The organism is Serratia symbiotica (Periphyllus acericola) (assembly GCF_964019515.1).
GTDB lineage: Bacteria > Pseudomonadota > Gammaproteobacteria > Enterobacterales > Enterobacteriaceae > Serratia > Serratia symbiotica_D.
In genome coordinates, this window is the sequence record NZ_OZ026452.1 from 346,029 (window position 1) to 403,699 (window position 57,671).

Consider the following 57,671-nt stretch of genomic DNA (forward strand, 5'->3'; position numbering starts at 1 on the left):
CACGTTGAGCCCGCTAGAGTCGATAACGAGGTGCGCAATTTCACCCGGCGTTGCGGTTTTAAACGGGACATGGCCGGATTTTGCCCGCTTACTGATGCAGGTATCGTCCGGGCAGTTCAACGGCACTTTGATCAGTGTGACAATGGAGTCGACGAAGCCCTGGAAGGCGCGCAGTGTCAGGCCGAAAATCCGTTTCAGCATCAATACGCTGGTGATTGCCATAGAGAAGGTTTTGCCTCGCATTACCACCGTTTCATCCACCGAGAAAGTGAGTGAACCCAGAGTGATAATGGCGTTGTTATAAGCCTTCCAGTTGGTGATGTTGAACTTTTGCTGGGCACGGCATGTCGCTATTTTGACAGAAGGAGAGTGATCTGATCCTCGTCCCGGCCAAAAGTTCTATTTATTCAACAACGCCTCTGACGTCGTTCATGTCGGGGGATGGGTGCTATGATCGGCATTACTCAGTCCGGTTGTGAGGGTTTGTGATGTTTGGCGATTGATCAGATTGCTCAAACAGGATTGAGTTCCTTCAGTGATCTACTACCTTCAGTGATCTACTATTTGGCACAGGTATTTAGTCTGTATTCTACAGTTTTGGTTGTTGTTGGCTCAGAAAATCACGAATTTCAGTCAGCAGTTTTTCTTCTGCGGTTGGTGCTGGCGGGATAACAGGCTTTTCTTCCTGCTTACGACGCGCTTTGTTCATTAATTTAATCGCTAGGAAAATAGGGAAAGCAATAATAACGAAATCGAAAATAGTCTGAATAAATGAACCGTAGTTTATCACTACAGTAGGAACAGTGCCTTGAGCTTCGCGTAATACCAAATGGAATTGTTTGAAATCAACACCACCGATCAGTAAGCCCAGTGGTGGCATGATGATATCCGCAACCAAAGATGAAACGATCTTGCCAAACGCAGCACCAATAATAATACCTACTGCTAGATCAACCACATTGCCACGCATGGCAAATTCACGGAACTCTTTCAACAAACTCATAGATCGCACCCCTTGCAGAAATTAATAACTCAAGTTAAACAAAGTACTTCCCTTTCGCCATAAATGGAGGAAAGATTTTTATCTTTTTCCTCGGCAGAGAAGAATATCTGTTAATAGATGTGTTCTACAGGAAGAATGGACTTGGCTGAAATAGCCGCTCTACATCAGGGACGAATTTCTTGTCGGTAATAAACATAATAACGTGATCGCCCTGCTCAATTTTGCTGTTGCGGTTAGCGATAATAACGTCATCGCCGCGCACGATGGCACCGATGGTAGTGCCTGGTGGCAGTTTGATCTCTGCCACGATCCGGCCAACCACTTTCGAGGTAGATTCATCACCGTGGGCGATGGCTTCAATCGCTTCGGCTACACCGCGGCGTAATGAAGAAACACTAACAATATCTGCTTTGCGTACGTGACCCAACAATGCTGAAATCGTCGCTTGCTGTGGCGAAATAGCGATATCAATCACGCTTCCCTGTACTAGATCGACATAGGCACGGCGCTGGATCAACACAATTACTTTCTTTGCACCCATCCGCTTTGCCAGCATGGCAGACATAATGTTGGCTTCATCGTTGTTGGTGATAGCGATAAATACGTCCACCTGATCGACATGTTCTTCTGCTAGTAGTTCCTTATCAGAGGCATCACCATAAAACACGGTAGTATCGTGAAGCTGCTTGGCCAGTTCGGTGGCACGTTGCTGATCACGCTCAATCAGCTTCACGTTGTAAGACTTCTCCAGCCGCTGAGCCAGCCCAGCGCCAACATTGCCACCACCGACGATCATGATGCGTTTATAGGGTTTCTCCAACCGTTGCAGTTCGCTCATTACGGCACGGATATGCTGCGAAGCGGCAACAAAGAACACCTCATCCCCAGCTTCAATAATGGTTGAACCTTGTGGACGAATGGGTCTATCCTGCCGGAAAATGGCGGCGATACGGGTATCTATGTGCGGCATATGCTCGCGCATAGAGGATAACGCATTACCTACCAGAGGCCCACCATAGTAGGCTTTTACCGCCACGATGCTGATCTTGCCTTCGGCAAAGTTCACCACTTGCAATGCGCCAGGGTATTCGATCAGCTTGTAAATGTAATCGATAACTAGCTGTTCCGGTAAAATCAGGTGGTCAATCGGCACTGCTGCCGGTTGGAATAGCTTTTCTGACTCGCAGATGTAGTCTGGCGCACGTATACGAGCAATACGATTGGGGGTATTAAACAGCGAATAGGCGATCTGGCAGGCGACCATATTAGTTTCGTCAGAGTTGGTGACGGCGATCAGCATATCTGCGTCTTCGGCACCTGCTTCGCGTAGTACACGCGGATGAGAACCGTGCCCCTGCACCACTCGCAGGTCAAATTTATCCTGTAATTGCCGTAGGCGACCAGAATTAGTATCGACGACGGTGATATCGTTATTTTCGCCTACCAAGTTTTCCGCCAGCGTATCGCCAACCTGGCCTGCACCAAGAATAATTATTTTCATTTGGTTCCCTGCTTCACACTGAAAGATTTAGGGGGGCTTGGGCATGCCCTGAAGAATTATATTTTAATCAGCTTAGCGTAAAAGAAGCCATCACCATCCTTGGGATGTGGAAGGTTCTGTCGGCCCGGCTGATCTGGGCTACCGGTTTCGACCAACCTGACGTCGTAATGGTGTTGCAGGAAGGCGGCGATTTGTTCGCTGTTTTCTTCCGGCAGGATCGAGCAAGTGGCGTAGACCCATCACACCGCGGGATTTCAAATGTGGCCATATCGCCGCCAGCATTTTCGCCTGTAGACCAGCTAACTCGGCGATATCACGGTCACGACGTAGCCATTTGATGTCAGGATGCCGACGAAAAACGCCGCTGGTCGAGCAAGGAGCATCCAGTAAAATGCGATCAAACTGTTTGTTGCCGCACAACTGTTGCGGTGTGCGGCCATCGCCCAGTTTTACCTCGGCATGCAAGTGCAGGCGCTGGAGGTTCTCTTTGACACGAGTGAGCCGGTGCTCATGGATGTCAATGGCCATCAGCTGTGCCTTGGGCGCAGATTCCAGAATATGGGTGGTTTTTCCACCAGGAGCCGCGCACAGGTCGAGGATTTGTTCACCGTTTTGTAGATCGAGCAGAGCAATACAGCCCTGCGCCGAATCGCCGAAGCATCCTGTACAGTAACCCAGCCATCGGCAAAGCCAGGCAGAGCGCTCACAGCGTACGGTGTTAGAAGACGTAGTGCGTCAGTATATTCAGCGTGAGGTTCGGCGACTATGCCGACCTGGGTCATTAATTGCAGGTATGCTTCGGGGGTGTGATGCAGACGGTTGACGCGCAGCCACATTGGAGGTTTCTGGTTATTGGCATCGACAACCTGCTCCCACTGCGCCGGGTAGGCCTGCTGGATGCGTTTCAACAGCCAGCTTGGGTGTAAGTAGCGGCAGTTGTTATCGGCAGCGTGCTGCATCAGTGCGTATTGCTGACGCTGGAACTGGCGTAATATGCCGTTAATCAGCCCTTTAAGTTGCGGAAGTTTCAGCGCTACTGCACCGTTCACCGTTTCAGCCAGCACCGCGTGCGGTGGGATGCGAGTATACAGCAGTTGGTAGAGGCCAACCATCAGTAAATAGTACAGTATGCGCTGTTTGCCGATCATTGGCTTGGACATCAACTGCTGAATGCACCATTCAAGTTGGGGCAGCGTGCGTAAGGTACCAAAGCACAGTTCCTGTAAAAATGCACGATCCTTGTCATTGATGGTACTTTGCATTGCTGGCAGGACAGTGCTGAGCGACTGACCTTGATCCAGTACCTGGCCGATGGCTTTGGCAGCGTGACTGCGGAGGTTGTAATTGTTTTTCATGATAACGGTCAGCATTAAAAAAAACATCCCGGCGATTAATGGCCGGGCTATGGAGGAGGCTACAACTGGTTGCCAGGGGTAAACCATGCGCGGCGTGAATTCAGTAAATCCTTCGCTGACATCGGTTTTTTCCCTGCTGGCTGCAACTGAGTTAGGTTAAGAATGCAGTTGGCAGTCGCCACCTGAATGCCGTGCTTGTCGGCATGGACAATGGTGCCTGGTTCTGCGTCTGCGGTTTCCACCAGCACACTGGCTTGCCAAACTTTCACCGGCTGCCCATCCACGGTTAAATAACTGACCGGCCATGGGTTAAGGGCGCGAATGCAACGCTCTAACTGCGCAGCGGACAGGCTCCAGTCCAGGCGCGCTTCTTCTTTGCTCAGTTTCTCAGCGTAGGTCACCTGCGCCTCATTCTGAACTTCACGTTTAACCGCGCCATCTGCCAACAGTTGTAACGTTGTCAGCAGCCCCTGCGGGCCAAATTCGGCCAGTTTGTCATATAGGCTGGCGCTGGTATCCGTTGCCTCGATAGGACACACGATCTTGTGTATCATGTCGCCGGTATCCAACCCCACATCCATCTGCATGATGGTCACCCCGGTTTCGTTGTCGCCTGCCCACAAAGAACGCTGGATTGGTGCCGCACCACGCCAGCGTGGCAGCAGTGAACCGTGCACGTTAATGCAGCCCAAATGGGGCATATCCAATACTATTTTCGGCAAAAGCAGTCCATAAGCAACCACAACCATCACATCTGCGTTAAGATTGGCAACCAATTGCTGATTCTCTTCAGGCCGTAATGATTTCGGCTGAAATACTGGCAGTTGATGTCGTTCCGCCAGCACCTTGACTGAACTTGGTGTTAGCTTATTGCCACGTCCAGCCGGACGATCGGGCTGGGTGAATACGCCGACGATCTGGTGCTCAGATGATAACAACGCGTCAAGGTGACGTGTTGCGAAGTCAGGTGTTCCGGCGAAAATAATCCGTAAAGAGTCAGACACGCTGATTTCTTGATCGGTTAGGCGCGGGCATTAAGCTTGGCTATTTTTTCCAGTTTCTGGCGGATGCGCTGGCGCTTGAATGGCGACAGGTAATCTATGAACAGCTTGCCTACCAGGTGTTCCATCTCGTGTTGGATGCAGATCGCCAACAGGTCGTCCGCTTCCAGCTCGAAAGGCTTGCCGTCGAAGTCGAGCGCGCGGATCTTCACGTTGGCTGCGCGCGGTACCAGAGCGCGTTGTTCAGGTAACGAAAGGCAGCCTTCTTCGATGCCGGTTTCGCCGCTTTTTTCCAGCAGTTCCGGGTTGATCAGCACCAGGCGCTGATCGCAGTTATTGGAAATATCAATAACGATAATGCGCTGGTGGATATCCACCTGAGTTGCAGCCAAGCCAATGCCTTCCTCTGCGTACATGGTTTCAAACATGTCATCTACAATGCGCTGTATATCTGCATTGACTTCTTTTACCGGCGCTGCGATTTTGCGCAGCCGATCGTCTGGGAAATGTAATACCTGCAAGACTGACATATATCTTTAGATCTGTATCCGAGTGATAAACGAGGTTTAGCTTTCATTCTAGACATTTCCCTGCCTGATTGACAGCATTGTGCATCAATTGCTCGAATGGTTAATCCCAGCGCTTTCTGCGAGGGAAAGGGTGATGCAGCCAGAAGAAATTAGCTTAGGGATGCGTAGGGTGAAGGGGCTGGATACGTCATTAGCTAGCCAAATTATACGGCAGTTGATAGCGGCCGGTACTGAACCTTGCAAGTTGTTGTGGTAGGTAGGGCTGAATGACCGGCAGCAAGCTCAATTTCAGTAGGCGGATGCCCACTATTTGGCCTCCACACTGCGCTGGTTGGAGCAGGTGGGCTGCCAGATGCTGCTCTATGGTGAGGTCGGATACCCATAGCGCTTGAAGCATATTAATGATGCGCCGTTGTTGTTGTTAGTGCAGGGCAACCCGCAAGTACTGCAATAGCCACAAATTGCTATTGTCAGCAGTCGGCAATGTAGCCACTACGGTGAGCATTGGGGGCGCTACTTCGCTAGTGAATTAACGTATTTTGGCCTTACCATTACCAGCGGCTTGGCTATTGGCATTGATGGTATCTGCCATCGCGCTGCACTGGCGGCCAGTGGTTGCACCGTGGCGGTCTTGGGCAGCGGGTTGACCAACGTCTATCCGCGCCAGCATCGGCGGCTTGCTGAGCAGATTGTTGAACAGGACGGTGCCGTAGTTTCTGACCATATGGTCACCCATTTGCCGTTGGCCGCACACTTTCCACGGCGTAACCGTATTATCAGCAGCCTAAGCTTGGGCGTGCTGGTGATTGAAGCCTCGTTGCGCAGTGGCACCCTGATCACCGCCCACTATGCGTTGGAGCCGGGGCGCGAGGTGTTCCCTCTTCCTGTCACGCTAGGGAACCCGATGAGCGAAGGCACGCATTTGCTGATCCAGCAAGGCGCTTATCTGGTCACTAGCCCGAAAGACATCGCCGAACAGTTGGGAAGTAGTCTGCATTGGCTGTCAATAAACGAAAATACACCTCTTTGTGTATCTGAGACCGAAGTTGAATTGCCATTTGCCTATGTGTTGGCTAACGTAGGAGATGAGGTGACGCCTGTTGATGTCGTCGCTGAACGTGCTGGCCAACCCGTGACAGAAGTAGTGATCAAGTTATTGGATTTGGAGCTAGCAGGCTGGATCGCAGCGGTACCTGGTGGTTATGTCCGAATAAAGGAAGGCAAGTCATGTTAGACGTACTTATGTACTTGTTTGAAACTTATCTTCACAATGGACCAAAGTTGCACGTCGATCAGGATCAACTGACCGACGATCCCGCTCATGTGGGCTTTCATCTAGATTATTTCTATAAATAATTGAATTAGTTAGAAAATTTTTTGATTTGCAGGTGGAAAAAATGCATCTTACTTTATCGATATTGACCCACTAACGATGCGGATTTACACCAAAAAGGAGAACGTGCGTTTGGATGCCAGTTGCCGTGTTTTCCTCCTGTTATTGGAACAGATTCAGGTATTAAACCTTGAAATCCGTGAAATGGTTATCGATCGTGTTATGGCCTTGGACAATACGGAGTTTGATCTCGAAATTCTAAAATGGGTGGTGCTGATGGTACTGTTTAATATCCCCGGATATGAAAATTCCTATCAGCAAATGGAAGAACTGTTGTTTGAAGTAGAAGGCTATCTGCACTAAACCGGTTACACGCATAGAAAAAGTTATGACTAAAACAGCGATTTTTGCCACCAGGAAAAATGAATCCTGTCCGGAATGCGGGGCTGAATTGGTGATCTGCTGTGGTCGCAACGGCTCCTTTAGGGTGTTCTCATTATCCCGAATGCCAGCATATCCGGCTGCTTAAAGCACAGGCCGATGGTCATATCGTCAAGGTATTAGAAGGGCAGCCATGCCCGAAGTGCCAGGCGATTCTGGCGCTACGTCAAGGGCGTTATGGTATATTCATCGGTTGCTGTAATTATCCAAAATGTGTCCATACCGAAGTGATTGATAAGCCGGACGAAATCAGCATAGTTTGCCCGCAATGTAGACAGGGAAAACTATTGCGGTGCAAGTCGCGTTACGGTAAGATATTCCATTCCTATAATCGTTATCCGGGGTGTCAGTTTGCTCTCAATTTTAAACCAGTTGCTGGCGAGTGCTCCTACTGCCACTATCCATTACTAATGGATCAGCGTACGGCAAAGGGGTTGATCCTCTGCTGTGCTAATAAACTTTGTGGAAAACCTGTAGCAACCACCGAATCATTACATAATGAACTCAGAACCTACTTCCACCCTCGCATCTATTATCGACGCGCTGCATAATCAGCAGGTTATCGCCTATCCTACCGAAGCTGTATTCGGTCTGGGATGTGACCCCGATAGCGAACAGGCGGTTAATACGTTGCTGTCCCTGAAACAGCGGTCGTGGGAGAAGGGATTGATCCTTATCGCCGCCGACTACCAGCAGTTAATCCCGTATATTAATGACAGCACGTTGAGTGAGCCGCAACGTGCTGCGATATTCGCCAGTTGGCCGGGGCCGGTAACTTGGGCAATCCCTGCCCGGCCTGAAACTCCACGCTTTCTGACTGGCCGCTTCAACTCGCTAGCGGTGCGCGTCAGTGCCCATCCGCTGGTGCAGCAACTGTGTCGGCAGTATGGCAAACCATTGGTATCGACCAGCGCTAACTTCAGCGAGTGTGAACCCTGCCGTAATACAAATGATGTGACACAGCAATTCGGTACTGTGTTCCCGGTGTTGGTGGGTAAAGTTGGTGGTTACCTTAACCCTTCAGAAATCAGAGATGCTTTGAGCGACGAACAGATCCGCCAGGGTTAGACAGAGGTAATGTGCATGGAGAAATTTGCGGTATTCGGCAACCCTATCAGTCACAGCAAATCACCATTGATTCACGCGTTGTTCGCCGAACAGACAGGAATTTATCACCCGTATGGCACCGTGCTGGCACCCCTAGAGAGTTTTGAGGCCAGCCTGCAAGCATTTATCAGTGCGGGTGGTCAGGGGGCAAACGTCACAGTACCTTTTAAGGAGCGTGCCTTTCAATCTGCGTCTGAGCTGAGTGAGCTCGCCTCGCTGGCTGGTGCTGTGAATACGCTTAAGGTATTACCAGAAGGTGGTTTGCTGGGAGATAACACGGATAGCATCGGTCTATTAACCGATCTTGAACGCCAACAACTGATCTGGCCGCAGGATCACATTTTGCTGGTGGGGGCAGGTGGTGCGGCGCGTGGTGTGATCTTGCCGCTGTTGTCCTTGGGCTGTGAACTAACGATCACCAACCGAACTTTTAGACGGGCGCAGGAACTGGCTCAGCTCTTCCAACACCGTGGTGAGATCTCGGCGCAACCGATGGATCAGCTTGATCAGCATCGGCAATTCAATCTGGTGATCAATGCCACGGCTTCCGGCATCAGCGGTAAGATACCGGCGTTGCCAGTCGGTGTGGTCAACAGCAAAACCCGGTGTTATGACATGTTCTATCAGTTGGGAAGGACACCGTTCCTCGCTTGGGCGCAGCAACAGGGGGCAACGGAGTTTGCCGATGGTCTGGGGATGCTGGTTGGGCAGGCTGCTTATGCGTTCTTGCTGTGGCACGGTATAATGCCTGAGATCGAACCGGTATTGCGCTGTGTGCGTAGTAAGTTGGCGGCATAAGCGAAGCACCTGTTCCCGATCAGGTAATAGGTGCTAGTCAGATAGCTTTCGGAAGGTATTCGTCATTCCAGCGCACAATAGTTATTGGCAGAGTAGAGTAATCCTTCCAACTCGGCGGCGTTTAGCGGGCGAACCTGGCGCGCTGGGCTACCCATATAGAGATAACCGCTGACCTGGTATCACCAGGCTGCCAGCACTAATCATCACATCATATTCTATTACTACACCGTCTAGCAGGATCGCACCCATACCTACCAGTACCCGATTGCCGATGGTGCAGCCGTGTAGTATGGCCTTATGGCCAACAGTAACGTCATCGCCAATCAATAATGGGTAACCTTCGGGGTTATGTTTCGATCTATGGGTTACGTGTAGCACACATCCATCCTGAATATTGCTGCGTGTGCCAATCTTATATCGCATTAACGTCACCACGAATGGCGACCATAGGCTAAATACTGACATCGTTGGGCGTTGTTGAATAAATCGAACTTTTGGCCGGGACGAGGATCAGATCACTCTCCTTCTGTCAACATAGCGACATTCCGTGGCCCAGCAAAAGTTCAACATCACCAACTGGAAGGCTTACAAAAACGCCCTTATCACTCGGGATTCACTCACTTGCTGGGGGGATGAAACGGCACTTCACGCCTGGTACTAAGAGGCAAAACCTTCTCTGCGTGGTCGCCCACCACATTATTCTGATATGGCAATCACCAGCGTATTGATGCTGAAACGGATTTTCGGCCTGACACTTCGCGCCCTCCAGGGCTTCGTCGACTCCATTGTCACACTGATTAAAGTACCGTTGAACTGCCCGGACGACACCTGCATCAGTAAGCGGGCAAAGTCCGGCCATGTCCCGTTTAAAACCCCAACGCTGGGTGAAATTGCGCACCTCGTTATCGACTCTAACGGGCTCAACGTGTTGGGTGAAGACGAGTGGAAGGTAAAAAAACACGGTCAGGAAAAACGGCGTATCTGGCGAAAACTGCATTTGGCCGTAGATACAGAAACACATGAGGTCATCTGTGCTGACCTTTCCTTGAGCAATGTCACTGATACCGAAGCCTTCCCAGGTCTTATCCGCCAGAGGTACCGTAACATCAAAGTCGCCTCGGCGGATCGGGCTTAGGATACGCGAGTGTGTGATGATGAGTTAAGGGACAAGAAGCTCAAGGCGTTAATACCGCCCAGCAGCGGAGCCCGTTATTGGTCGGCAGACTATGCAGAGCGAAATCAAGCGGTGGTGCACCAGCGCGTTACCGGAGACAACACACGGTGGAAAAGTATCACAGGCTACCACCGACGTTCGACAGCGGCAACAGCGAGGTACAGAGTAAAACAGCTATTTGGTGGTCACCTGTCGCGGCGAGATTATGATGGGCAAGTTGCAGAGGCGCTGGCCATGATCTGTGCATTAAACAAGATGACGCTCGCCGGTATGCCAGAAAGTGTACGCCTTGCCTGAAAGATGCCCATTCACGTGACTCTTTATTCCAAATCCGATTTATTCAACAAAGCCCATCTGACGCGTACATGGCGTACGTGAGGAGGGTGAGCACTGCCAGAGTCAAAATGGGATAGGGGCTGAGTTCACACTTTTATGGTTAGTAAAAAATCATGCTGAAAATACTTCTAACTTCCACGTCACCCTATCGAAAAATACTGTTGGAAAAGCTGCAACTGTCCTTCTCCTGCGCAGCAGCGGAAGTGGATGAAACGCCAATGGCCGATGAAACCGCCGAGGCGCTAGTGCTTAGGCTGGCGACAGCAAAAGCTCAGGCACTGGCCAGCGCCTATCCCGACCACCTGATTATCGGTTGCGATCAGGTCTGCATGATTGACGGAAAAACCACCGTCAAGCTGCACAGTGCCGAAAACGCATGCACCCAATTGCGCCAGGCCAGCAGCCAAATCGTCACCTTTTATACTGGTCTGGCTCTGTACAATAGCCGCAGCAGGTATTTGCAGGTGCTGTGCGAACCGTTTCAGGTGCATTTACGCACGCTTAGGGAAGGCGGAGATTAGCGCCTACATAAGCCTGGAGCAGCCACTGAATTGCGTCGGTAGCTTTAAAAGTGAATGATTGGGGATTGCCCTGTTCGATAGACTAGAAGGCCGAGATCCTAATGCGCTGGTTGGCCTGCCGCTGATCGCGTTGCTCGCTATATTCGTGCTGAATGCGTCAACCCGCTAGCCTGACCGGTTTATTGGGCTGTCTGACAGCGCAACCTCTGCAAACATTGGCGCAGCACCCCATCCATCGGTGCTTCAATGCACACGGTTTCACCGGTGGCAGGATGCTTGAAGTGCAGCGCCGACGCATGCAGGAATAAACGCTTGAGGCCGGTGCCAAGCAGTTTCCGGTCAAACTCGCGATCACCATAGCGATCATCAAAAGCGATCGGGTGCCCCGCATGCAGCGCATGCACGCGGATTTGATTAGTGCGCCCAGTAATCGGGCTGGCTTTGACCAGCGTGGCAAACTCGTAACGTGCTTCCACTTTAAAGCGCGTTTCCGAGGACTTGCCTTCACTGCTAACGCGCACGATACGTTCACCGCTGTGCAAAATGTTTTTCAGCAAGGGTGCCTGCACCACTTTGCAGTGGGACTGCCACTGGCCGCGCACAAGCGCCAGATAGTCCTTTTGCATTCCTTTCATCCGTAGTTGCTCATGTAGCGACCTCAGCGCCGAACGCTTCTTTGCTACCAGCAGTACGCCGGAGGTATCACGATCCAAACGGTGCACCAGTTCCAGGAAACGGGCTTCTAGCCGCAGCGCGCGCAGCCCTTCAATGACGCCAAAGCTCAGGCCGCTACCGCCATGCACCGCCGTACCCGAGGGTTTGTTCAAGATCAGCAGGTGATCGTCTTCATACAAAATGCAGTTGGCCAGCGCAACCACTTTATTCAGTTTGGCGGATACCAGCACCACTTCCCTCTCAGCTATGCGCACCGGCGGTACGCGCACCAGATCGCCCGCAGCCAACTTGTACTCAGCCTTGATACGCCTTTTATTTACGCGCACCTCGCCTTTGCGCACGATGCGGTAAATAATGCTCTTCGGCACACCTTTCAGGCGAGCGAGCAAAAAGTTGTCGATTCTCTGACCGGCTTCGTCGTCAGAAATCGTGATTACTTGTACTGCCGGATTGTTAATTTTCATGGTGCGGAATTCTAAAGAGAGCGCGTTAATAGCGCCACATCTATTTCTGTGCTTAACTGTCTCTTAGATGGCGTGTGAAACCCCGGCGACAAATAAGCAAGACAGTATGCCGATTTGAACGTTTGCGATTTCCTCCACCGTTGGAAAAGTCACCTTGCTATAACGGCATCAGCAATGGAATAATGTAGTTTCTTTCTGCGTTTATTCTAGTTACAGGAAAAAGGTGGAATTATGGATTTGTCAGATCGCGCAAAAACGCAGCAATGGCGTAAGACGTAATGCGAAATCACACAAATAGCGGGCTGCAGGTTTTAGCTTGGGCGGCAAATGGAATCAGGTCTGTCAACGTTAATCATAAGCTATTCCCAAAATAAAATTGCTGTCTTCACAAAGAAATATCGGCATTACCGAAATAATGCGCCCTTATGCAGGCGACAACCGTGAGGCTGAAGGCTTTGCAAGAAAATTTGGGGTTTTCGGTTCTGATCCGGCCATGTGGTTATTTTGCCCGCAGCTTTGTCGATAATGTAAAAATAACGAGTAAGTTAAGATGAAAAGAATGTTGATTAACGCAACTCAGCGGGAAGAGTTGCGTGTTGCTCTCGTAGATGGACAACGGCTGTATGACTTGGATATCGAGAGCCCAGGCTATGAACAGAAAAAAGCGAATATTTACAAAGGCAAAATCACCCGCATTGAACCAAGTCTTGAAGCAGCATTCGTGGATTACGGTGCAGAACGTCATGGTTTCCTTCCGCTTAAAGAAATTGCCCGCGAATACTTCCCCAGTAACTATTCTTCCCATGGTCGTCCAAACATCAAAGATGCGTTGCGCGAAGGCCAAGACGTCATCGTTCAGATAGACAAAGAAGAGCGCGGCAATAAAGGCGCAGCCTTAACTACCTTCATTAGCTTGGCAGGCAGTTACCTGGTGCTAATGCCGAACAACCCGCGCGCCGGTGGTATTTCCCGCCGTATTGAGGGTGATGACCGCACCGAACTGAAAGTGGCGCTTTCCTCCCTGCAACTGCCGGATGGTATGGGTTTGATCGTTCGCACTGCCGGTATTGGTAAATCCGCTGATGGGCTGCAATGGGATCTCTCCTTCCGTTTGAAGCATTGGGAAGCCATCAAGAAAGCTGCCGAAGGCCGCTCCGCGCCGTTTTTGATCTATCAGGAAAGCAACGTGATCGTGCGCGCATTCCGCGATTACCTGCGCCCGGACATCGGCGAAATATTGATAGACAACCCGAAAATTCTCGATCTGGCCAAAGAGCACATTTCAGCGCTGGGTCGCCCAGATTTCAACAGCAAAATCAAATTGTATAGCGGTGAAATTCCTCTGTTTAGTCACTACCAGATCGAATCACAAATTGAATCAGCTTTCCAACGTGAAGTGCGCTTGCCCTCGGGCGGTTCGATCGTTATCGACAGCACTGAAGCGCTGACTGCTATCGACATCAACTCTGCACGTGCTACCCGTGGCGGCGACATCGAAGAAACTGCGTTTAATACCAATTTGGAAGCGGCAGACGAAATTGCCCGCCAGTTGCGTCTGCGCGACCTCGGTGGACTGATCGTCATCGACTTTATTGATATGACCCCATTGCGCCACCAACGTGAAGTTGAAAACCGCCTGCGTGACGCAGTGCGCCAAGACCGCGCACGCATCCAGATTGGCCGCATTTCCCGCTTCGGGCTGCTTGAGATGTCGCGTCAGCGTCTCAGCCCGTCGCTGGGAGAATCCAGCCATCACGTCTGCCAGCGCTGTAAGGGGACCGGCACTGTCCGTGATAACGAATCACTGGCGTTGTCCATCCTGCGTTTGATTGAAGAAGAGGCACTGAAGGAAAATACCAAAGAAGTTCACGCCATCGTACCCGTTCCGGTTGCCTCTTACCTGCTGAACGAAAAGCGTGATGCGGTCAGCGCGATCGAAAAATGTCAGGCGGGCGTGAAAGCGATCATCGTGCCAAATGATCAAATGCAGACGCCACATTACTCGGTATTGCGCGTACGCAAGGGGGAGGAAACCTCTACTCTCAGCTACCTGCTACCGAAACTGCATGAAGAAGAAATGATGCAACTGCCTGAAGATGCATCCACTGAGCGCAAACGCCCAGAACAGCCAGCGCTGGCGACCTTCTCATTGGCTGCTGACAACCCGTTGCCTACCGAGGAACCCGTGATTACCCAATCGGCAGCCGCCATCGCTGTTGCCAAGCCGGGTCTGTTAAACCGCCTGTTCGGTGGCTTGAAGGCGTTACTCGCCTTTGAAAAGCATCCCGCGGCTATCGAAACCAAACTAGCTGAAGCGCCGCAGGTAGAAAACAACGTTAAAAACCGTTGCCCACAGCGTCGTAGCCGGCAGGGTTCTGGTCGCAAAGTGCGTGCTGAAGGCCGTGACAGGCGTGAAAATCGTGAACCGCGCGAGTCTGGCGAAGAACCACGCCGCAACCGCCCCAATCAGCCGCAAAACGTACCGGTTGTCGAAGAGCATATATCTGATGAAGTTGGCATGCCCTTGCGTGATGAGCAACAACAACGTCGTGAACAACGTGCAGAACGTCAGCGTCGCCGCCAGGAAGTAAAAGCGCAGGAAAGCACTGCTGTCGATAACGGTGAGGCACCGGAAGACAAACAGCAGACGCAAAACATGCAGCGCCGCCAACGCCGTCCCCTGACGCAGAACGTCCGCCTACTGTCCTCTGAGGAAGAATTGGATCGCGCGGCGGAAGAACTGCTGGCACCAAAAGCACCGGCTGCTAAAATTGAAGAGGCTCAGCAGGTAAGCCTAGAAAACAGCGTTAAACTGCTACCGAAAACCATGGCTGCTCAGGTAGAAAATGATGCCCAGGGCGATAACCGTAGCAATAACGAAAACAGCATGCCGCGCCGCTCACGACGCTCACCGCGCCACTTGCGCGTCAGCGGTCAACGTCGTCGACGTTACCGTGATGAACGTTACCCGCTGCAATCGCCCATGCCTCTGGCCGGGGCTTTCGCTTCACCGGAGCTAGCGTCAGGCAAGGTTTGGGTAGGCTACCCGGTTGCTCAGGCAGCGCAGACGAAAACAACTGAAGTTAAGACCAATTCCCACCAGACCACGCAAGACAATGTGCTAACGTCAGCAGAGGTCACAGTGTCAGTTATCGATGACGCCGTTGAACCGCAAATCATTAATATTGAAAAAACCACCTCTGGGGTTGCAGCCGCATCTATAGTGCAATCAACTACCGTTGTTGTAATTGCAACTGAGGCAGCCCCCGCCATGGAAGGGGTTGCAGAAGTGCAGACATTCGAGCCAATGATAGCCAGCGAAAAAGCCCCAGCAGAGATGGAAACGCCAATGTATAAAGCTGCTGTTCCGGTCACTGCCGAACTGGCTTCAGCGCTGCAACAACAGCCTCCGGTGAAAGTCGTGCCAAATACACAGTGCAAGCATATTGCTAGTGCACCGATGACCAAAGCTCCTGCGTTGGCTTATGTGCCAGAAGAACGCAAGCATAGCGACTGGCAGCGCCCTTCCTTCAGTTTCACAGGCACAGGTACCGCAGGTGGGCATGCGGCAGTGAACCAGGCTATGTCACCGGCCGTCAAACCGCCGCCGATTAACGACTAAAGTTAGCCCGTCTGATAAAAAACGGCCATTTGAAGTGATCCGTTCTATTGGACACCTTGTCTGGCAGTCTGATATAGCCTAAGCGCAGTATTGCACCGATCTTAGGCTATCTTTTTTCACTCGCTGGCAATGACCAGCGTATTGATGCTGAAACGGATTTTCGGCCTGACACTTCGCGCCCTCCAGGGCTTCGTCGACTCCATTGTCACACTGATCAAAGTGCCGTTGAACTACCCGGACGACACCTGCATCAGTAAGCGGGCGAAGTCCGGCCATGTCCCGTTTAAAACCCCAACGCCGGGTGAAATTGCGCACCTCGTTATCGACTCTAGCGGGCTCAACGTGTTGGGTGAAGGCGAGTGGATGGCAAAAAAACACGGTCAGGAAAAACGGCGTATCTGGCGAAAACTGCATTTGGCCGTAGATACAGAAACACATGAGGTCATCTGTGCTGACCTTTCCTTGAGCAATGTCACCGATACCGAAGCCTTCCCAGGTCTCATCCGCCAGAGGTACCGTAAAATCAAAGTCACCTCGGCGGATCGGGCTTAGGATACGCGAGTGTGTGATGATGAGTTAAGGGGCAAGAAGCTCAAGGCGTTAATACCGCCCAGCAGCGGAGCCCGTTATTGGTCGGCAGACTATGCAGAGCAAAATCAAGCGGTGGCGAACCAGCGCGTTACCGGAGACAACACACGGTGGAAAAGTATCACAGGCTACTACCGACGTTCGATAGCGGCAACAGCAAGGTACAGAGTAAAACAGCTATTTGGTGGTCACCTGTCGCTGCGATATTATGATGGGCAAGTTGCAGAGGCGCTGGCCATGATCTGTGCATTAAACAAGATGAGGCTCGCCGGTATGCCAGAAAGTATACGCCTCGCCTGAAAGATGCACATTCAGGGAACTCTTTATTCCAAATCCTATTTATTCAACAAAGCCACCTAACATATCCAACTTGCTATCAACCTGGCTGACAAACAATTGGAAATGCCTAGCTACACTAGGTTTATCCAAGGCTTCACTGCTAGCCCAACGCTCGAAGCTGTCGAAGGTATCCGGCTTTTCCAAATCGTGGAGCGGACGTTCTGTAGGTTACCCAACTTTTTGCGGCTTGGTTAAATAAGCTCGTGTCTCGCATCGCTGACGATAGACGCAAACTCAGGTTTCTCTTGTCGCCTGGCAATGACGCTTATTTCCATTTCTTTCCCCCTATCCAGATAATAAAGACCAGGCTCTGGGCGCTTCAATCACCAGGATCATTAAAATCCCTACCACTATGTGGCCAATAGCCAATTGATTTGAACTTGGTTGCAACAAACAGATGCATCAAGGGAATTTTCCACTTATCCTTACAGCCCGGCGTGGATAACCCCATTATTCGCTTATAGATAAACGTTTTCTGACCGCTGGAGCCAGCACCATGACTGCATGACTGCACAACCCCAATCCCTGAAAATTCGCCGCCCTGATGACTGGCATATCCATCTGCGTGACAGCGAGATGCTGAAAACGGTGGTGCCCTATACCAGTCAGGTGTTTGGCCGGGCGGTAGTGATGCGGAACCTGGCTCCGCCAATCACCACTGTGGACGCCGCTCACGCCTACCGTCAGCGCATACTGGCCGCCGTGCTGCAGGGCGACATCTTCACCCCGCTGATGACCTGCTACCTGACCAACTCTCTCTCCGCTAAAGAACTCGTTAACGGATTTGAACAAGGTGTGTTTACCGCCGCCAAACTGTATCCCGCAAATGCTCCAGCAACGGCGTGAGTAATGTAAAAGGCATTTATTCACTGTTTGAGAAAATGCAAAAAATCGGCATGCCGCTACTGATCCACAGAGAAGTCACCGATGTCGCTGTCGATATCTTTGACCGCGAGGCGTGCTTTATTGAACAAGTGATAGCGCCAATCCGCCTACAGTTCTCCGAACTAAAAATCGTCTTCGAGCACATCACCACCAAAGAAGCTGTTCAATATGTGCAGGATGGCGATCGATTCCTTTGTGCCACAATCACACCGCAACATCTGATGTTCAATCGCAACCATATGTTGGTTGTAGGCATTCGTCCGCATCTGTTTTGTCTGCCGATCCTCAAACGCAATATTTATCAGGTAGCGCTGTGTAAAGCGGCCACCAGCGGTTCAGATCGTTTTTTTCTCGGTACTGACTCAGCACCGCACACCAAACACCGCAAAGAATCCGACTGAGGTTGCGCAGGCGTGTTCAATGCCCCGAACGCGATATCGGCCTACGCCACTGTCTTTGAGCAACTAGACGCGTTGCAACACCTTTAAGCGTTCTGCTCACTGAACGGGCCGCGCTTCTATGGCCTACCGGTCAATGAAGATTTTATCAAACTGCAACACGGGCCGACCACTCAACCAGCAGAGATAGCTCTGGGCAACGAATCTGTCATACCTTTCTTTGCTGGCTAACCCCTGAACTGGTCGCTAAATGGCTAATCTTTTTTAGCATTATTATTGCTCCCACAGAGGAGAAACTGTATAAATAATCAGTAAAATACTTTAGGAGCAAATGTGCGTGTTGAAGTCACTATAGATAAAACCAAGCCGCTGCCATCAGGAGCTATTGAGGCTCTGACCGTCGAGCTGATCAAGCAGGTGAACCGCCAATTTCCTGACGCAGTAATTCAGGTACGTTATGCCAGCGCTAACGGGCTATCAGTGCTACGGGGGAGGAAAACCAACCGGGATCTGATCGAGGAAATACTCCAGGAAACGTGGGAAAGCGCGGACGAGTGGTTCAGCACAGAATAAATACTGCAATGCTGCTTTTACCAATGCTTGCTTAGTTTTCCAACTGTTTTGTTTTCGGCATCCCGCCACCCAACTCGGATACAACCATTATTAATCATTCAATTCACCGATAAAATTGGTAAATAAACATTTATTTTGCAAAATAAGTGGTGAAAAGTGCCAACAAATGCAATCAGATGCGTATACTGTAGTTGCTCTCATGATGATGAGCCGCATTGATCCTCGTTAGTCACTCAGGGTAGTTACTACTTAATAAGGGGTCTTTATGGACAGAAACGATGAAGTAATTCAGACACACCCGCTTGTTGGTTGGGATATCAGCACTGTCGATATTTACGATGCTATGATGATACGCCTTCATTATCTGTCTTCACTAGACCAAACGCCCGTAGAAGCTCAAGTAGACAGAACGCTTTGGCTTACTACAGATGTCGCTCGTCAATTAATCAACATATTAGAAGCCGGTATCGCCAAGATTCAGTCTACAGATTATCAAGCTCACAATATAAGCAAACATTAATTCACTGAGCCAAAACCTGAAGCGCCGTGACTATCCTGGCGCTTTTTTGCCTGAGTGCCGCATGACAGATGTATTGTCGTAGCCGACCTTTTATCATAATCCGCCAAGCGACATCTAAACAGAGAGAATAGGTACGTAGAATGGCTTTGTTGATGGTGCTTAAAGCCGCTAGGGCATTTCGCCTGCAAAATAGGGCTTACATGAGAGGGGGAACAATACGGAAATTTAACAGGCAGATATAATAATACTACTGTTGCATTTTTACTTAATATGAAAAGAATTAGCAAGTTAATAAACCTAACCTGATAGCAATTTGCCCGCTGCAGACGGATGGGGCGTTGTTGAATAAATCAAACTTTTGGCCGGCACGCGGATCAGATCACTCTCCTTCTGTCAACATAGCGACATTCCGTGGCCCAGCAAAAGTTCAACATCACCAACTGGAAGGCTTACAACAACGCCCTTATCACTCGGGGATCACTCACTTTATTATTCCGATATGGCAATCACCAGCGTATTGATGCTGAAACGGATTTTCGGCCTGATACTTCGCGCCCTCCAGCGCTTCGTCGACTCCATTGTCACACTGATTAAAGTGCTGTTGAACTGCCCGGACGACACCTGTATCAGTAAGCGGGCGAAGTCCGGCCATGTCCCGTTTAAAACCCCAACGCCGGGTAAAATTGCGCACCTCGTTATCGACTCTACCGGGCTCAACGTGTTGGGTCAAGGGGAGTGGAAGGTAAAAAACACGGTCAGGAAAAACGGCGGATCTGGCGAAAACTGCATTTGGCCGTAGATACACAAACACATGAGGTCATCTGTGCTGACCTTTCCTTGAGCAATGTCACCGATATAGAAGCCCTCCCAGGTCTCATCTGTCAGAGGTACCGTAAAATCAAAGTCGCCTCGGCGGATCGGGCTTAGGATACGCGAGTGTGTGATGATGAGTTAAGGGGCAAGAAGCTCAAGGCGTTAATACCGCCCAGCAGCGGAGCCCGTTATTGGTCGGCAGACTATGCAGAGCGAAATCAAGCGGTGGCGAACCAGCGCGTTACCGGAGACAACACACGGTGGAAAAGTATCACAGGCTACCACCGACGTTCGATAGCGGCAACAGCGAGGTACAGAGTAAAACAGCTATTTGGTGGTCACCTATCGCTGCGAGATTATGATGGACAAGTTGCAGAGGCGCTGGCCATGATCTGTGCATTAAACAAGATGACGTTCGCCCTTGGCCGCGGCGTTTGGCGCACAGATTGCCTAGCCGAACCACCGCGTTGTGCTATTGATTGGCGACGGTGCTGCGCAGATTACCGCGCAAGAACTTGGATCGATGGTGCGAGATGGGCTGAAGCCAGTGATCTTCTTGTTGAACAAAGAGGGGTATAACATTAAGCGTGCAATCCGCAGCCCTGAACAGCGTTACAACGATATTGCCCAGTGTAACTGGACACTATTATTGCAGGCGCTGGCCAACGAACATCCGGTACAGACGCTGCACGTCACTGAACCGGAGCAACTGCAGCAGGCACTGCTTGAAGTGGCAGATTTTCGCCAATTAGCTTTTATTAAAGTGTTACTGCCAAAGATGGATATCCCAGAATTGCTGAGTTTCATCTCTCGAGCTATCCAGAAGAGCAACACTGTTTTGTGAACAGTGTTTATGCCAATCCAGAACTAGCGATTAGTGATGAGCCGTTGCCGAACTGCAACTGAACCCGCACTTCTGATTTTATGTAATATAGGCGTTTTACTATTAAGCTCTGGCAATTCCTGCACCGCGATCATTTTCTACTGTAGTGGGAAATGGGGATCAGAACCGCTGTTTAGGAATGCAACACTAGAGTTAGGAAGATGGCCTAACTAAACTTGCTGTAGAGTGCAAATGTTTCAGCCAGCGCACAGGCACCTAGGCTGATGCTGCAAAGCGCGTTATTTTCGAGTATCATCTGCGCCGTGCAGTAAATCAGTCACCTCCCGAAAGATAGGAAAGTACACAATGCCAGTGTTACATAACCGAATTTCTAATGAGGAACTAAAGGCGCGCATGCTGGCTGAAACCGAGCCGCGTACCACAGTTTCTTTTTATCAATACTTTGTTATCGACGATCCCAAAGCGTTTCGTGACAACCTTTATATCCAGTTCGACAAGATAAAGGTTTTCGGCCGCGTTTACGTGGCAAAAGAGGGCATCAACGCGCAAATTAGCGTGCCACAAAACAATTTTGCTGCTTTCAAAGATGTGCTGTTTGCCTCACACCCGGCGCTGGATAAGGTGCGTCTAAATATCGCGTTGGAAGATGACGGCAAATCCTTTTGGGTGTTGCGCCTGAAAGTGCGTGAGCGCATTGTGGCTGACGGCATTGATGACGATAGTTTTAACCCGGCAAATGTTGGTGAATATCTGCAAGCCGATCGCGTTAACCAAATGATCGATGATCCAGATACGCTGTTTGTCGATATGCGCAATCACTATGAGTATGAAGTGGGTCACTTTAAAAATGCCATTGAGGTGCCTTCAGATACCTTCCGTGAGCAACTGCCGATGGCGGTTGAGATGTTACAGGAAAGCAAAAACAAAAACATTGTCATGTACTGTACTGGCGGTATTCGCTGTGAAAAAGCCAGCGCCTACATGCGGCATAACGGGTTTGAAAACGTTTACCATGTAGAAGGAGGGATTATTGAATATGCGCGCAAGGCGAAAGAGCAAGGGCTATCGCTGAAGTTTGTCGGCAAAAACTTTGTGTTCGATGAGAGAATGGGCGAACGGATAACTGATGATGTGATCGCCCATTGCCACAAATGTGGCATACCATGCGATACCCATACCAACTGTAAAAATGAGGGTTGCCACCTGTTGTTTATTCAGTGTCCGATTTGCGACGCCAAGTTTGAAGGCTGTTGCAGTGAGATCTGCCGCGAAGAGCTGGAGCTACCGCGTGAAGATCAACACGAACGTCGCGCAAAGCGTGGGAGTGGCATAAAGATCTTTAATAAGGCGAAAAGTCTACTGCGTACCACGATGCACCTTCCAGCACAAGAAAAAGCCGGGTCGGCCAAATGATGATGCCGAAGTCTTTCAGCTTGATCTTGCCGCTGGCTTCAAAGCCAGCACAGTAACCGTCCCAAGAATCATTCCCTTGACCAATCAGCTTGGTAGCCAGCCCGTGCAGCAGCTAAAGCACGATCACGGCCCAGGCCAGGTAAAGGGTATCGGTAATGCCAGTTTGCTCGGCCATGCTGCTGATGGTGGTGGGAACCTAAAACTAGCCGAACACGCTGATTGGCTAGCCACCTGCGGGGAGAAAAGATAGCCGTTGATCAGAATGCTAAACAGCGTTACATACAGCGTTGGTTGAATCAGGCTGCTACTGATACGCGTAAAGCGTCTGTAACGAGTCAGCAGTATGCCAATACCTTTATGGTTCTTCTGTACCTTATTATACCAAGCATAGTAATAGCCCTGCGTTACTCTCCACAGACCAAAAGCGAACATAATGTACGCAATCAGTGCCACTAGCGCGTGGATCAACAGGCGTTGTTGAATAAATCGAACATTTTGCCGGGACGAGGATCAGATCACTCTCCTTATGTCAAAATAGCGATATTCCGTGGCCCAGAAAAAGTTCAACATCACTAACTGGAAGGCTTACAACAACGCCCTTATCACTCGGGGTTCACTCACTTTCTCCGTGGATGAAACGGCACTTCACGCCTGGTACTGCGAGGCAAAACCTTCTCTGCGTGGTCGCCCACCACATTATTCCGATATGGCAATCACCAGCGTATTGATGCTGAAACGGATTTTCGGCCTGACACTTCGCGCCCTCCAGGGCTTCGTCGACTCCATTGTCACACTGATCAAAGTGCCGTTGAACTGCCCGGACAACACCTGTATCAGTAAGCGGGCAAAGTCCGGCCATATCCCGTTTAAAACCCCAACGCCGGGTGAAATTGCGCACCTCTTTATCGACTCTACCGGGCTCAACGTCTTGGGTGAAGGGGAGTGGATGGCAAAAAAATACGGTCAGGAAGATACAGAAACACATGAGGTCATCTGTGCTGACCTTTCCTTGAGCAATGTCACCGATACCGAAGCCTTCCCAAGTCTCATCCGCCAGAGGTACCGTAAAATCAAAGTCGCCTCGGCGGATCGGGATTAGGATACGCGAGTGTATGATGATGAGTTAAGGGGCAAGAAGCTCAAGGCGTTAATACCGCCCAGCAGCAGAGCCCGTTATTGGTCGGCAGACTATGCAGAGCGAAATCAAGCGGTGGCGAACCAGCGCCTTACCGGAGACAACACATGGTGGAAAAGTATCAGAGGCTACCACCGACGTTCGATAGCGGCAACAGCGAAGTACAGAGTAAAACAGCTATTTGGTGGTCACCTATCGCTGCGAGATTATGATGGGCAAGTTGCAGAGGCGCTGGCCATGATCTGTGCACTAAATAAGATGCCGCTTGCCGGTATGCCAGAAAGTGTACGCCTTGCCTGAAAGCTGCCCATTCAGGGGACTTTTTATTCCAAATCCGATTTATTCAACAACGCTGTTAAAACACCAACGGCGGCATCGTCACTGGTTATAGCATGGGCATTGTATTCCACCATGGCGTGCCATTGCGCGATATGGAATTCGTACAAGATCACCCAACTGGCCTACCCGGCTCTGGTATCCTGATGACTGAAGGCTGCCGTGGTGAAGGTGGCATTATGGCCAACAAGGATGGCTACTGTTACCTACAGGATTACGGTATGGGGCCGGAAACACCACTAGGCGAACCAAAGAACAAATATATGGAGCTTGGCCCACGCGACAAAGTCTCCCAGGCGTGCTGGCCGAACCATCGCCACCTCACGCGGCGATGTAGTCTATCTTGATCTGCGCCATCTGGGTGAGACAAAGCTACTGGAGCGGCTACCGTTCATCTGCGAGCTGGCCAAAGCCTACGTCGGCGTGGATCCGGTGCAGACGCCGATCCCAGTACGCCCAACTGCGCACTACACCATGGGCGGCATTGAAACCAACAAGACCTGCGAAACCCGTATCAAGGGGTTATTCGCGGTTGGCGAGTGCTTTTCCGTTGGGCTGTATGGTGCCAACCGCCGCGATTCCAATTCGCTGGCCGAGTTGGTGGTATTCGGGAAGGTAGCCGGTGAACACGCCGCACGATGGGCGCTGGAAAGCGGCCCGGCCAACAGTAGTGTACTTGAAGCCAAAGGACGCGATGTCGAGACCTGACTGAGCAACCTGATGAAACAAGAAGGCAACGAAAATTGGTCGAAGATCCGCGACGAGATGGGTCTATCGATGGAAGAAGGTTGCGGTATCTACCGTACGCTAGATCTGATACAAAAAACCATCGATAAGCTGGCGGAACTGAAAGAGCGCTTCAAACGGGTCAAAATCACCGACAAAGCCAGCGTATTCAACACCGATCTGCTATACACCATCGAGCGGGGATACGGCTTAGAAGTTGCCGAATGCATGGCGCCCTCCGCTATCAATCGCAAAGAATCACGCGGTGCGCACCAGCGTCTGGATGAAGGCTGCACCGAACGTGAAGATGTCAACTTTCTCAAGCACACGCTGGCGTTTCATAACCCAAATGGCGTACCACACCTAGAGTACAGCGATGTGAAAATCACCAAACTGCCACCCGCGAAACGCGTTTACGGTACTGAAGCCGATGCGCACGAGAAAAAGATTAAGGAGCAGGCCAATTACTGAGATGACCCCCCTAAAAATCGAAGTCATGCGCTATAATCCAGAATGCGATACCGAACCGTATTTCGAGACCTTCTCGGTGCCTTACGATGAGTAGACTTCGCTGCTCGACGCATTAGGTTACATTAAGGATAACTTGGCACCGGATCTCTCCTACCGCTGGTCTTGCCGCATGGCAATCTGCAGTTCATGCGGCATGATGGTCAACCAAGTGCCGAAGCTGGCCTGCAAAACCTTCTTGCGTGAATACAGCGACGGCATGAAGGTCTAAGCACTGGGCAACTTCCCGATCGAGCGCGATCTGGTGGTCGACATGACCCACTTTATTGAGAGCCTAGAGGCGATGAAGCCCTATATCATCGGCAACAACTGCAAACCGGAGGAAGGCGCGAACGTGCAAACCCCAGCACAAATAGCAAAGTATCACCAGTTTTTCGGCTTCATCAACCGTGGCCTGTGCTATGCCGCTTGCCCGCAGTTCGGCCTCAATCCGCAATTTATCTGCCCGGCAACGATCACCTTGGCGCAGCGCTACAACCTGGATAACTGCGACCATGGCAAAAAACAGCGTATGGTGCCGCTCAACGACCAGAATGGGGTCTGGAGCTGCACCTTCGTCGGCTATTGTTCCGAAGTCTGTCAGAAACACGTTGATCCGACCGCCGCCATTTAGCAAGGCAAAGTAGAAAGCACTAAAGACTTCATGATCACCATGCTGAAGCCGCAATAAGGAAGAAAATTTGCAATGAAAACTCAACGTAAGCCCTATGTGCGCGCCATGACGCAGTCCTGGTGGCAAAAACTTGGATTCTATCGCTTCTATATGCTGCGCGAAGGCACCTCGGTGCTAGCGGTATGGTTTAGCATCGTGCTGCTGTATGGCGTGTTCGCGCTGCAAGGCGGCGCGGACAACTGGGCCAATTTCGTCGGTTTCCTGCAAAACCCGTTGGTGCTACTGATTAATGTGGTCGCCCTGCGGGAGGCGATAATGCACACCAAAACTTGGTTCGATTTGGCACCAAAAGCCGCCAATATCGTGATTAACAGCGAAAGAGTGGGGCCAATGCCGATCGAGGACTATGTGTGGTCACCCTGCTAGTCAGTGTGATCATTCTGGCCGTGGCCCTGATGTAATACGGAGGAAATATGATAAATCAAGCACCTGAACGCTCTGACGAGCCAATTTTCTGGGGATTTTTCGGCGCTGGCGGCATGTGGAGTGCGATAGCCGCGCCAGCCATGGTGTTGCTAGTCGGCATTCTGCTTCCGTTGGGACTGTTCCCCGGCGAAGCGCTGAGCTATGAAAGAGTGCTAGCGCTCTGCCAAATACTGATCGGCCGCCTATTCCTGCTGCTGATGATCATTCTGCCACTATGGTGCGGCCTGCACCGCATCCATAATGCGATGCATGACTTGAATATCCATCTACCAGCCGACAAATGGGTGTTCTACCGCCTGGAGGCGATCCTCAGTATGGTCACTCTGATTGGGGTCATGGCCTTGTAAGCCCTCCTGGCGGCCAATGTCGTTGGCCGCCTCTCCCAACCTCTTAATGACTGCTGAACTTCAGGCCAAGAATACCGATCATAATCAGGCACAGGCTGATAATACGAGCGATGTTGGTCGACTTGCCCAACAGTACCATCCCCATAATCGCCGCCCCTACCTCACCGATGCTAGTCTATACCGCATAGGCGGTGCCAGTAGGCAACGTTTTCATAGCGTGCGCCAACAGCAACATGCTGATTACCATCGCGGTGATGGTGATGATGCTGGGGGTCAAACGGGTGAAACCCTAGGTGTATTTCAGACCAATAGCCCACACCACTTCGAGCAAACCAGCAATAGCACTTTAAGTGGGCAAGCCGCGTCCTAAACTGCGTAAAATTTATTAAGGCTTGCGGTCTAATACCGTCTTTCTTAGCACGAATACATAACTATACCCTAAATAATTCGAGTAGCAGGAAGGTGGCTGTGCAGTGAAAAATCGGTTGGGAAGTGATTTGAACAGCGCTTGCATGGGCACGGGCTGAACCTCAGAAATGAGATTGATTAGTCCCCACCAGTCAGTGACTGGGGTGAGCGAAGAAAGCTCACTCATAGGCAACTCGATGTATGACGGGTATATCTAATGATCTTAGCTGGCTGTAAGCGATATAGCCTAAACACCTTCGCCAGAACCGTGAAACCTATTTACAACCGCTAAGGAACATAAGTAATCACAGGGTGACCATAGCCAGCAGAGTTTTCTCCATCATGTGGAGTATGCCAACGTGCAACAGGCAGGGATATAACCGAGGAGGAACAGTGGTTCCTCTGCCTTGCCAATTATTTAACGCGAGAGACGTACTCGCCACAACGGGTGTCAACACGGACCACTTCGCCAATCTGTACAAACAACGGTACCTTAACCACAGCACCGGTACTCAGGGTTGCTGGCTTACCACCAGAACCTGCAGTATCACCTTTCAGCCCTGGATCGGTATCAGTGATTTCTGCTTCGATAAAGTTTGGTGGCTGAACAGCGATAGGACAGCCGTTCCACAGCGTGATAATACATTCCGCATTATCCTGGAGCCACTTTGCCGCATCAGAGACGGTTTTTGCTTCAACCTGATGCTGCTCAAAAGTCTCAGGGTGCATAAAGTGATAGAAATCACCGTCGCTGTACAGGTAGTTCGTGTTGGTATCAATAACATCTGCGCCTTCACAAGAATCGGTAGATTTAAAGGTTTTTTCCACGCGGGTGCCAGTCAACAAACGGCGCATTTTTACGCGGGCAAACGCCTGGCCTTTACCAGGCTTAACGAACTCGCTTGACTCGACAGCGTAAGGTTCGCCCTCGAACATTATTTTAATACCCGGACGGAAATCTTTGCTAGAATATGTCACCATGATAGCCTTCTCAATATTTGAACTGTTAGGAAAAAATGACCCATATTCTAACCCAAAATACAGCTTATAGAGAAGATTGGTTACATCAACTCGCCGATGCTATTACCAATACTGATGAATTACTGCGGTTTTTGTCATTGAGTACACATCCAGAACTGTCACAGGGGCACGATGCACGTCGGCTGTTCGCGCTGCGGGTGCCGCGCGCTTTTGCCGCGCGCATGCGGCCAGGCGATGCCAATGACCCGCTGCTGCGTCAGGTGCTCACTGCCAAAGAAGAATTCATCAATGCTCCCGGTTTCACCACTGATCCGCTGGATGAACAGCGCAGCGTAGTGCCGGGTGTGCTGCACAAATACCGCAATCGCGCGCTGCTGCTAGTCAAGGGAGGGTGTGCAGTCAACTGTCGCTACTGCTTCCGCCGCCATTTCCCGTATCAGGACAATCAGGGCAACAAGGCTAACTGGCGTCAGGCGCTGGATTATATCCGCCAACATCCAGAACTGGATGAAATTATTTTCTCTGGTGGCGATCCGCTGATGGCGAAAGATCATGAGTTGGGCTGGCTGATCGACGAGTTGGCGGCTATCCCGCACCTAAAGCGCCTGCGTATTCATACCCGCCTGCCGGTAGTGATCCCGGCGCGCATTACGCCTGAACTGTGCCGATGGCTATCAGCATCGCGTTTACAGGTGCTGATGGTCACCCATATCAACCATGCCAACGAGATTGACCGCGAACTGCAAGCTGCCATGGCACAGTTGCGGCTGGCCGGGGTGACACTGCTCAACCAGAGTGTACTAATGCGTTGCATCAATGACGATGCCGACACGCTGGCGGCGCTAAGCAACGCGCTATTTGATGCCGGTATTCTGCCCTACTATATCCACATGCTGGACAAGGTACAGGGGGCAGCGCACTTCATGGTGAGCGACGACGAAGCACGCACTATCATGCAGTCGCTGCTGAGCAAAGTTTCCGGCTATCTAGTGCCGCGCCTGGCGCGCGAAGTGGGCGGCAAACCGAGCAAAACGCCGCTCGACCTGCATCTAATACAAGATTGAAGTACGCCGCAGCGGCAAAAAAGGAGAAATGCCTAGGTATTTTTTTCAGACTGCTGACAAAGTACTTCTAGACCTGATAGCGATAATTTAACCACATCATCCGAGCACGATAAATCCATAGATTAAATATCATTAATTAAAAAAACACCCAGTTAAAGACATCATCTGGGGCTTGTCATCAATTTTAGTCATGTTTAGGCATTCCTCTTTTTTATTTATTAAGGGAATCCATAAACTTGGCCAACCATTTTGCTATCCAGTGGAGGCGTTGTTGAATAAATCGAACTTTTGCTTGGCCACGGAATGTCGCTATTTTGACAGAAGAAGAGTGATCTTATCCTCGTGGCGGCCAAAAGTTCGATTTATTCAACAACGCCCCGTAGATGCAGAAATACATGAGGTCATCTGTGCTGACCTTTCTTTGAGCAATGTCACCGATACCGAAGCCTTCCCAGGTCTCATCCGTCAGAGGTACCGTAAAATCAAAGTCGCCTCGGCGGATCGGGCTTACGATACGCGAGTGTGTGATGATGAGTTAAGGCGCAAGAAGCTCAGGGCGTTAATACCGCCAAGAAGCGGAGCCCGTTATTGGTCGGCAGTATGCAGACCGAAATCCAGCGGTGGCGAACCAGCGCGTTACCGGAGAAAACACACGGTGAAAAAGTATGACAGGCTACCACCGACGTTCGATAGCGGAAACAGCGAGGTACAGAGTAAAACAGCTATTTGGTGGTCACCTTTCGCTGCGAGATTATGATGGGCAAGTTGCAGAGGCGATGGCCATGATCTGTGCATTAAACAAGATGACGCTCGCCGGTATGCCAGAAAGTGTACACCTTGCCTGAAAGATGCACATTCAGGGGAATCTTTATTCCAAATCCGATTTATTCAACAAAGCCAGGCAAAGGTTACAATAAAGAAGAACTGGTGCGGCTTAATTATCATTATCTGTTCCGTGATTATTGTTCCCATAAGATTAAATCGATCGATCCCCGTCTGTTTGATCATCTTTATCGCCTGCAGGGGCTGCTAGGTACCAGCAAGCCGGTACAGTTGATTTCAGGATATCGTTCTGTAGATACCAATAACGAATTGCGTGCGCACAGCCGTGGCGTGGCTAGGCACAGTTACCACACCAAATGGCAGGCGGTGGATTTCTATATTGAAGGCATCCAACTGAGCAATATCCGTAAAGCGGCGTTAAAAATGCACGCTGGTAGTGTAGGATATTACCCACGAAGCAACAGTGTACACATCGATACTGGCCCGGCAAGGAGTTGGTAATCGTGCTGCCCATAGGTGAATAGCGCCAGCCCGCTGAGTATGGCGCTGGTGTTATTATTGGAGCCTTATGAAATATCATATTATTCCTGTTACTGCCTTTAGTCAGAACTGTAGCCTGATTTGGTGTGAACATACCCAGCAGGCGGCGCTGGTCGATCCCGGCGGGGATGCGGAAAAAATCAAAGCCGAAGTGGCTCAGCGTGGGGTGACTCTCTCTCAGATCCTGCTGACGCATGGCCACCTTGACCACGTTGGTGCCGCAGCAGAGCTGGCTGAGCATTATCAGGTGCCTATTTTTGGGCCGGACAAAAAAGATGCTTTTTGGGTGGGCTGCCTGCCAGCGCAAAGCCAAATGTTTGGTTTGGAAGAATGCGCGCCGTTGATGCCTACTCAGTGGTTGGCGGAAGGCGATGAGGTTAAGGTGGGGGAGATGACGCTCAAAGTGTTGCATTGCCCTGGCCATACTCCGGGTCATATTGTCTTTATCAACCAGCAAGCGCGCTTAGCGTTGGTAGGCGACGTGCTGTTTAACGGCGGCATCGGGCGCAGCGATTTTCCGCGTGGCGACCATCAGGCGCTGATCAGCGCCATCCGTACAAGGTTGTTGCCGCAGGGTGACGACATGGGCTTTATTCCCGGCCATGGATCTATGTCCTCCTTCGGCCATGAGCGTCAAACCAACCCGTTCCTGCGTGAGGCTACACCGCCAAGGTAAAGGTTATTATTTCCTTGCAGAAATATAAGGGGCGCGGTGAGTGCCCCCTGTGGCTATATGCCGGTATGCTTACAGCACGGCAACGATGGCTTCACACAACGGTGCCATGTTGTCTGGCGTCATGCCCGCAACGTTAACACGGCCAGAGTTTACCGCGTACACGCCAAATTCATCACGCAGGCGTAGAACTTGTTCTTTGGTCAGACCGCTGAATGAGAACATGCCGTTCTGGCTGATGATAAACTCAAAGTCCTTCTGAGCGACTTTCTCCTGTAAGGTATTCACAAACAACTGACGCATACTGTGGATACGCTGGCGCATATCAGTCAGTTCCTGCACCCACAGTGTACGCAGTGCGTCGTTGGTTAGGATGGTAGCTACTATGGCTGCCCCATGAGACGGCGGGTTTGAATAGTTAGCGCGAATAGCCGCTTTCACTTGGCTGAATGCGCAATCGGCGGTTTCAACGTCTGTGGCCATCAGAGTGCAGGCCCCCACGCGTTCATTGTACAATCCGAAATTTTTCGAGTAAGAACTTGCGACGATCAACTCCTGATGTTGGACAGCAAAAATACGCAGGCCCTCAGCATCTTCTTCCAGACCCTTGGCAAACCCTTGGTATGCAAAATCGAACAGCGGTAACCAGCCGTGGATGGCGGAAAGCTCAGCCAATTGACGCCATTGTTCGGCGGTAGGATCGATGCCAGTCGGGTTATGGCAGCAACCGTGGAACAGCACCACGTCGTCGGCCTGTGCCTGCTTTAGGCTACCCAGCAGACCATCAAAGTCCAACGCATGATTGGCAGCATCATAGTAGGTATATTCCCGCACTTCCAGACCCACGGCGGTGAAGACGTTTTTATGGTTTGGCCAGCTTGGGTTGCTGATCCAGATGCGCTTAGCATTGGTTTGATTGGCGATAAAGTCAGCTGCTACCCGCAGGGCACCTGTACCACCGGGCGTTTGCGCGGTACGTGCGCGCTTGTCGGCGATGATAGTGCTTTGTTTGCCGAACAGCAGCTCTTGCGTGCAGTTGGCGAATGCCGGAATACCTTCAATACCGAGATAATTTTTGGTGGTCTCATTCTCCAGCAGATATTGCTCAGCTTTTTTGACGCTGGTTAGCACCGGAGTTTTACCGGTTTCATCTTGATAGGTACCAATGCCAAGGTTGATTTTATTTTGGCGGGCGTCCGTGTGAAAGATGTCGGCCAGGCCCAGGATTGGGTCGGCTGGTGCAGCAGTGATGTTTTTAAACATGTCGGGTGTTTCCAAATCTCGGAGTTAAGCAGATGGAGGGCATCAGGGTAGCGACAGTGATGGGGTTTGCCAACCGCTTGCGAAAAAAACACTGCAATAATTATGAAGTAGGTGAAGCCAACAGAAAAAACGATTGAGAAGGGGAAAGTAGCAGGATAAAAAGTTAGCGGAACGCACAAAAAAACAGAGCCGATGCCCTAATGCTGATCATTGAAGGATCGGTTGAACGATGCGCATACGGGTGTAGCAAGGGTTCATTTATGGCCCTTTTTTATGCAACTATCTCAAGCACGCGGCATCATCAATCTTAGCGCTCCAGAGCAGCTTAAACCCTTTGCCGACTTGCTGCCTGCCAGCCTGATCTGGCAAGCATTAACTCCTACTGAGATGTCACTTTTCACAAGCGCAAACTTCCACTGGGATCTAGGGTGTAGCTGGGCATCGGTATGGCAGTATTCAGCCAGTATCCTGTTTCCCAGACCGTTAATCTCAAGGATACTGTCGATTGCGTTATCCGGCCACGCGCGTGAATGAACTTTATGCGCAGCGTTGGGAGATAGAATGAGGACACCCTGAGGCCAAACAGGGCCTGTTGGGCGCATATTCAATAAAGTTTGGTGTTTTGCTTATCAGCCATTGTCGGGGACGATACCGGGTCATTTAAAGCACTTTTATGAACAGACCTGTTAATCTGGTATTACCTTTCGGTGGACGCGAAATTATCCCAAGAGGTTAGGGCAGGATTAGTCAAATACCTATCAAAAACAGTGTCGATCACCTTAGGTGATTGGCATTAAGCCGAAGCTTTATTTTTAACTAAGTATACCCGCCATACTTCACGTTGCTTGTGCGCTAGCTTTCCTCGCTTACCCCAGTCACTGACTGTTGTATGCTCCTGGGTATCCATAAACCTCATCCCTGAGGTTCCGCATGCGAGGCAGCACAAGCGCCGTTCGAATCGGTTCACGACCGATTTTTCGCTAGGTTGCTGCCTTCCTGCAACGCGAATTATTTAGGGTTATAAACGCTAAACCTGCGTTAAGTTCAATAACTTATAACTGGTAAACTAGACCAACAGCGACGATATTATCGGTAGTAGTGCCAATAGCTTTAGTGAACTCGTTGTCGTTCAGCAGGTTGATTTTGTAATCAACATAAGTGGACATATTTTTGTTGAATGCGTAAGTACTACCAACAGAGATATATTTAACCAGATCTTCATCATGCTCCATGCCTGCGTAGTGTATGTTCTTACCTTTAGATTGTAGGTAGGATACTGCTGGACGTAGCCCAAAGTCGAATTGGTACTGTGCGGTCACTTCTAAGTTGTGAGTTTTGTTAGCGATGCCATTCTCATAGGAGTATTTACCGAATTGCGTCATGTTGCTGGTTTCTGCGTACATTGCTGCCAGGTAAACGTTGTTGGCATCGTATTTTGTACCTACAGTCCAGGCCTCAGCCTTTTTGCCAAGCTCTTTATCATTCAACTTCTGCGTTTCGGTACGGTTAGAGGACGCATAGGCAGCACCAATGCTTATGCCTTCACCAATGTCATAAGTAGAGGATATACCCCAGCCTTCGCTGTTTTGTTCCTCGATGTCGCGCTTTTTCGCAGTGTTTTTACCTTGATACTGCAAAGCGAAGTTCAGGCCGTCAACCAAGCCGAAGAAATTGTTGTTACGGTAAGTTGCAACGCTGCCGGTACGACTAGTCATGAATTTGTCGGCAGAAGAGTAAGTATAGCCACCAAACTCCGGCAGTGAATCTGTCCAGCTCTCCACGTTGTACAGTACGCCGTAGTTACGGCCGTAATCGAATGAACCGTATTCAGCAAATTTCAAACCAGCGAAGCCCAGACGAGTTTTGCTATCTCTGGAACCTATAGATTCAGGGTGGTTAGTCATAAGCTCGTGTTCCCACTGATAATAACCAGTCAGTTGGTCGGTAATATAGGTTTCCCCTTTGAAGCCCATACGAGCATAGGATTTATCTTTATCCTCTTGTTTTTCCTTGGAAAAGTAATGCAGACCGACAACTTTACCGTACAGATCCAACTTGTTGCCGTCTTTGTTGTAGATTTCTACTGCGTTTGCTGCACCCGCAGCTAACAGAGCTGGGATCACTACTGCAAGAATGTTGTGCTTCATCATTAATTACCCTCATTGGTGTTATTCTGGCACCTGTGCTACTGCCACCAATAATCCTTTTGAACTATTGTTGATAGATTGGTGCCGACCTATGTCTGAACGCAGTCTTCCATTCACGGGCAGGTTAATCTAGAAAGAAAATGCTACCAATCTCTCGTTTTAGTTTCAAAAAGAAACCATGTGTTACAAATTATAAATTTCCGGGAGCTTTGTGATATGGGTCATTATCCATAAATGCACAAGGCCAGCGTAAATCTGGCCTTGTTTTGTAACAAATATCGTTGAAAAGGTTTTTGAACGGGTTAATTCAGAAGCTTGCATTGCGTGGGGTACGTGGGAAAGGGATCACATCACGTACGTTTTGTACACCGGTGACGTAGGCGATTAAACGTTCAAAGCCTAAACCAAAGCCGGCGTGAGGTACGGTACCGTAGCGGCGCAAGTCACGATACCACCCGTAGTCTTCTTTATTCAGCCCCATTTCTGCCAGACGCTGATCCAGCATATCCAGGCGCTCTTCACGCTGAGAGCCGCCAATAATCTCACCGATGCCAGGTGCCAATACGTCCATTGCCGCCACAGTTTTGCCATCGTTATTCATGCGCATATAGAAGGCTTTGATGTCTTTTGGGTAATTTTTCACCACCACAGGGGCCTTGAAATGTTTCTCCGCCAGATAGCACTCATGCTCGGAAGACAAGTTAATGCCCCAGGATACTGGGTTTTCGAAGGTCTGGCTGGAAGCGAGGAGGATCTCTACTGCTTCGGTGTAATCAACCTGCGCAAAATCGGAAGAAACAAAACGTTGCAGGCGAGCGATGGCGTCTTTGTCGACATGCTTGGCGAAGAATTTCATATCATCTATACGCTCATTCAAGACGGCCTGGAACACATACTTCAGCATTTTCTCCGCCAGTGTGGCAACGTCATCCAGTGTAGCAAAAGCGACTTCCGGCTCGACCATCCAGAACTCCGCCAGGTGGCGGCTGGTGTTGGAGTTTTCAGCACGGAAGGTTGGGCCAAAGGTATAGATTTTTGATAGCGCGCAGGCGTAGGTTTCGCCGTTTAACTGGCCGGATACAGTCAGGAAAGCTTCTTTGCCGAAGAAGTCTTCGCTGAAATCAGTAGCACCTTGGTCGGTGCGCGGTAGGTTTTCCAGATCCAGCGTAGAAACGCGGAACATTTCGCCAGCACCTTCGGTATCAGAGGCGGTAATCAGTGGGGTAGATACCCAGAAAAACCCATTCTCATGATAGTAGCGGTGAATAGCCTGTGCTAAGGTATGGCGCACGCGCGCCACAGCGCCGATCAGGTTGGTACGTGGGCGCAGATGGGCTACTTCACGCAGATACTCAATGCTGTGGCGTTTGGCTGCCATGGGATAGGTGTCTGGATCGTCTACCCAGCCGACCACTTTGGTAGCAGTGACCTGCAACTCGAGACTTTGGCCTTCACCTGGCGATGCGACAACCTTGCCGGTGACTTCAACAGAACAACCAGTGGTCAGGTGTAGTACTTCATCTTGATAATTCGGCAGAGAATGATCAACCACAGCCTGTAAAGGATTAAAGCAGGAACCGTCATAGACGGCCAGAAAGGAGATACCTGCTTTAGAATCTCTCCGGGTACGTACCCATCCACGCACGGTGACTTCACTGCCAACTTCAGCACGACCATGCAGTACATCGACTACAGGCACTACGCTCATAGATTTCTCTCTTCAATATTTGGTTTAGAATTGGCTTATAGCCCAAGAATATGGGGATGTTTGCTATGTTACTTGCCGCAGGGCAGAGCACAAGCAGAAATCGCCAGATGGTTGCCACATTTCTTGGTGCTATATCCGGCAAAGAAAGCGTCAACGGGTTTTTTTCACCAGCGGCAGAGATCGAAGGCTTTGACGAAGGCTTCATCCTGACAGATGGTTTTCCCTGTACTATCGGAAATCTTGGCTACCGGTTTGCCTTTACATTAGACCAATTTAATCACGATATTCAGCGGCTTGACGCCTGGAATATCGCAGGTTAGGTGGGTGCCAATGCCGAACACCAGATTGATGTGCTTGTAGAAGTGGCGGTACAGCGCCTGTGCCTTATCCAGATCGAAGTTATCCGAGAACACCAGTGTTTTACTCATCGGGTCGATGCCAAGTGCCCGGTAATGTGCGATCACTTTTGTGCCCCATGCGAACGGATCGCCCGAATCGTGGCGCAGCTCTTGGTAACGTTGAGCGAATTGCGGGCCAAAATCGCGTAGGAAGGCATCCATGGTGATGCAGTTGATTAGCGCGATGCTGAGCTGATCCGGATATTCATCCAGCCAAGCCTGCAACGCAGCGCGCTGGCTGTTGGCTAAAGCCGGGCTGATCTGCTAGTGAGCCTTGAACCACTCATGCGCCTGGGTACCAACCGGTGCCAGATCCCACTGATGCGCCAGATCATAATTGCTGGTACCTGCCAAATACGGGAACTCTGCCTTCATGGTGCTGACAATCGCCTGCTCCACGCCCTGTGAGAAACGGCGACGCGTGCCAAAATCCACCAGCTTGAAACGCGAGATATCTACATCGCTAGCCAGGGTTTTGAACTGTAACAACTTGCTGCGCAGATGGGCGACAGCCAGTTCCGGGGTGACCTCTGGCGAGCGGTGGCGGTGTACCACCTCGCTGATTACCGCCAGTAGTGGCACTTCCCACATGATCACCTCGCACCACGGCCCGGCGATACGTATCTGTAGTTTGCCACTGCGGTTTTAGATGCTCACCTGCTGCGGATGGTAGCGAAAATCTCGCAGCCAATTCAGATAGTCGTGGCTGAAGAAGGGGAGTCCTGAGAGATAGGCAAATTCCGCGTCGGTCAGTGCCACTTGGCTCATTAGTGGGATCTAATCGGCGTACTCACCCAGCAACTCGTTACCACGACAGCGGCATTCCGCTGCAACGCTGATTGTGGGATAGCGGTGCAACACTGCTTGCTGCATATGAAACTTATAGGCGTCAGTATCAAGAAGTGATGTCAAAATGGGGAAAGCGTATTGAGTCATAGCGTGTTACAGCACCCTCGCCAGATGTATTATCTTATCAATCAGTTAGTTGAATAATTTTTTTTATTTTACTTGCAAATAATTTATGCAAAGTGGAAAACAAAACAGGACTAAGGGCCTATCCCGGTAGGCGTACATTACTTGTCGGCCAGTTTGCACAGGGACAGCACATAACAACCGTAGCGTACAGGGGTACGTGAGGATGGTGAGCGCTGCGCAGGTATAAAATGGCAAATAAAATAGGGCGTTGTTGAATAAATCGAACATTTGGCCGGCACGCGGATCAGATCACTCTCCTTCTGTCAACATAGCGACATTCCGTGGCCCAGCAAAAGTTCAACATCACCAACTGGAAGGATTACAACAACGCCCTTATCACTCTCGGTGGATGAAACGGCACTTCACGCCTGGTACTGCGAGGCAAAACTTTCTCTGCGTGGTCGCACACCACATTATTCCGATATGGCAATCACCAGCGTATTGATGCTGAAACGGATTTTCGGCCTGACACTTCGCGCCCTCCAGGGCTTCGGACTCCATTGTCACACTGATCAAAGTGCCGTTGAACTGCCCGGACGACACCTGCATCAGTAAGCGGGCGAAGTCCGGCCATGTCCCGTTTAAAATCCCAACGCCGGGTGAAATTGCGCATCTCGTTATCGACTCTACCGGGCTCAACGTCTCAATTTCAACGCTTGAGCAGAAATCTTTCATGTTTATCATGGAAGCTATATCGGCAGTGTGTGAAAATAGAAGGAAATCTGACTTGAGGATATAGGTATGGTAAACCGTGCATTGGTGGAAGAACAACGTGAAGATACCCGCCTGATCATCGAAGAACTGCTGGAAGATGGCAGCGATCCACACGGGATATATACCATAGAGCACCATCTCTCTGCTGAAAAATTTGAAGCACTTGAGCAGGCTGCCGTGGAAGCCTTCAAGCTTGGCTTGGAAGTGACTGACGCTGAAGAGCTGGAAATTGAAGACGGTTCACTGGTGATGGGCTGCGATGTGATCAGTAAAGTTGGTCTGAACGCCGAACTTATCGACATGCAGGTGGAGAAATTGGTGGCGCTGGCGGAGCGCTATGGTGTCAACTACGACGGTTGGGGTACCTATTTTGAAGATCCGAACGCGGACGACGAAGATAGTGATTTCAGCGACGACGACGAAGGTAAGCACCACTGATTAACTGTATTGAGCCTGTACATAAATTTGTGTAGTTGCATGATTTTGATATGTTCAATCCAGCATCAAATGAAGGTTAATTTATGGACGAAAACAGTTGCAAGTTCTGGCTAACGAACTAGTCAAAAATCTCAAAACCCATGAGGATCTTAGCCAGTTCGATCGCCTGCTGCAGAAAATTAGCGTCGAGGCTGCTCCCAACGCTGAAATGACTCACCACCTGTGCTACGATAAAAATCAGCCCAAATCTGGCTCCAATACCCCGCAATGACTACTCGACAAAGATCGTAACCACTGTTGATCGCCCGCTGGAGCTGCGTATTGCACGCGATCGCGAAGCAACCTTTAAACCGCAACTGGTGAAGAAAAACCAGATCCGTATTACGGGGATGGATAACCAAATCCTGTTGCTTTACGCCAAAGGCATGACCACGCGAGAGATTGCCGCTGCATGTAACACGCTATGTTCCCGTAATTCAATGCACATACGTCAACTGCAGTAGGTCGCATCCATTTCTACACATAATCTCGCAGCGACAGGTTACCACCAAATAGCTGTTTTACTCTGTACCTCGCTGTTGCCGCTATCGAACGTCGGTGGTAGCCTGTGATACTTTTCCACCGTGTGTTGTCTCCGGTAACGCGCTGGTTCGCCACCGCTTGATTTCGCTCTGCATAGTCTGCCGACCAATAACGGGCTCCGCTGCTGGGCGGTATTAACGCCTTGAGCTTCTTGCCCCTTAACTCATCATCACACACTCGCGTATCCTAAGCCCGATCCGCCGAGGCGACTTTGATTTTACGGTACCTCTGGCGGATGAGACCTGGGAAGGCTGCGGTATCGGTGACATTGCTCAAGGAAAGGTCAGCACAGATGACCTCATTTGTTTCTGTATCTACGGCCAAATGCAGTTTTCGCCAGATCCGCCGTTTTTCCTGACCGTGTTTTTTTTACCTTCCACTCCCCTTCACCCAACACGTTGAGCCCGCTAGAGTCGATAACGAGGTGCGCAATTTCACCCGGCGTTACGGTTTTAAACGGGACATGGCCGGACTTCGCCCGCTTACTGATGCAGGTGTCGTCCGGGCAGTTCAACGGCACTTTGATCAGTGTGACAATGGAGTCGACAAAGCCCTGGAGGGCGCGAAGTGTCAGGCCAAAAATCCGTTTCAGCATCAATACGCTGGTGATTGCCATATCGGAATAATGTGCTGTGCGACCACTCAGAGAAGTTTTTGCCTCGCAGTACCAGGCGTGAAGTGCCGTTTCATCCCCCACGCAAGTGAGTGAACCCCGAGTGATAAGGGCGTTGTTGTAAGCCTTCCAGTTGGTGATGTTGAACTTTTGCTGGGCCACGGAATATCGCTATTTTGACAGAAGGAGAGTGATCGGATCCTCGTCCTGGCCAAAAGTTCGATTTATTCAACAACGCCCACCCTGCGGCCATCGGCTAAAGTAATGTTTATCTGGCACGCAATCGCGTATCGCATCGCTGTCAGTTGATCTATTCTTATAGGCGCAAGGAGCGCAGCAAAAGGCAGGGAGTACGATGAAAAAGCAGGTTGATAACAGGGGTTATGTCACATGGCAGTAGGGATCCAGAATAGAGGCTTCACACGTTGGTGGCTGCCAGTATTGGCGTTGTTTATGGTTATGCAACTGAACGCCTGTGGCGATAAAGAGCCAGAACAACGCAAAGCGTTCATTGACTACTTACAGAATACGGTGATGCTCAGCGGGGCTAGACTCCCCGCACTGAGCGAAGATCAGCAAAAAAAGTTCAGCAACTATAAAGGTAACAGTGATTACGCCATTTTAGTCGGCTTTTCCCAACAGATGGCGCGGGTATGGCGTTGAAACAGCCAGATGATCTAAAAGCGGTGTACAACCAGGTTTATGACAACATCGTCACTGTGCCAACTTACGCACTGATGCCAGCGATCCCAACCACCACCAGCTTCATCCAGGATCTGGTACACATTGGGGATTTTTTGCAGGCTTAAGGCAACCAGCTGAGCTTCAACAACAACGGTGTGCAGTTCCGCACAGCTCAGCAGGCGACGCAATATAACGCCATGATATTGAATCTGGTGGCCAAACAGCAGGATTTACTGAAAGCACAGCAAATCATGCAGCCCTTAATGCAATAAGTTCTTTTTATTCAAAACCCCAGGCCGACTGCAGACCTGGGTTAATTCCTCTCAGCCTTTCCAATAACTCACGCACTGCTAGCTCCCACAACTCAATTAATCGCATTGCTATTCCCCAGCGGGAAAATACTCCCAGGGAAAGTCACTTTCTAAATACCTGCGCCTAATACCGCTCCACTTTCGTTAAGCCAGGTTTATTGCCTGTTAACGGTGAGGCGGCTTTCATAAAATGACCCATATTTTTTAGCAATTGCCATCTCGTCCGGCAACGGTGATTGCGTGTAACTGTCTCATGTAAAGCCAACCACAGGAGCTCTATCCTGTTTACCCATGGAAAGTAAAATGGCTGATAAATAACAATAAAATTCGGGTTGCGCCGCAACCAGCTCAACGTTTCTTTACTCTTGTGAATGATGTAATTATCGACAATCAGCGTAATGGTTTTGGCACTTCGGTATGTGCTTCTCAGCTTGCGTAACAGGCTAATGAATAAACCCGAGTTTTTATGGTTTCCACTGACATAATCAACTCTTCCGGTTCCTGCATAAAGGGCACCCGCGAGGTAATGCTTTTCATTCTGTCCCGGTGTCGTGATGCGTTTTTGTTGACCCTTTTTCTGCCAGTCAGCACCTATTTTAGGGTTCATATCGATGTCTACCTCATCTTCGTAAAAGACGGGATGTTGCAGCCGCTCTACGCCACACAATACCGGCTCTCGGCAACCAGCGCCGAAGTGAGCCAGGATGTAACGTTGAGTTAAATAATTTATTAATTTCAATCGTTAACATCTCAGTATTCCACCGAGAGCGCAGATAGCCAAAGTCCTGTGGAGAACGCTGAACGAGCAAATCAAGCATCTTCAACATCGCCTCCGTGGGCCATTTTCGGGGGCGTCCAGGTGAAAGGCTTGCCAATCCTTCATAGCCGCCCAATGTGAACAAATTAACCCATCGTCCGACAGCGGCACATAAGGTTTTACCTAGGTAATTCAGCGTGTAGCCACGGTGTAACATCAACATGGCGATAAGGCGTCTGGCATAATTTTTATCTGGTGTTTTCTGGATAATTTTTTGTATCTGACGTCGTTCATGTCGGGGTATGGGTGCTATGTTCGGCATTACTCAGTCCGGTTGTGAGGGGTTGTGATGTTTGGCGATTGATCAGATCGCTCAAACCGGATTAAGTTCCTTCAGTGATCTACTATTTAACGCAGGTATTTAGTGAAAATGCGGCCGATGATAAGATCCTCTTTAGGCCCAGATACGATGGCCTATTTATCGTCATAAGGTACTCTTTTACATATGAATTATGCACTGGAATTATCGCAATTGGCCAAGAACTATGCCGGTGGTGTAAAGGCATTGCGTGGCATCGATCTGAATGTTAAGGTATGGAATTTTTATGCCCTGCTGGGGCTAAACGGGGCTTGAAAATCCACCACCATCGGCATTATCAGCTCGCTGGTCAACAAAACCACTGGCAAAGTGCAGGTTTTTGGCTATGACATCGATAAAGACATCGTTAACGCCAAACGCTAACTTGGGCTAGTCCCACAGGAGTTTAACTTCACCATGGCAGTTAGGATAGCAAACCAACTGGGGTAGGCGGGCAGTACAATGAGCAAATAACGGGCGGGTCGCCCGTTATGATGCTCAAGCGACCTGAACTGGCAGCGCTTTCGCCTTGCGCAGCAGGTGGTTGTTACCCTCGAAGTAGGCTACTTTGGGATGGTGCTGGTGGGCATCGGCCTCGCTCATCTGCACATAGGAACAAATGATCAGCTTATCGCCAACGCAGGCGCAGCGCGCTGCCGCGCCATTAACCGAAATGATGCGTGAACCACGCTCGGCAGCGATGGCATAAGTGGAGAAGCGTTGGCCGTTATCAACGTTATAAATATCGATGGCTTCATATTCCAGAATGCCCGCGGCCGTCAAAAAATCTTGGTCGATGGCACAGGATCCTTCGTAGTGCAAGTCGGCTTGCGTGACTTTCACCCGATGTAGCTTGCCTTGCATCATAGTACGTATCATAACTTTACCTAATTGAATATCAGCCTTCACAGGCGTTGAGTTAAACATCTGTTCCGCATCCTTTACCTCTGATCCTTATCGCCCCGATTACCGCTGTTGCCTGCTTTCCAGCGCATCGACACAGTGACGATCCCACATAAAATGGCTTACAGCGTCAGATCAACCTGTTGATTTTCGATCAGACGTGCCTGACCCAACCAAGCGGCCATCAATACCACCGCGCGGCGGCTATCGGCTGTCAGTGGCTGTAGGCTATCGGCATCGCGGATAAACAGCGCATCCGGGGTAAAACCGGCGGCACGGAGTTGTTCTGCCGTTTGTTCCAGCATCTCATCAATGTGGCGTTCACTATTGACCAACTGCTGCGCCAATCCATTCATGATCTTGTGGAGCTGCGGTGCGATTTTACGCTCGTCTGCGGTTAGGTAGCTGTTGCGCGAACTGAGCGCCAAGCCGTCTTTGGCACGCACGGTAGGCACGCGGACGATGTCAATATCGTAGCACATATCCGCCACCATTTTACGGATCAGTACCCACTGCTGATAGTCCTTTTCACCAAAGCAGGCTAGATCTGGTTGCACCAAATTGAATAGCTTGCTGACAATAGTGGCGACGCCGCAGAAATGTCCGGGGCGGCTGGCCCCTTCCAACATGGTAGCAATGCCCGGTACATCGACGTAGGTTTGCTGTTCCAGCCCCTGTGGGTAGATATCGCCTGCTACTGGTGCGAATACCAGATCTACACTGCGACGGGCCAACTTCTCACAGTCTTCCTGCAAAGTGCGCGGATAACGCGCCAGATCGTCTGGTCGTTCGAACTGCATCGGGTTAACGAAAATGCTTACTACCACGACATCGGCACGGGCGTGCGCCTCATCGACCAGCATCATGTGGCCATTATGCAGGTTGCCCATGGTCGGCACCAGCGCAATACGCTTACCGTCCTGACGCCAGCGTCGGATCTGTTGGCGCAGCAATGGCAGGGATTCAATAATAATCATTAGGCACTCCTTTAGATCGGCCATTTTACTTGCCTGTGGGTGATTGGCCTGTGCCGCTCTCCTCACATCGGGAACTGGCCACCGCTATCACACCTATTAAGCACCTATCTCATTAGGTTATTTTATTTGCCATTTTGGCCCTGGGCAGTGCTCACCATCCCCACGCATGCTATATACGCTGCGGTTGTTGTGTGCTGTCCCTATGCAAACGGATTGCAATACGCCTAATGGGATAGATTAAACCTGTTGTTAATTCAAAGAGAGGCCTTGCTCTCCTGCCTCGATATATTGCCGCACTGCCATACGTATATTGCCGCTATACGCCAGGAAGTTTTTAGCAAATCTCAGCGTGTGGTCACTGATAATACCTAAAACATCATGCATCACCAGGATCTGGTCATCGGTAGCGTTACCCGCACCGACGCCAATGACCGGAATGGACAGCGCCTCGGAGATTTGGCGCGCGAACTTAGGGCACGTATGCCAACACTAACAGTTGCATGCCAGCCTGCTTATCGCGTCCCTGTACCTTGTAGCCGCCAAAAACGTTGACTGACTGTGGTGTCAGCCCAAAGTATCCGCATACCGGCACTGCGCATTCGGTAAGCATTTTCACCGTTTCACATAGCCAATTACCACCTTCCAACTTCACCATGTTGGCCCCGGCCCGCATCAGCTCGGCGGCATTGGTGAAGGTCTGTGCCAGGGTGGCGTAACTCATGAAGGGTAGATCGGCTAGCAATAAGCAGGCTGGCGCGCCTTGGCGCACTGCGCGGGGTATAGGCGATGGCGGTAACAGTGACTGGCAGCGTGGAATTGTGACCCTGTAGCGTCATACTCAGCGAATTGCCGACCGACAATGCCACAGCACCATGCTGTTTTCCGGCACGCGTTTCAGGCAGTTGGCGAGCGATTCGCCATCTGGGAAGACGATATTGGGGGCGATTTCAGCTAGCGGATAGAGCATGAACTCACGCTCTTTCAGGCCATAATGCGGCACCGTTAGGCGATCGGTGTCAATAACTTGATCGTCATACAGCATGATGTCCAAATCGAGAAGGCGTGGCCCCCAACGTTCATCCTTAGGTATGCGCCCTTGATGACGTTCTATCGCCTGAGTGTGATCAAGCAGTTGTTCAGGTGGCAACAGGGTATCCAACACCACCACCGCGTTAAGGAAGTCCGGTTGGTTCTGTGGCCCCAGCGGCTTGGAGCGGTAAAGAGATGAACAAACTATCAGCTTGGTGCGGGGGAGATGCCCAAGTGCCTCAAGAGCGGCGTTAACCTGCTGTAGCGGCTGTGCCAGGTTGCTACCCAGCGCGATATAAGCGCGAAACATTATGCTCCCTTTTTACGCGGTACCCGACGGCGCGGTGCTGGTTCGTCACTTTAGCATGGCCTTCTGACGTGCTGGCGTGGCGAGCTGGAACTCACCCCACCACTCGGACAAGTGCAGCATTTCCTGATTGCTTTCAACTTCGGCGCGCAGCGCCAGCAAATTATAGGCGTCGTAGAACTGCGGGTGATCCATTAGCTTATGCGCGCGCTTGCCTTGGCGGCGGGTTAGGCGTAGCTGCAACTGCCAGATGTCGCACACCAGTGTGGTAATGCGTTTTGGAATGGCCAGTGAACGACACTGTTCATCCAACACATCGTTCATCGCCAATGCGAAGGCGTCGTAATATCCCAGGCCGCTTTCCTGCGCTAATTTCTGCGCGTGCTCAAGCAGCGGATGCCATAGCATGGCGGCGAACAAAAACGCCGGGGTGACGCCCATACTGTTCTGCAAGCGGTGGTCTATATTCTTCAGCGCCAGCACCAGTGTGCGTTCCATCCATGTGGCGTGATTTGGCGTAAAGTGGCGCGCAATCAGTGGGAACAGCGGCTGGAACAGTTGGTATTCGCACAGCTTCAAGTAGGCGGGGTAGCCGTAGCACGCCATTAGCAGTTTGATGGATTCTTCGAACAGGCGCGCGGGTGGGATCTCGTACAGCAGCGAGGCTAGGCGCGGGATAGGCTCGGCGGTCTCATCGCTGATTGTCATGCCCAACTTGGCGGCGAAGCGCACCGCGCGCAGCATGCGTACTGGATCTTCACGGTAGCGTGTTTCTGGATCGCCGATCAGGCGGATCACGCCCTGCTGCAAATCGCGCAGGCCATCAACGTAATCACGCAGCGTGAAATCTGCCACGCCGTAGTACAGGCTATTGATGGTGAAATCACGGCGTTGAGCGTCTTCTTCAATAGAACCGAAAATGTTGTCGCGCAGCAGCATGCCGTTTTGTGCCTGCTGGGAAGAATTCTGGTCATATTCCGGGGTTTGCTCATGGTGCCCACGGAAGGTGGCGACCTCAATAATTTCCGGCCCGAACATCACATGCGCCAAACGGAAACGGCGGCCTACCAGGCGGCAATTGCGGAACAGCTTGCGTACCTGCTCTGGCGTAGCGTTGGTGGTGATGTCGAAATCTTTTGGTTTTTTCCCCAATAAAAGGTCACGCACACTGCCACCGACCAGATAGGACTCATAGCCGGATTTGTTCAGGCGGTACAGCACTTTCAGCGCGTTCTCGCTGATGTCTTTGCGCGAGATAGAATGCTGTTCGCGCGGGATGGTGGTCATAGAGCTAGTTCCTTGCGTGGCGGGAAACGGCGGACGTTTACGCGCCACAGAGCGGCTGGCTGGGGCTGTTGCTCTGCCATGATTAGCGGAACGTTGTGGCGGCGCAGTGCGCTCTTCTGCCGCCGTGCTTTTTTTGCAGGCCAGGTTTTTATCGCTGACCTGCGTTTCATCGCGGGGCAGTTTGTCATCGCGGATGAGTACATTACGGCAAAAAAAATTGGCTACTCGGGTAAAAATGGTACACCTCGTTAGTCACGGATAAAAATGGAACTGACAAAAAATTGCGGCTAATCATAGCTCACCCTGTCTCCTTTGAGAATGTCGATGTGTTTTTAACCAGAGCGATAGCGTCCTGGGACGGCACGTTTTCCCGCTTCCAGTGCGCGACTGCCCAGCTCAATAATAACGACAGGTCAAGATCTTGCCAGCTTTCCGGCAACGGTTGGCATAGAAATTTTAGCGCGGCAACCAGCACCGGGCGCGGATCGCCACCGGGCAACACAGGCGCATGATTCTGCTTCGATAGCTTGATGCCATTGACACCCAGCGCCAGAGGCAGATGCAGGTAAGAGGGCACTGGGAGCTTCAATTGATTATACAGCGCAATCTGATGTACCGTCGGCGCGATCAAATCGGCACCGCGCACGATTTCGGTAACGCCCTGGAAATGATCGTCGATCACCACCACCAAATTATAGGCAAACAGCCCATCGCGGCGGCGAATGATAAAGTCCTCGCTGGTTAGCGCCGGATCGGTGCGCTGTTCGCCCTCCAAACCATCATGAAACGCATAGACCGGGGCGAATTGACGCAAACGGATGGCGGCACCCGGAGGACCGAAATGCAAATCACGGCCATGGCCACCGATGTGCTGAATGCGGCTACGCGGACAGGTGCAGTAATAACATAGCCCCTGTTGTTGCAACAGATCCAATGAGGCATGGTAGGTATCATGAGGTTGGGATTGGTAAATGACGTGACCATCCCAGAAAAGACCATAATGTTCTAATGCAGATAAGATACGGCTGGCAGCACCGGTGACTTCGCGTCGGGGATAGACATCTTCAATGCGCACCAACCACTGCCCACATCGGGCGCGGGCTTGGAGGTAGCTTACGAGAGCGGCAATCAGCGAACCAAAATGCAGATCCCCACAGGGCGAGGGGGCAACGCGCCCCACATAATGACTTTCTTGCATATCAGAGATGAAAGGCTCACCCTTTTTCTGTGCGGCGCACGAAACGGTAATCTACTCGTCATATTTCAAGCTGTGTCGGTGTAGGCTGTGAAAATCACTGACTAAAAAAGCTCATAGGGATGTACGCCTTTGCTGCCTTTATGCCACCAATCATTTAGCGTATACCCGTCATACTTCAAGTTGACTGTGCGTTAGCTTTCCTCGCTTACTCCAGTCACTAAGAACCTGCCCCGTTAGGCTATTTTACTTGCCATTTTGGCCCTGGGCAGTACTCACCCTCCTTAAGTACTGCGTGTACGCTGCGGTTGTTGCGCGCTGTCCCTTTGCAAACTGGCTGCAATAATAATGTACGCCTACTGGGATAGGCTGATTCTGGGGTAGGCACCTGGGCCGCAGAATAAACCTTATGGATGAGGTTTATTCTGCGGCCCAGAGCAGGCGCGGTTCAAATTGCTTCCTCTTCCTGACCGAATTGTCGCTTCGTTGGCGCTTTACTGCAACTCGGATTATTTAGGGTATATAACTTTATTAGCCAGCCATCTGTTTCTCGCGGATTTCTGCCAAGGTCTTGCAGTCAATGCATAAATCAGCGGTCGGACGCGCTTCAAGGCGGCGAATGCCAATTTCCACGCGGCAGGATTCACAGTAGCCGAAATCTTCGTCTTCCACTTTCTTCAGCGTTTTCTCGATCTTTTTGATCAGTTTGCGTTCACGGTCACGGTTACGCAGTTCGAGACTGAACTCTTCTTCCTGCGCGGCCCGGTCCACCGGGTCAGGGAAGTTGGCAGCTTCGTCTTGCATATACGATACAGTACGCCCCACTTCTTCTCTAAGCTGATTACGCCATGCTTCAAGAATACGCCTGAAATGCGACAACTGGGCGTCGTTCATGTACTCTTCGCCTGGTTTCTCTTGGTATGGCTCAACCCCAGCGATGGCGAGAATGCTCAAGGAAGAGGTTTTACGGTTTTGCCCTTCTTGCATGTTGCTTCTCCTACATACAATAAATACGCGCTCGCGCTATTGAATCCCCAATACGGGGAAAAACAGGCCGCTATAAATAACAGAAGGAAGGTAGGTTGGCAATTATTCCTATCACCCTCTTGACAATGCTGTGAAAGGAGACGTACTTGACGATATGCTAATCGGTTGTCAACTTCATGTTTAACTGCTGCTATCGATAAAAAACGGTAACTTATTGTACAGAGATATACCGTCAGGTGATAATTTAGCGCCATAACAAATGACTTCGACTCCCAATTTATGCACTTGTGCCAACAATGCCGCATAACGTGCATCTATGTGATGTGCAGGTATGACTTGTTCAATACCACTGTGCAACACGGCAAAGAACAACACTGCCCTTTGACCACGTTCAATCACGCTGAATAACTCACGCAGGTGTTTTTGCCCTCTTAGCGTTACCGCATCAGGAAAATACCCACATTGTTGTTGCAGCAATGTCACTGACTTCACTTCAATATAGCAGTCAACCCGGTTTTCTGCCTGTAATAACAAATCGATACGGCTATTCTCACTGCCGTATTTCACCTCGCCGCATATTTTACTGTAATCAAATAATTCATTGATTAAATTCTGTTCAATGGCTTCACGCACCAGAGTGTTAGCACGCAGCGTATTGATGCAAATCCAATCACCCTGTTGGGTATGCGTTAGCTCCCAACTGTGGGCGTATTTGCGCTTGGGGTTGTCCGAAGTGAAATACCAGACAATATCACCCGGCGTGGCGCAACCGGTCATGGCACCGGTATTGGCACAGTGCAGTGTCAACGTTTTCCCTTCTGGGGTAATGACATCAGCCAGAAAGCGTTTGTAACGCTTAATCAGCGTGGCGCAACGTAGCGGCGGGGTAAAAATCATCCGGCTGCCTGATGAGCCAAAGCCCATTGTTCGAACGGGGGAGAACCGTTGACAAAAAACCACTGATATAAGGAAAAGGTTGCGGCACGCAAGCTCATCACCTGCTGCGGCAGTGCTTCAGACAAGAGCAAAGCGAAAAACACGTTGGACATAGCTACTCAATTAAATAATGAAATACTGGGTGTAATGCTACAATGTACGCCGTTTAATGTTAACCACCACGGAGAATTCTGTATCTTCACTGCCAGTCAGCGCGGTACTGGATGAATTGCTCACTGCGCTACACTCTGCTACGCAGGTGTTACTGCATGCCCCGACCAGTGCTGGCAAATCCACTTGGCTGCCGCTGCAAATCCTGGCCAACGCCGGATTGCCAGGCCGTATAATCATGCTGGAGCCACGGCGGCTAGCGGCGAAAAACGTTGCCTACCGGTTGGCACAACATTTTGGTGAAAAACCTGGCCAAACGGCGGGTTACCGTATGCGCGCAGAAAGTAAAAGTGGGCCTCAGACCCGGCTAAAGGTGGTGACTGAAGGCATTCTCACCCGCCTGCTACAACAGGATGCTGAACTGCCGGGCGTCTCACTGGTGATCCTCGACGAGTTCCATGAACGCAGCCTACAGGCTGATCTGGCGTTGGTGCTGATGCTCGATGTACAGCAGGGGCTGCGCGATGATCTGAAAATGTTGATCATGTCGGCGACCTTGGATAACGCCCGGCTGGTGTAACTGCTGCCAACAGCATCGGCCGTGGTCTCCGCAGGGCGCAGTTTTCCGGTTGATCGCCAGTACCCACTGCTGGTTAGCTATAAACGGTTGGAAGACGGTGCGGCGGCGGCAGTAAAGCGCTTGTTGGCTGAACAACCTGGCTCACTGCTGTTGTTTCTGCCGGGGGTGGCGGAAATCCACCGAGTATTGGAACGCCTCAACGGAGAGGTACCCGGTTATACCGATGTATGGCGCGTTGCCGTTGGCGCAGCAACAGCGAGCGATCCAACCGGCAGCGGCCGGTCGGCGCAAGGTGGTGCTGGCAACTAACATCGCCGAGACCAGCCTGACGATCGAAGGCATCCGGCTGGTGGGGTGGATAGCGGTCTGGAACCGGGTATTTGCTGGCACCTGTTTGCCAAAGAGCAGGCGGAACGCGCTGCCGAACAGGCATCACCGGAGATCTTGCACAACGATCTCGCCAGTTTCTGGCATGAGCTGCTGCAATGGGGCTGCCATGATGCGGCTCAATGGACCTGGCTCGATTGGCCGCCAGCAGCGGCGTTGGCATCGGCTAAAGTATTGCTACGCCAGTTGGTGGGTGCCACCAACGACAGTGATAAATTAACCGCTCAGGGGCGGCAGATGGCCGCACTGGGATGTGAACCTCGTTTGGCGGCGATGCTGACTGCCTGGGCGATGTTGGGTGCCGATGGTCTGGCTACAGCGGCAGCATTGGCTGCCCTGCTGGAAGAGCAACCGCGTAGCGGGCAAAAGGACATTGGCTATTGGCTGAGCCACCCAAAGCCGCACTGGCAGCGCCGCGCCGGTCAGTTTTCCCGGCGCTTTTCGCAGCGGCCGGGACAGCTCGACATGAGTTTGGCTGCACGCCTGCTGGCACATGGATTTGCCGATCGCATCGATCAGCGGCGTGGCAAGGATGATCGCTACCTGTTAGCCAACGGCATTGGGGCAGCGATGGATCTGGATGAAGCATTGTCGCGTGCGTCCTGGCTGATAATTCCCCGTTTGCTGCACAGTGATAACAGCCCGGATGCGCGCCTTATGTTCGCGCTGCCGGTGAAGGTGGAAGCATTGGTGGCACAACTGCCGGCTATAGTGTCACAGCAAACGACTGTGGCATGGGACGAAGAAAAGGGTAGGCTGCGTGCCTGGAAACGCCAGCAGATTGGCAGCCTGACGCTATGCGCCCAGCTGCTGGCTAAACCGGCGGATGAGGCGCTACAGCAAGCGCTGATCGATTGGGTCCGTGCACAGGGGCTGGCGGTGCTTCACTGGGATACCGCCGCCAACAGCTAGGGCGACGATTGCAGTGCGCGCAAAGCTGCCTACCGGTGGCCAACGGAGCTTTGCTGGATGGGCTGGAACAATATCTGCTGCCATCGCTGAACGGCGTGCGCGACTTGCGTGGGTTACAGAAGTTGTTGAATAAATCGGATTTTGAATAAGGAGTCCCGTGAATGGGCAGCTTTCAGGCAAGGCGTACACTTTCTGGCATACCGGCGAGCGTCATCTTGTTTAATGCACAGATCATGGCCAGCGCCTCTGCAACTTGCCCATCATAATCTCGCAGCGACAGGTGACCACCAAATAGCTGTTTTACTCTGTACCTCGCTGTTGCCGCTATCGAACGTCGGTGGTAGCCTGTGATACTTTTTCACCGTGTGTTGTCTCCGGTAACGCGCTGGTTCGCCACCGCTTGATTTCGTTCTGCATACTGCCGACCAATAACGGGCTCGCTTCTCGGCGGTATTAACACCTTGAGCTTATTGCCCCTTAACTCATCATCACACACTCGCGTATCCTAAGCCCGATCCGCCGAGGCGACTTTGATGTTACGGTACCTCTGGCGGATAAGACCTGGGAAAGCTTCGGTATCGGTGACATTGCTCAAGGAAAGGTCAGCACAGATGACCTCATGTGTTTCTATATCTACGGCCAAATGTAATTTTCGCCAGATAAGCCGTTTTTCCTGACCGTGTTTTTTTGCTATCCACTCCCCTTCACCCAACACATTGAGCCCGCTAGAGTCGATAACGAGGTGCGCAATTTCACCTGGCGTTGGGGTTTTAAACGGGACATGGCCGGACTTCTCCCGCTTACTGATGCAGGTGTCGTCCGGGCAGTTCAACGGCACTTTGATCAGTGTGACAATGGAGTCGACGAAGCCCTGGATGGCGTGAAGTGTCAGGCCGAAAATCCGTTTCAGCATCAATACGCTGGTGATTGCCATATCGGAATAATGTTGTCGGCGACCACGCAGAGAAGGTTTTGCCTCGCAGTACCAAGCGTGAAGTGCCGTTTCATCCACCGAGAAGGTGAGTGAACCCCGAGTGATAAGGGCGTTGTTGTAAGCCTTCCAGTTGGTGATGTTGAACTTTTGCTGGGCCACGGAATGTCGCTATGTTGACAGAAGGAGAGTGATCTGATCCTCGTCCAGGCCAAAAGTTCGATTTATTCAACAACGCCTATTGAGTCCTTGGTTAACTCCGGAGAACCGCTGGGGCTGGAAGCCGGTTCCAAATCCGAACTGATGGCGGTACTGGCGCATATGGTTATGGCCCGGTCAATGATCGTTTGCAATTGTTACAAAGACCGCGAATATATTCGTCTGGCGCTGATCGCTCAGAAGTTGGGCCACAACAAAGTGTACCTAGTGATCGAGAAAATATCCGAGATCAACATGGTGCTGGAAGAAGCCGAACGGCTGGGCGTGATGCCACGTCTCGGTGTGCGTGCGCGTCTGGTGTCGAAGGGTTCCGGCAAATGGCAATCAAGCGGTGGCGAAAAATCCAAGTTTGGCCTGGTTGCCGTGCAGGTACTGACGTTGGTAGAGACCCTGCGCGCAGCGTGCCACCTCGACAGCTTGCAACTGCTGCACTTTCACCTGGGTTCGCAATTGACCAACATTCGCGATATCACTATCGGCGTGCGTGAATCGGTGCGTTTCTACGTTGAACTGCACAAGCTGGGCGTCAATATTCAGTATTTCGATGTGGGTTGTGGTTTGTGCGTCGATTATGAAAGAAAATGTTCGCAGTCTGACTGTTCGGTGAACTATAGCCTGAACGAATTCGCCAACAGCTTGATTTGTGGTATCGGTAACGCTTGTAACAAGCACAGCCTGCTGCATCCGACGGTAATCACTGAATCCGGCCGTGCTATGACCGCGTACCATGTGTCATTGGTGTCAAACATGTTCGGCGTAGAGCGCCATGAGTTCAGCGAGCTTCTGCCACCGGCGGAAGACGCGACGCGCGTGCTAGAAAGCATGTGGAAAACCTGGTTGGAAATGAACCAGCCAGAGAATCGTCGCTCGCTGCGCGCATGGCTGCATGCCAGCCTGATGGATCTGCATGACGTGCACACCCAATACACTCAGGTCACGCTGGATCCGGCCAAACGCGCTTCTAGTGAGCATCTTTGACATCCTCTCCGGCCTAAAGGACGGGGATTCCTACAGCGTTCAGACCGAAAGCTGACTCGCCTGGGTGGGTTCCTGCTTTAACGGGCGGGGTCTGACTGCACTATCCCTCCATTGGCGTTCGTGGTGTATCCACATATCTGACACACAAATTTACTTTGCGACAGGCGGTTTTCTTTCGCTGTATGACCGCAGCATGCACCCCGCTGGCTGGTATATGCCGCAGATACTGCTAGTACCTGTGCTCTTCGCCAGAGCTGCTTGTACTCAAGTTGACGACGCATTTCATACCATCCCTGACCAGTATCGAGCGGTTTAAGCCTGATCTAGCTCTGACGTTTCGCCCGTGCTGCTCTGCCGTGCCTGTTGCCGACTTTGACATGTTACTGACCTTCAAGTCTTCAATGACGATCATTGCGTGGTTTTTGCAGATTTCACTGGTGATTTTATGAAGGTAGTCGCGCCGAATATTGGCAATGTGCGAGTGTAGATGCTGGATTTTTCGCTTATGTTTCTGCCAGTTGGCGCTGAATTTTACCTTTCTGCTTAACTGACGCTGAAGTATTGCCAGCTTGTGCTGGCTTGTTTTGAAGCTGTTGACGGGCGGGTATACCGTGCCATCTGAAAGCGTAGCGAGTTTGGTGACTCCGGCATCCACTCCGACCATTGACGCTGAGTTATGAACGGGTTCAGTAACTTCGTATGCTGTCTGGATGCTGACGTACCATTTGCTGCATGACTGGCTGATGGTGACATTTTTCACTTCACCTATAATTTCGCGGCTGTTGCGGTAGCGTATCCATCCCAACTTTGGCAACGATATACGACTATTGGCTTGATTGAGCTTCACACCTTGTGGGTAGCGCAATGCACCATTCTGCACGCGTTTTTTTAAACGGGGGAATGCTGCACGCTTCTGGAAGAAATTATTGTAGCCGCGCTCTAAATCTTTCAGTGACTGCTGCAACGTCTGCAATGGAGATTCTTTAAGCCATTGTGTTTCAGGATCGGATTTCCAATTAATGAGCCATGAGGTCATTTTCGTATTGGTCTTAACTGAAATTTGAAGGCTTGAAGTCGTTTCATTATCACTATTATACTTTGGTCTATGACAAAAGAAACCGATATTTGCCGAGGAAGACACTGCATTTTCCTGATGCATGTTCACTTGGTATTCGTTGCCAAGTATCGACGAAAAATATCTGATCAGGATGCCATAGAAAAGCTGCGCTGCTACTTTTCTAGCGTATGTGCTGACTTTGATGTTGAGCTGGTCGAGATGGATGGTGAATGCGATCACGTGCATTTGCTGATTAACTACCCGCCAAAGCTGGCAATATCAAACTTGGTCAACAGTCTTAAAGGCGTTTCTAGCAGACTGCTTTGCCGTGACCTCCCCGACATAGCCCAGCGCTATTACTACAAAGGTGTTCTGTAGACACCGAGTTATTTTGCAAGTAGTTGCAGTGGTGCGCCGATATCGATCATACGGCAATACATTGAGCAATAGCAAACACCCAGTTAGTCGGAAAACCGCGCCTTATATCCTCGCCATTAAGGACGGGGCTTTACGGCGCACCAGGTAAATCCTTTTAGTGGACGCCCGCTGCCCGTCAAGCTCCTGATGCCTAACCTGCATGGGGTGTTTGGCACAAATTGTTTTCATCTTGAAAGTAATCGGCAGATAACGCCTGGGTAAGCGAGGCTGCAGATATGTGCCAGCAAGGCATTCTGTGCGGGCAAGCATAGAGAGAAGATCTCACTTAATTGGTGCACAAATTCGTTCACCTCTCTCTGTGCCTATCCCGTTTTCTGGAAACTAAATCGGAGTTTTTTATTTTCGCTGACAATGAGCCTTAGTCGTCGAGAAAGCTGCGTAGTACTTCGGAACGACTTGGGTGACGCAGCTTACGCAGCGCCTTAGCTTCGATCTGCCGAATACGCTCGCGGGTAACGTCAAACTGTTTGCCCACTTCTTCCAGAGTATGGTCAGTGTTCATATCGATGCCGAACCGCATACGCAGTACTTTCGCTTCACGCGCGGTTAAACCAGCCAGTACGTCGTGCGTAGCAGAACGCAGGCTTTCCGAGGTCGCAGAATCCAGTGGTAGTTCGAGGGTAGTATCCTCAATAAAATCGCCCAGGTGTGAATCTTCATCATCACCGATCGGCGTTTCCATGGAGATAGGCTCTTTAGCGATCTTCAGCACTTTACGGATTTTATCTTCCGGCATCAACATACGCTCGGCCAGCTCTTCCGGCATCGGTTCACGGCCCATCTCTTGTAGCATCTGACGCGAGATACGGTTGAGCTTGTTGATAGTCTCAATCATATGCACCGGAATACGGATGGTACGCGCCTGGTCGGCGATAGAACGGGTGATAGCCTGACGTATCCACCAGGTGGCGTAAGTAGAGAACTTGTAACCACGACGGTATTCAAACTTATCTACTGCTTTCATCAGGCCGATATTGCCTTCCTGGATCAGATCCAGAAATTGCAAGCCACGGTTGGTGTATTTCTTCGCGATGGAAATAACCAGACGCAGGTTGGCTTCAACCATCTCTTTTTTCGCGCGGCGGGCTTTCGCTTCACCGATTGACATGCGGCGGTTGATATCTTTAACCTGCTCAATGTTCAGGCCAGTTTCTTCTTCGATTTGACGCAGTTTCTGCAGGCTACGCTGTACGTCTTCCGCGACGTCCTTCAGCTTCTCCGACCATGGCTTAGTCATTGCCTGTGCCTTTTCGAACCAGGCATCGGAGGTCTCGTTGCCAGCAAACAAAGTGACGAAGTTTTTCTTCGGCATTTTACACTGTTCCACGCACAACTTCATGATGGTGCGTTCCTGCGTACGGACGCGATCCATCATGGTGCGCATGCTGTAGACCAGGAAATCGAACTGTTTTGGTACCAAGCGGAACTGCTTGAATACTTCGGACAGTTTCAGGATCTCTACTGCTGCGCTGGCGTGGCTACGGCTGTTCTTTCTGATAACCAGGCGAGTCGTTTCGTACTGATCGCACAAGTTAGCAAATTTCTGGCGCGCCAGTTCTGGATCGATGCTGTTGTCATCTTCAGCGTCGTCGTCTTCATCATCCTGCTCTTCGGTCGATAGTTCAGAACCAATGTGTGTAGCGGTAGGGGCGATATCCTCTTCCGCATCTGGATCGATAAAGCCGGTGATCAGATCAGATAGGCGAGCTTCACCCGCCGCGACGCGATAGTACTGCTCTAGCAGGTAGGTAATGGCTTCTGGATATTCAGCAACGGAACACTGCACCTGATTGATTCCGTCTTCAATGCGCTTGGCAATATCGATTTCGCCCTCGCGCGTCAGCAACTCCACGGTACCCATTTCGCGCATGTACATGCGCACTGGATCAGTAGTGCGGCCAATTTCAGACTCAACGCTAGACAACACCTGAGCAGCAGCTTCCGCTGCGTCTTCATCGGTATCGGTGGTGTTCTCGGCCAGCATTAGATCATCGGCATCCGGTGCTTCTTCCATCACCTGGATGCCCATGTCGTTAATCATCTGGATGATGTCTTCGATCTGGTCGGAGTCGACGATATCTTCCGGCAGATGGTCATTGACCTCAGCATAGGTCAGATAGCCTTGCTCCTTACCACGGGTGACAAGCAGCTTTAGCTGTGACTGCGGGTTTTGCTCCATAAGACGGTTCCACACTTAAGAGTATTTGGGTTGGTGTCGGTCGGCGAAACCGCCAACAATAGCATTTGGGTATTTTTGTTATTGCCGCGCCCCACTATGGCGGCATATTGCAGGGCTATGCCCTCGCATTTATCAGCACTTAAGCAGTTGGTGTTCAGTTTTTCTTCGCTAGGATTTGGTTAAGCGAACTTACTTCTTCGCGTTCTTCCTGGCTCAGTCCATGGGTTCTGGCTTGTGCGATCAGTGCCTCCAGCCGCTGTTCCAATACTGATTCATACAGGCTGGCTAACGTATCCAAAAAGGTTTGCTCCACCCTGTCATCAACGATCATATGGTTCCATGTCGCCAAGGTTTCAAGCTGCTGGATTAATTTGTTATCGCGATAGAGCTCTAACAATTGCCCAGTGGTCAACCCCGGCTGCGCCAAACAGGTCTGTACCAGTTCGACAAACAACG

Annotated in this window: 33 protein-coding genes and 32 pseudogenes (2 of these 65 cut by a window edge); 35 read left to right on the forward strand and 30 right to left on the reverse strand. The window is 50.9% G+C overall.

From position 1 onward, the window contains the following. The 6 genes and pseudogenes from AACL06_RS02005 to def all read right to left on the reverse strand — a co-directional run. Nucleotides 1–354, reverse strand: a pseudogene (locus AACL06_RS02005) (transposase); it reaches 315 nt to the left of the window's first position. A gap of 235 nt (nucleotides 355–589) precedes the next feature. Continuing rightward, the gene (gene mscL, locus AACL06_RS02010) at nucleotides 590–1,003 is read right to left on the reverse strand and encodes a large-conductance mechanosensitive channel protein MscL (protein WP_339037619.1); all 414 of its coding nucleotides are present in this window, start codon (nucleotides 1,001–1,003) and stop codon (nucleotides 590–592) included. Nucleotides 1,004–1,127: 124 nt separating this feature from the next. Further along, nucleotides 1,128–2,504 carry a Trk system potassium transporter TrkA gene (trkA, locus tag AACL06_RS02015; protein ID WP_339037621.1) on the reverse strand — a complete coding sequence of 459 codons (1,377 nt, stop codon included), beginning with the start codon at nucleotides 2,502–2,504 and terminating at the stop codon, nucleotides 1,128–1,130. A 56-nt stretch (nucleotides 2,505–2,560) separates the two neighbouring features. After that, nucleotides 2,561–3,859 (reverse strand): annotated as a pseudogene (gene rsmB, locus AACL06_RS02020) (16S rRNA (cytosine(967)-C(5))-methyltransferase RsmB). Nucleotides 3,860–3,918: 59 nt separating this feature from the next. Beyond that, complete coding sequence (gene fmt / locus AACL06_RS02025; protein ID WP_339037623.1) at nucleotides 3,919–4,863, reverse strand: methionyl-tRNA formyltransferase; 945 nt, start codon at nucleotides 4,861–4,863, stop codon at nucleotides 3,919–3,921. A 17-nt stretch (nucleotides 4,864–4,880) separates the two neighbouring features. Further along, entirely contained in the window at nucleotides 4,881–5,390 is a 510-nt protein-coding gene (def, locus tag AACL06_RS02030; RefSeq protein WP_339037624.1) for a peptide deformylase, read from the reverse strand. 133 nt (nucleotides 5,391–5,523) lie between these two features. On the opposite strand from def, the pseudogene dprA reads away from it, so the two are divergent. The 5 genes and pseudogenes from dprA (at nucleotide 5,524) to aroE (ending at nucleotide 9,069) form a co-directional block, all read left to right on the forward strand. Then, a pseudogene (gene dprA, locus AACL06_RS02035) lies at nucleotides 5,524–6,646 on the forward strand (DNA-protecting protein DprA). Next, nucleotides 6,618–7,086: pseudogene (locus AACL06_RS02040) on the forward strand (DUF494 family protein). Before dprA ends, AACL06_RS02040 begins: the two co-directional pseudogenes overlap by 29 nt. Nucleotides 7,087–7,111: 25 nt before the next feature. Further along, nucleotides 7,112–7,715 (forward strand): annotated as a pseudogene (locus AACL06_RS02045) (topoisomerase DNA-binding C4 zinc finger domain-containing protein). Beyond that, on the forward strand, nucleotides 7,663–8,232 hold the full coding sequence (tsaC, locus tag AACL06_RS02050; RefSeq protein WP_339037625.1) for an L-threonylcarbamoyladenylate synthase type 1 TsaC: 570 nt from the start codon (nucleotides 7,663–7,665) through the stop codon (nucleotides 8,230–8,232). The pseudogene AACL06_RS02045 and the gene tsaC overlap by 53 nt, the downstream one beginning before the upstream one ends. Nucleotides 8,233–8,247: 15 nt before the next feature. Beyond that, complete coding sequence (gene aroE, locus AACL06_RS02055; protein ID WP_339037626.1) at nucleotides 8,248–9,069, forward strand: shikimate dehydrogenase; 822 nt, start codon at nucleotides 8,248–8,250, stop codon at nucleotides 9,067–9,069. Nucleotides 9,070–9,106: 37 nt separating this feature from the next. Here the strand turns inward: aroE and AACL06_RS02060 are convergent. Beyond that, nucleotides 9,107–9,520: pseudogene (locus AACL06_RS02060) on the reverse strand (gamma carbonic anhydrase family protein); the annotation flags it as partial. Nucleotides 9,521–9,543: 23 nt separating this feature from the next. On the opposite strand from AACL06_RS02060, the gene AACL06_RS02065 reads away from it, so the two are divergent. The 3 genes and pseudogenes from AACL06_RS02065 to AACL06_RS02075 all read left to right on the forward strand — a co-directional run bounded on the left by AACL06_RS02065 (nucleotide 9,544) and on the right by AACL06_RS02075 (nucleotide 11,274). Continuing rightward, nucleotides 9,544–9,705 (forward strand): hypothetical protein, encoded by a 162-nt coding sequence (locus tag AACL06_RS02065; protein ID WP_339037627.1) that lies wholly within the window; start codon nucleotides 9,544–9,546, stop codon nucleotides 9,703–9,705. Continuing rightward, nucleotides 9,638–10,540 (forward strand): annotated as a pseudogene (locus tag AACL06_RS02070) (IS5 family transposase). Before AACL06_RS02065 ends, AACL06_RS02070 begins: the two are co-directional and overlap by 68 nt. Before the next feature lie 152 nt (nucleotides 10,541–10,692). Then, nucleotides 10,693–11,274, forward strand: a pseudogene (locus AACL06_RS02075) (Maf family protein). Between the two features lie 5 nt (nucleotides 11,275–11,279). Here AACL06_RS02075 and rluC read toward each other — a convergent pair. Then, nucleotides 11,280–12,239 (reverse strand): 23S rRNA pseudouridine(955/2504/2580) synthase RluC, encoded by a 960-nt coding sequence (rluC, locus tag AACL06_RS02080; protein WP_339037628.1) that lies wholly within the window; start codon nucleotides 12,237–12,239, stop codon nucleotides 11,280–11,282. 550 nt (nucleotides 12,240–12,789) lie between these two features. Here rluC and rne point away from each other — a divergent pair. From rne to AACL06_RS02120, 8 genes and pseudogenes are all read left to right on the forward strand, one after another. After that, nucleotides 12,790–15,861, forward strand: coding sequence for a ribonuclease E (gene rne, locus AACL06_RS02085; RefSeq protein ID WP_339037631.1), 3,072 nt, complete (start codon nucleotides 12,790–12,792; stop codon nucleotides 15,859–15,861). Between the two features lie 114 nt (nucleotides 15,862–15,975). Beyond that, nucleotides 15,976–16,749, forward strand: a pseudogene (locus AACL06_RS02090) (IS5 family transposase); the annotation flags it as partial. A gap of 543 nt (nucleotides 16,750–17,292) precedes the next feature. Next, nucleotides 17,293–18,302: pseudogene (gene pyrC, locus AACL06_RS02095) on the forward strand (dihydroorotase). A gap of 102 nt (nucleotides 18,303–18,404) precedes the next feature. Then, nucleotides 18,405–18,644: a DNA damage-inducible protein I gene (gene dinI, locus AACL06_RS02100; protein ID WP_339037633.1), complete on the forward strand. Its 240-nt coding sequence runs from the start codon at nucleotides 18,405–18,407 to the stop codon at nucleotides 18,642–18,644. Between the two features lie 265 nt (nucleotides 18,645–18,909). After that, on the forward strand, nucleotides 18,910–19,164 hold the full coding sequence (bssS, locus tag AACL06_RS02105) for a biofilm formation regulator BssS (protein WP_339037635.1): 255 nt from the start codon (nucleotides 18,910–18,912) through the stop codon (nucleotides 19,162–19,164). A gap of 411 nt (nucleotides 19,165–19,575) precedes the next feature. After that, a pseudogene (locus AACL06_RS02110) lies at nucleotides 19,576–20,391 on the forward strand (IS5 family transposase); the annotation flags it as partial. 7 nt (nucleotides 20,392–20,398) lie between these two features. Next, nucleotides 20,399–20,821: pseudogene (locus AACL06_RS02115) on the forward strand (thiamine pyrophosphate-dependent enzyme); the annotation flags it as partial. A 345-nt stretch (nucleotides 20,822–21,166) separates the two neighbouring features. Beyond that, a complete protein-coding gene (locus tag AACL06_RS02120) occupies nucleotides 21,167–22,234 on the forward strand; it encodes a rhodanese-related sulfurtransferase (protein ID WP_339037638.1) in 1,068 nt (355 codons plus the stop codon). Nucleotide 22,235: 1 nt separating this feature from the next. On the opposite strand, the pseudogene AACL06_RS10490 reads toward AACL06_RS02120, so the two are convergent. Next, a pseudogene (locus AACL06_RS10490) lies at nucleotides 22,236–22,334 on the reverse strand (YceI family protein); the annotation flags it as partial. Nucleotides 22,335–22,781: 447 nt separating this feature from the next. On the opposite strand from AACL06_RS10490, the pseudogene AACL06_RS02125 reads away from it, so the two are divergent. The 5 genes and pseudogenes from AACL06_RS02125 to frdD all read left to right on the forward strand — a co-directional run bounded on the left by AACL06_RS02125 (nucleotide 22,782) and on the right by frdD (nucleotide 26,405). Beyond that, a pseudogene (locus tag AACL06_RS02125) lies at nucleotides 22,782–23,669 on the forward strand (IS5 family transposase). Nucleotides 23,670–23,728: 59 nt separating this feature from the next. Then, nucleotides 23,729–24,902 (forward strand): annotated as a pseudogene (locus AACL06_RS02130) (FAD-binding protein); the annotation flags it as partial. Then, nucleotides 24,895–25,572, forward strand: a pseudogene (locus tag AACL06_RS02135) (succinate dehydrogenase/fumarate reductase iron-sulfur subunit). The pseudogenes AACL06_RS02130 and AACL06_RS02135, both read left to right, overlap by 8 nt. A gap of 72 nt (nucleotides 25,573–25,644) precedes the next feature. After that, nucleotides 25,645–26,033 (forward strand): annotated as a pseudogene (gene frdC / locus AACL06_RS02140) (fumarate reductase subunit FrdC). Between the two features lie 12 nt (nucleotides 26,034–26,045). After that, nucleotides 26,046–26,405 (forward strand): fumarate reductase subunit FrdD, encoded by a 360-nt coding sequence (gene frdD, locus AACL06_RS02145; RefSeq protein ID WP_339037640.1) that lies wholly within the window; start codon nucleotides 26,046–26,048, stop codon nucleotides 26,403–26,405. A gap of 43 nt (nucleotides 26,406–26,448) precedes the next feature. Here the strand turns inward: frdD and sugE are convergent. Both sugE and efp read right to left on the reverse strand, forming a co-directional pair. Beyond that, a pseudogene (sugE, locus tag AACL06_RS02150) lies at nucleotides 26,449–26,745 on the reverse strand (quaternary ammonium compound efflux SMR transporter SugE). Nucleotides 26,746–27,227: 482 nt separating this feature from the next. Beyond that, nucleotides 27,228–27,794, reverse strand: coding sequence for an elongation factor P (gene efp, locus AACL06_RS02155; protein WP_339037642.1), 567 nt, complete (start codon nucleotides 27,792–27,794; stop codon nucleotides 27,228–27,230). A gap of 35 nt (nucleotides 27,795–27,829) precedes the next feature. Here efp and epmB point away from each other — a divergent pair, with 35 nt between their 5' ends. The 4 genes from epmB (at nucleotide 27,830) to AACL06_RS02175 (ending at nucleotide 30,857) form a co-directional block, all read left to right on the forward strand. Further along, nucleotides 27,830–28,858, forward strand: coding sequence for an EF-P beta-lysylation protein EpmB (gene epmB, locus AACL06_RS02160; RefSeq protein ID WP_339037644.1), 1,029 nt, complete (start codon nucleotides 27,830–27,832; stop codon nucleotides 28,856–28,858). 268 nt (nucleotides 28,859–29,126) lie between these two features. Beyond that, nucleotides 29,127–29,615, forward strand: a complete 489-nt coding sequence (locus AACL06_RS02165; protein WP_339037646.1) for a transposase — start codon at nucleotides 29,127–29,129, stop codon at nucleotides 29,613–29,615. 71 nt (nucleotides 29,616–29,686) lie between these two features. Next, complete coding sequence (locus AACL06_RS02170; protein WP_339037648.1) at nucleotides 29,687–30,142, forward strand: YcbK family protein; 456 nt, start codon at nucleotides 29,687–29,689, stop codon at nucleotides 30,140–30,142. Nucleotides 30,143–30,209: 67 nt separating this feature from the next. Next, nucleotides 30,210–30,857 carry an MBL fold metallo-hydrolase gene (locus tag AACL06_RS02175; protein ID WP_339037650.1) on the forward strand — a complete coding sequence of 216 codons (648 nt, stop codon included), beginning with the start codon at nucleotides 30,210–30,212 and terminating at the stop codon, nucleotides 30,855–30,857. Between the two features lie 69 nt (nucleotides 30,858–30,926). On the opposite strand, the gene AACL06_RS02180 is transcribed toward AACL06_RS02175, so the two are convergent. The 4 genes and pseudogenes from AACL06_RS02180 to pncB form a co-directional block, all read right to left on the reverse strand. Next, complete coding sequence (locus AACL06_RS02180; RefSeq protein ID WP_339038471.1) at nucleotides 30,927–32,117, reverse strand: amino acid aminotransferase; 1,191 nt, start codon at nucleotides 32,115–32,117, stop codon at nucleotides 30,927–30,929. A 1,052-nt stretch (nucleotides 32,118–33,169) separates the two neighbouring features. Then, the gene (ompC, locus tag AACL06_RS02185) at nucleotides 33,170–34,267 is read right to left on the reverse strand and encodes a porin OmpC (protein ID WP_339037652.1); all 1,098 of its coding nucleotides are present in this window, start codon (nucleotides 34,265–34,267) and stop codon (nucleotides 33,170–33,172) included. 304 nt (nucleotides 34,268–34,571) lie between these two features. Next, nucleotides 34,572–35,972, reverse strand: a complete 1,401-nt coding sequence (asnS, locus tag AACL06_RS02190; RefSeq protein WP_339037654.1) for an asparagine--tRNA ligase — start codon at nucleotides 35,970–35,972, stop codon at nucleotides 34,572–34,574. A 150-nt stretch (nucleotides 35,973–36,122) separates the two neighbouring features. Next, a pseudogene (gene pncB / locus AACL06_RS02195) lies at nucleotides 36,123–37,306 on the reverse strand (nicotinate phosphoribosyltransferase). Between the two features lie 320 nt (nucleotides 37,307–37,626). On the opposite strand from pncB, the pseudogene AACL06_RS02200 reads away from it, so the two are divergent. The 3 genes and pseudogenes from AACL06_RS02200 to AACL06_RS02210 form a co-directional block, all read left to right on the forward strand. Beyond that, a pseudogene (locus tag AACL06_RS02200) lies at nucleotides 37,627–37,988 on the forward strand (transposase); the annotation flags it as partial. A gap of 98 nt (nucleotides 37,989–38,086) precedes the next feature. Beyond that, nucleotides 38,087–38,497: a ribonuclease E inhibitor RraB gene (gene rraB / locus AACL06_RS02205; protein WP_339037656.1), complete on the forward strand. Its 411-nt coding sequence runs from the start codon at nucleotides 38,087–38,089 to the stop codon at nucleotides 38,495–38,497. Nucleotides 38,498–38,576: 79 nt separating this feature from the next. Further along, nucleotides 38,577–38,961 (forward strand): annotated as a pseudogene (locus AACL06_RS02210) (transposase); the annotation flags it as partial. A gap of 58 nt (nucleotides 38,962–39,019) precedes the next feature. Here AACL06_RS02210 and AACL06_RS02215 read toward each other — a convergent pair. After that, nucleotides 39,020–39,833 (reverse strand): annotated as a pseudogene (locus AACL06_RS02215) (IS5 family transposase); the annotation flags it as partial. Further along, entirely contained in the window at nucleotides 39,766–39,927 is a 162-nt protein-coding gene (locus tag AACL06_RS02220) for a hypothetical protein (RefSeq protein WP_339037658.1), read from the reverse strand. The gene AACL06_RS02220 and the pseudogene AACL06_RS02215, both read right to left, overlap by 68 nt. Before the next feature lie 155 nt (nucleotides 39,928–40,082). On the opposite strand from AACL06_RS02220, the pseudogene AACL06_RS02225 reads away from it, so the two are divergent. Next, nucleotides 40,083–40,648 (forward strand): annotated as a pseudogene (locus AACL06_RS02225) (DUF3053 family protein). Nucleotides 40,649–40,811: 163 nt separating this feature from the next. On the opposite strand, the pseudogene AACL06_RS02230 reads toward AACL06_RS02225, so the two are convergent. Next, a pseudogene (locus AACL06_RS02230) lies at nucleotides 40,812–41,766 on the reverse strand (IS630 family transposase). Nucleotides 41,767–41,949: 183 nt separating this feature from the next. On the opposite strand from AACL06_RS02230, the pseudogene AACL06_RS02235 reads away from it, so the two are divergent. Then, nucleotides 41,950–42,183: pseudogene (locus tag AACL06_RS02235) on the forward strand (ATP-binding cassette domain-containing protein); the annotation flags it as partial. A gap of 117 nt (nucleotides 42,184–42,300) precedes the next feature. Here AACL06_RS02235 and panD read toward each other — a convergent pair. The 8 genes and pseudogenes from panD to sfsA form a co-directional block, all read right to left on the reverse strand. Continuing rightward, nucleotides 42,301–42,681, reverse strand: coding sequence for an aspartate 1-decarboxylase (gene panD / locus AACL06_RS02240; protein ID WP_339038472.1), 381 nt, complete (start codon nucleotides 42,679–42,681; stop codon nucleotides 42,301–42,303). Between the two features lie 146 nt (nucleotides 42,682–42,827). After that, complete coding sequence (gene panC, locus AACL06_RS02245; protein WP_339038474.1) at nucleotides 42,828–43,682, reverse strand: pantoate--beta-alanine ligase; 855 nt, start codon at nucleotides 43,680–43,682, stop codon at nucleotides 42,828–42,830. A 249-nt stretch (nucleotides 43,683–43,931) separates the two neighbouring features. Beyond that, nucleotides 43,932–44,596: pseudogene (panB, locus tag AACL06_RS02250) on the reverse strand (3-methyl-2-oxobutanoate hydroxymethyltransferase). Further along, nucleotides 44,521–45,021 carry a 2-amino-4-hydroxy-6-hydroxymethyldihydropteridine diphosphokinase gene (gene folK / locus AACL06_RS02255; RefSeq protein WP_339037660.1) on the reverse strand — a complete coding sequence of 167 codons (501 nt, stop codon included), beginning with the start codon at nucleotides 45,019–45,021 and terminating at the stop codon, nucleotides 44,521–44,523. Before folK ends, panB begins: the two are co-directional and overlap by 76 nt. Then, nucleotides 45,021–46,500: pseudogene (pcnB, locus tag AACL06_RS02260) on the reverse strand (polynucleotide adenylyltransferase PcnB). Before pcnB ends, folK begins: the two are co-directional and overlap by 1 nt. 103 nt (nucleotides 46,501–46,603) lie before the next feature. Continuing rightward, on the reverse strand, nucleotides 46,604–47,503 hold the full coding sequence (gene gluQRS / locus AACL06_RS02265; RefSeq protein ID WP_339037663.1) for a tRNA glutamyl-Q(34) synthetase GluQRS: 900 nt from the start codon (nucleotides 47,501–47,503) through the stop codon (nucleotides 46,604–46,606). Nucleotides 47,504–48,031: 528 nt separating this feature from the next. Next, on the reverse strand, nucleotides 48,032–48,487 hold the full coding sequence (gene dksA / locus AACL06_RS02270) for an RNA polymerase-binding protein DksA (protein ID WP_339037665.1): 456 nt from the start codon (nucleotides 48,485–48,487) through the stop codon (nucleotides 48,032–48,034). A 180-nt stretch (nucleotides 48,488–48,667) separates the two neighbouring features. After that, the gene (sfsA, locus tag AACL06_RS02275; protein ID WP_339038476.1) at nucleotides 48,668–49,384 is read right to left on the reverse strand and encodes a DNA/RNA nuclease SfsA; all 717 of its coding nucleotides are present in this window, start codon (nucleotides 49,382–49,384) and stop codon (nucleotides 48,668–48,670) included. A gap of 208 nt (nucleotides 49,385–49,592) precedes the next feature. On the opposite strand from sfsA, the gene AACL06_RS10495 reads away from it, so the two are divergent. From AACL06_RS10495 to AACL06_RS10505, 3 genes and pseudogenes are all read left to right on the forward strand, one after another. Beyond that, nucleotides 49,593–50,114 carry a DEAD/DEAH box helicase gene (locus tag AACL06_RS10495; protein WP_425336924.1) on the forward strand — a complete coding sequence of 174 codons (522 nt, stop codon included), beginning with the start codon at nucleotides 49,593–49,595 and terminating at the stop codon, nucleotides 50,112–50,114. Nucleotides 50,115–50,250: 136 nt separating this feature from the next. Continuing rightward, nucleotides 50,251–50,406 (forward strand): annotated as a pseudogene (locus tag AACL06_RS10500) (hypothetical protein); the annotation flags it as partial. Nucleotides 50,407–50,468: 62 nt separating this feature from the next. Beyond that, nucleotides 50,469–51,413, forward strand: coding sequence for a hypothetical protein (locus AACL06_RS10505; RefSeq protein WP_425336925.1), 945 nt, complete (start codon nucleotides 50,469–50,471; stop codon nucleotides 51,411–51,413). A gap of 172 nt (nucleotides 51,414–51,585) precedes the next feature. On the opposite strand, the pseudogene AACL06_RS02285 reads toward AACL06_RS10505, so the two are convergent. After that, a pseudogene (locus AACL06_RS02285) lies at nucleotides 51,586–52,506 on the reverse strand (IS5 family transposase). Nucleotides 52,507–52,530: 24 nt separating this feature from the next. Between AACL06_RS02285 and speA the strand changes: the two are divergent. Further along, a pseudogene (gene speA / locus AACL06_RS02295) lies at nucleotides 52,531–53,538 on the forward strand (biosynthetic arginine decarboxylase); the annotation flags it as partial. Nucleotides 53,539–53,580: 42 nt separating this feature from the next. On the opposite strand, the pseudogene AACL06_RS02305 reads toward speA, so the two are convergent. Beyond that, nucleotides 53,581–54,652: pseudogene (locus tag AACL06_RS02305) on the reverse strand (RNA-guided endonuclease InsQ/TnpB family protein); the annotation flags it as partial. Here AACL06_RS02305 and tnpA point away from each other — a divergent pair. Beyond that, a pseudogene (tnpA, locus tag AACL06_RS02310) lies at nucleotides 54,647–55,048 on the forward strand (IS200/IS605 family transposase). The pseudogenes AACL06_RS02305 and tnpA overlap by 6 nt on opposite strands. A 346-nt stretch (nucleotides 55,049–55,394) precedes the next feature. Here tnpA and rpoD read toward each other — a convergent pair. Continuing rightward, complete coding sequence (rpoD, locus tag AACL06_RS02315; protein ID WP_339037667.1) at nucleotides 55,395–57,215, reverse strand: RNA polymerase sigma factor RpoD; 1,821 nt, start codon at nucleotides 57,213–57,215, stop codon at nucleotides 55,395–55,397. Between the two features lie 154 nt (nucleotides 57,216–57,369). Further along, on the reverse strand, nucleotides 57,370–57,671 hold the 3' portion of the coding sequence (dnaG, locus tag AACL06_RS02320; protein WP_339037669.1) for a DNA primase. Its footprint extends 1,447 nt past the window's final position; only the last 302 of its 1,749 coding nucleotides appear in the window; its start codon lies off the right edge, out of view; the stop codon is at nucleotides 57,370–57,372.

Excerpts from the sequence above, each read along its gene's own strand:
- mscL (WP_339037619.1), bottom strand. The coding sequence starts at position 1,003 with ATGAGTTTGTTGAAAGAGTTCCGTGAATTTGCCATGCGTGGCAATGTG.
- trkA (WP_339037621.1), bottom strand. The coding sequence starts at position 2,504 with ATGAAAATAATTATTCTTGGTGCAGGCCAGGTTGGCGATACGCTGGCG.
- def (WP_339037624.1), bottom strand. The coding sequence starts at position 5,390 with ATGTCAGTCTTGCAGGTATTACATTTCCCAGACGATCGGCTGCGCAAA.
- tsaC (WP_339037625.1), top strand. The coding sequence starts at position 7,663 with ATGAACTCAGAACCTACTTCCACCCTCGCATCTATTATCGACGCGCTG.
- aroE (WP_339037626.1), top strand. The coding sequence starts at position 8,248 with ATGGAGAAATTTGCGGTATTCGGCAACCCTATCAGTCACAGCAAATCA.
- rluC (WP_339037628.1), bottom strand. The coding sequence starts at position 12,239 with ATGAAAATTAACAATCCGGCAGTACAAGTAATCACGATTTCTGACGAC.
- rne (WP_339037631.1), top strand. The coding sequence starts at position 12,790 with ATGAAAAGAATGTTGATTAACGCAACTCAGCGGGAAGAGTTGCGTGTT.
- bssS (WP_339037635.1), top strand. The coding sequence starts at position 18,910 with ATGGACAGAAACGATGAAGTAATTCAGACACACCCGCTTGTTGGTTGG.
- AACL06_RS02120 (WP_339037638.1), top strand. The coding sequence starts at position 21,167 with ATGCCAGTGTTACATAACCGAATTTCTAATGAGGAACTAAAGGCGCGC.
- frdD (WP_339037640.1), top strand. The coding sequence starts at position 26,046 with ATGATAAATCAAGCACCTGAACGCTCTGACGAGCCAATTTTCTGGGGA.
- efp (WP_339037642.1), bottom strand. The coding sequence starts at position 27,794 with ATGGTGACATATTCTAGCAAAGATTTCCGTCCGGGTATTAAAATAATG.
- epmB (WP_339037644.1), top strand. The coding sequence starts at position 27,830 with ATGACCCATATTCTAACCCAAAATACAGCTTATAGAGAAGATTGGTTA.
- AACL06_RS02175 (WP_339037650.1), top strand. The coding sequence starts at position 30,210 with ATGAAATATCATATTATTCCTGTTACTGCCTTTAGTCAGAACTGTAGC.
- AACL06_RS02180 (WP_339038471.1), bottom strand. The coding sequence starts at position 32,117 with ATGTTTAAAAACATCACTGCTGCACCAGCCGACCCAATCCTGGGCCTG.
- ompC (WP_339037652.1), bottom strand. The coding sequence starts at position 34,267 with ATGATGAAGCACAACATTCTTGCAGTAGTGATCCCAGCTCTGTTAGCT.
- asnS (WP_339037654.1), bottom strand. The coding sequence starts at position 35,972 with ATGAGCGTAGTGCCTGTAGTCGATGTACTGCATGGTCGTGCTGAAGTT.
- rraB (WP_339037656.1), top strand. The coding sequence starts at position 38,087 with ATGGTAAACCGTGCATTGGTGGAAGAACAACGTGAAGATACCCGCCTG.
- panD (WP_339038472.1), bottom strand. The coding sequence starts at position 42,681 with ATGATACGTACTATGATGCAAGGCAAGCTACATCGGGTGAAAGTCACG.
- panC (WP_339038474.1), bottom strand. The coding sequence starts at position 43,682 with ATGATTATTATTGAATCCCTGCCATTGCTGCGCCAACAGATCCGACGC.
- folK (WP_339037660.1), bottom strand. The coding sequence starts at position 45,021 with ATGTTTCGCGCTTATATCGCGCTGGGTAGCAACCTGGCACAGCCGCTA.
- gluQRS (WP_339037663.1), bottom strand. The coding sequence starts at position 47,503 with ATGCAAGAAAGTCATTATGTGGGGCGCGTTGCCCCCTCGCCCTGTGGG.
- dksA (WP_339037665.1), bottom strand. The coding sequence starts at position 48,487 with ATGCAAGAAGGGCAAAACCGTAAAACCTCTTCCTTGAGCATTCTCGCC.
- sfsA (WP_339038476.1), bottom strand. The coding sequence starts at position 49,384 with ATGATTTTTACCCCGCCGCTACGTTGCGCCACGCTGATTAAGCGTTAC.
- AACL06_RS10495 (WP_425336924.1), top strand. The coding sequence starts at position 49,593 with ATGTTAACCACCACGGAGAATTCTGTATCTTCACTGCCAGTCAGCGCG.
- rpoD (WP_339037667.1), bottom strand. The coding sequence starts at position 57,215 with ATGGAGCAAAACCCGCAGTCACAGCTAAAGCTGCTTGTCACCCGTGGT.